This window comes from Clostridium sp. ZBS15 (genome assembly GCF_023845705.1).
Taxonomy (GTDB): Bacteria; Bacillota; Clostridia; order Clostridiales; family Clostridiaceae; genus Clostridium; species Clostridium aquiflavi.
Map to the genome: position 1 here is coordinate 144,575 of NZ_JAMQHY010000010.1, position 46,289 is coordinate 190,863.

At 28.0% G+C, this 46,289-nt stretch carries 44 protein-coding genes and 1 other annotated feature; all 44 genes read right to left on the reverse strand.

All coding sequences use genetic code 11. The features are described 5' to 3' along the window. Window positions 1–101: 101 nt before the first annotated feature. Window positions 102–1,580: a stage IV sporulation protein A gene (spoIVA, locus tag NG904_RS05585; protein ID WP_252230361.1), complete on the reverse strand. Its 1,479-nt coding sequence runs from the start codon at window positions 1,578–1,580 to the stop codon at window positions 102–104. 148 nt (window positions 1,581–1,728) lie between these two features. Beyond that, window positions 1,729–2,721, reverse strand: coding sequence for an NAD(P)H-dependent glycerol-3-phosphate dehydrogenase (locus NG904_RS05590; protein WP_252230363.1), 993 nt, complete (start codon window positions 2,719–2,721; stop codon window positions 1,729–1,731). 2 nt (window positions 2,722–2,723) lie between these two features. Then, window positions 2,724–4,040 (reverse strand): ribosome biogenesis GTPase Der, encoded by a 1,317-nt coding sequence (gene der, locus NG904_RS05595; RefSeq protein WP_252212913.1) that lies wholly within the window; start codon window positions 4,038–4,040, stop codon window positions 2,724–2,726. After that, window positions 4,040–5,374, reverse strand: coding sequence for a DUF512 domain-containing protein (locus NG904_RS05600; RefSeq protein WP_252230365.1), 1,335 nt, complete (start codon window positions 5,372–5,374; stop codon window positions 4,040–4,042). The genes der and NG904_RS05600 overlap by 1 nt, the downstream gene beginning before the upstream one ends. Before the next feature lie 192 nt (window positions 5,375–5,566). Further along, window positions 5,567–6,223 (reverse strand): phosphate signaling complex protein PhoU, encoded by a 657-nt coding sequence (gene phoU, locus NG904_RS05605; protein WP_252212917.1) that lies wholly within the window; start codon window positions 6,221–6,223, stop codon window positions 5,567–5,569. Window positions 6,224–6,241: 18 nt separating this feature from the next. Then, the gene (gene pstB, locus NG904_RS05610) at window positions 6,242–6,991 is read right to left on the reverse strand and encodes a phosphate ABC transporter ATP-binding protein PstB (protein ID WP_252230367.1); all 750 of its coding nucleotides are present in this window, start codon (window positions 6,989–6,991) and stop codon (window positions 6,242–6,244) included. A gap of 13 nt (window positions 6,992–7,004) precedes the next feature. After that, a complete protein-coding gene (gene pstA / locus NG904_RS05615; RefSeq protein ID WP_252230369.1) occupies window positions 7,005–7,889 on the reverse strand; it encodes a phosphate ABC transporter permease PstA in 885 nt (294 codons plus the stop codon). Next, entirely contained in the window at window positions 7,889–8,779 is an 891-nt protein-coding gene (gene pstC / locus NG904_RS05620; protein WP_252230371.1) for a phosphate ABC transporter permease subunit PstC, read from the reverse strand. The genes pstA and pstC overlap by 1 nt, the downstream gene beginning before the upstream one ends. A gap of 22 nt (window positions 8,780–8,801) precedes the next feature. After that, on the reverse strand, window positions 8,802–9,692 hold the full coding sequence (locus NG904_RS05625; protein WP_252230373.1) for a phosphate ABC transporter substrate-binding protein: 891 nt from the start codon (window positions 9,690–9,692) through the stop codon (window positions 8,802–8,804). A gap of 323 nt (window positions 9,693–10,015) precedes the next feature. Further along, the gene (locus tag NG904_RS05630) at window positions 10,016–11,710 is read right to left on the reverse strand and encodes a HAMP domain-containing sensor histidine kinase (RefSeq protein ID WP_252230381.1); all 1,695 of its coding nucleotides are present in this window, start codon (window positions 11,708–11,710) and stop codon (window positions 10,016–10,018) included. Then, window positions 11,710–12,414, reverse strand: coding sequence for a winged helix-turn-helix domain-containing protein (locus tag NG904_RS05635; RefSeq protein ID WP_252230383.1), 705 nt, complete (start codon window positions 12,412–12,414; stop codon window positions 11,710–11,712). Before NG904_RS05635 ends, NG904_RS05630 begins: the two co-directional genes overlap by 1 nt. Window positions 12,415–12,425: 11 nt before the next feature. Beyond that, window positions 12,426–13,163 (reverse strand): peptidoglycan editing factor PgeF, encoded by a 738-nt coding sequence (pgeF, locus tag NG904_RS05640; protein WP_502801454.1) that lies wholly within the window; start codon window positions 13,161–13,163, stop codon window positions 12,426–12,428. A 189-nt stretch (window positions 13,164–13,352) separates the two neighbouring features. Continuing rightward, window positions 13,353–13,805 carry a transcriptional regulator NrdR gene (gene nrdR / locus NG904_RS05645; RefSeq protein WP_252212927.1) on the reverse strand — a complete coding sequence of 151 codons (453 nt, stop codon included), beginning with the start codon at window positions 13,803–13,805 and terminating at the stop codon, window positions 13,353–13,355. Window positions 13,806–13,874: 69 nt separating this feature from the next. Beyond that, window positions 13,875–14,147 (reverse strand): YlmC/YmxH family sporulation protein, encoded by a 273-nt coding sequence (locus tag NG904_RS05650; RefSeq protein WP_252230385.1) that lies wholly within the window; start codon window positions 14,145–14,147, stop codon window positions 13,875–13,877. A gap of 303 nt (window positions 14,148–14,450) precedes the next feature. Further along, window positions 14,451–15,224, reverse strand: coding sequence for an RNA polymerase sporulation sigma factor SigG (gene sigG / locus NG904_RS05655; protein ID WP_012425713.1), 774 nt, complete (start codon window positions 15,222–15,224; stop codon window positions 14,451–14,453). Window positions 15,225–15,305: 81 nt separating this feature from the next. Further along, on the reverse strand, window positions 15,306–16,013 hold the full coding sequence (sigE, locus tag NG904_RS05660) for an RNA polymerase sporulation sigma factor SigE (protein ID WP_252212928.1): 708 nt from the start codon (window positions 16,011–16,013) through the stop codon (window positions 15,306–15,308). Window positions 16,014–16,025: 12 nt separating this feature from the next. After that, window positions 16,026–16,826: a sigma-E processing peptidase SpoIIGA gene (locus NG904_RS05665; RefSeq protein ID WP_252230387.1), complete on the reverse strand. Its 801-nt coding sequence runs from the start codon at window positions 16,824–16,826 to the stop codon at window positions 16,026–16,028. Between the two features lie 300 nt (window positions 16,827–17,126). Further along, window positions 17,127–18,269 (reverse strand): cell division protein FtsZ, encoded by a 1,143-nt coding sequence (gene ftsZ / locus NG904_RS05670; RefSeq protein WP_252212932.1) that lies wholly within the window; start codon window positions 18,267–18,269, stop codon window positions 17,127–17,129. 13 nt (window positions 18,270–18,282) lie between these two features. Continuing rightward, the gene (locus NG904_RS05675) at window positions 18,283–19,536 is read right to left on the reverse strand and encodes a cell division protein FtsA (RefSeq protein WP_252230389.1); all 1,254 of its coding nucleotides are present in this window, start codon (window positions 19,534–19,536) and stop codon (window positions 18,283–18,285) included. A 93-nt stretch (window positions 19,537–19,629) separates the two neighbouring features. Beyond that, window positions 19,630–20,661, reverse strand: a complete 1,032-nt coding sequence (locus NG904_RS05680) for a type IV pilus twitching motility protein PilT (RefSeq protein WP_252230391.1) — start codon at window positions 20,659–20,661, stop codon at window positions 19,630–19,632. Between the two features lie 165 nt (window positions 20,662–20,826). Then, a complete protein-coding gene (gene sigK, locus NG904_RS05685; RefSeq protein WP_252212938.1) occupies window positions 20,827–21,525 on the reverse strand; it encodes an RNA polymerase sporulation sigma factor SigK in 699 nt (232 codons plus the stop codon). An 82-nt stretch (window positions 21,526–21,607) separates the two neighbouring features. Continuing rightward, complete coding sequence (locus tag NG904_RS05690; protein ID WP_252213069.1) at window positions 21,608–23,122, reverse strand: penicillin-binding transpeptidase domain-containing protein; 1,515 nt, start codon at window positions 23,120–23,122, stop codon at window positions 21,608–21,610. 169 nt (window positions 23,123–23,291) lie between these two features. Further along, window positions 23,292–24,527, reverse strand: coding sequence for a peptidase U32 family protein (locus NG904_RS05695; protein WP_252230393.1), 1,236 nt, complete (start codon window positions 24,525–24,527; stop codon window positions 23,292–23,294). A 6-nt stretch (window positions 24,528–24,533) separates the two neighbouring features. Continuing rightward, on the reverse strand, window positions 24,534–25,178 hold the full coding sequence (locus NG904_RS05700) for an O-methyltransferase (RefSeq protein ID WP_252230395.1): 645 nt from the start codon (window positions 25,176–25,178) through the stop codon (window positions 24,534–24,536). A gap of 19 nt (window positions 25,179–25,197) precedes the next feature. Beyond that, window positions 25,198–26,226 (reverse strand): endolytic transglycosylase MltG, encoded by a 1,029-nt coding sequence (gene mltG / locus NG904_RS05705; protein WP_252230397.1) that lies wholly within the window; start codon window positions 26,224–26,226, stop codon window positions 25,198–25,200. A gap of 96 nt (window positions 26,227–26,322) precedes the next feature. Next, window positions 26,323–28,149 carry a translational GTPase TypA gene (gene typA / locus NG904_RS05710; protein ID WP_252230399.1) on the reverse strand — a complete coding sequence of 609 codons (1,827 nt, stop codon included), beginning with the start codon at window positions 28,147–28,149 and terminating at the stop codon, window positions 26,323–26,325. A gap of 195 nt (window positions 28,150–28,344) precedes the next feature. Beyond that, window positions 28,345–30,012 (reverse strand): ribonuclease J, encoded by a 1,668-nt coding sequence (locus NG904_RS05715; RefSeq protein ID WP_252230401.1) that lies wholly within the window; start codon window positions 30,010–30,012, stop codon window positions 28,345–28,347. A 64-nt stretch (window positions 30,013–30,076) separates the two neighbouring features. Then, window positions 30,077–30,541, reverse strand: a complete 465-nt coding sequence (locus NG904_RS05720; RefSeq protein ID WP_252212950.1) for a Fur family transcriptional regulator — start codon at window positions 30,539–30,541, stop codon at window positions 30,077–30,079. A 43-nt stretch (window positions 30,542–30,584) separates the two neighbouring features. Next, window positions 30,585–30,851: a DUF1292 domain-containing protein gene (locus NG904_RS05725; RefSeq protein WP_252212952.1), complete on the reverse strand. Its 267-nt coding sequence runs from the start codon at window positions 30,849–30,851 to the stop codon at window positions 30,585–30,587. Between the two features lie 209 nt (window positions 30,852–31,060). Then, window positions 31,061–31,474, reverse strand: coding sequence for a Holliday junction resolvase RuvX (gene ruvX / locus NG904_RS05730; protein ID WP_003373859.1), 414 nt, complete (start codon window positions 31,472–31,474; stop codon window positions 31,061–31,063). Window positions 31,475–31,523: 49 nt separating this feature from the next. Further along, window positions 31,524–31,781 (reverse strand): IreB family regulatory phosphoprotein, encoded by a 258-nt coding sequence (locus NG904_RS05735; RefSeq protein ID WP_003372947.1) that lies wholly within the window; start codon window positions 31,779–31,781, stop codon window positions 31,524–31,526. 192 nt (window positions 31,782–31,973) lie between these two features. Beyond that, on the reverse strand, window positions 31,974–34,613 hold the full coding sequence (gene alaS / locus NG904_RS05740) for an alanine--tRNA ligase (protein WP_252230403.1): 2,640 nt from the start codon (window positions 34,611–34,613) through the stop codon (window positions 31,974–31,976). Window positions 34,614–34,718: 105 nt separating this feature from the next. Beyond that, window positions 34,719–34,900: a binding site (T-box leader), on the reverse strand. 84 nt (window positions 34,901–34,984) lie between these two features. Next, window positions 34,985–36,016 carry an AI-2E family transporter gene (locus tag NG904_RS05745; RefSeq protein ID WP_252230405.1) on the reverse strand — a complete coding sequence of 344 codons (1,032 nt, stop codon included), beginning with the start codon at window positions 36,014–36,016 and terminating at the stop codon, window positions 34,985–34,987. Next, the gene (locus NG904_RS05750) at window positions 35,994–36,494 is read right to left on the reverse strand and encodes a PRC-barrel domain-containing protein (protein ID WP_252212957.1); all 501 of its coding nucleotides are present in this window, start codon (window positions 36,492–36,494) and stop codon (window positions 35,994–35,996) included. Before NG904_RS05750 ends, NG904_RS05745 begins: the two co-directional genes overlap by 23 nt. A gap of 287 nt (window positions 36,495–36,781) precedes the next feature. Then, window positions 36,782–37,867 (reverse strand): tRNA 2-thiouridine(34) synthase MnmA, encoded by a 1,086-nt coding sequence (mnmA, locus tag NG904_RS05755; RefSeq protein WP_252230407.1) that lies wholly within the window; start codon window positions 37,865–37,867, stop codon window positions 36,782–36,784. Continuing rightward, the gene (gene nifU, locus NG904_RS05760; protein WP_252212961.1) at window positions 37,868–38,305 is read right to left on the reverse strand and encodes a Fe-S cluster assembly scaffold protein NifU; all 438 of its coding nucleotides are present in this window, start codon (window positions 38,303–38,305) and stop codon (window positions 37,868–37,870) included. Between the two features lies 1 nt (window position 38,306). Continuing rightward, a complete protein-coding gene (nifS, locus tag NG904_RS05765) occupies window positions 38,307–39,488 on the reverse strand; it encodes a cysteine desulfurase NifS (RefSeq protein ID WP_252230409.1) in 1,182 nt (393 codons plus the stop codon). 3 nt (window positions 39,489–39,491) lie between these two features. Then, complete coding sequence (locus NG904_RS05770; RefSeq protein ID WP_252212965.1) at window positions 39,492–39,935, reverse strand: RrF2 family transcriptional regulator; 444 nt, start codon at window positions 39,933–39,935, stop codon at window positions 39,492–39,494. A 36-nt stretch (window positions 39,936–39,971) separates the two neighbouring features. After that, window positions 39,972–41,258, reverse strand: a complete 1,287-nt coding sequence (locus NG904_RS05775; RefSeq protein WP_252212966.1) for a replication-associated recombination protein A — start codon at window positions 41,256–41,258, stop codon at window positions 39,972–39,974. Window positions 41,259–41,434: 176 nt separating this feature from the next. After that, on the reverse strand, window positions 41,435–41,884 hold the full coding sequence (locus tag NG904_RS05780; RefSeq protein WP_252226770.1) for an MOSC domain-containing protein: 450 nt from the start codon (window positions 41,882–41,884) through the stop codon (window positions 41,435–41,437). 2 nt (window positions 41,885–41,886) lie between these two features. Next, the gene (gene moaA / locus NG904_RS05785; protein ID WP_252230411.1) at window positions 41,887–42,867 is read right to left on the reverse strand and encodes a GTP 3',8-cyclase MoaA; all 981 of its coding nucleotides are present in this window, start codon (window positions 42,865–42,867) and stop codon (window positions 41,887–41,889) included. Window positions 42,868–42,927: 60 nt separating this feature from the next. Next, complete coding sequence (moaC, locus tag NG904_RS05790) at window positions 42,928–43,407, reverse strand: cyclic pyranopterin monophosphate synthase MoaC (protein WP_035791073.1); 480 nt, start codon at window positions 43,405–43,407, stop codon at window positions 42,928–42,930. Between the two features lie 13 nt (window positions 43,408–43,420). Beyond that, window positions 43,421–44,443 carry a molybdopterin-binding protein gene (locus NG904_RS05795; RefSeq protein WP_252230413.1) on the reverse strand — a complete coding sequence of 341 codons (1,023 nt, stop codon included), beginning with the start codon at window positions 44,441–44,443 and terminating at the stop codon, window positions 43,421–43,423. Between the two features lie 613 nt (window positions 44,444–45,056). Then, window positions 45,057–45,857, reverse strand: a complete 801-nt coding sequence (locus tag NG904_RS05800; RefSeq protein WP_252230415.1) for an SDR family NAD(P)-dependent oxidoreductase — start codon at window positions 45,855–45,857, stop codon at window positions 45,057–45,059. Window positions 45,858–46,289: the final 432 nt, after the last annotated feature.

The following is a 46,289-nucleotide window of genomic DNA, read 5'->3' on the forward strand; positions in this document are numbered from 1 at the left end:
TTATCCACAAATTTTTTAATAATATAAATTCCTAAAGAATTAAAAAGGAGTTCAAAGACTCTTTCTCTTTAAACTCCTTTTAAATTATTAATCCCTTAAAGTTAAAGAATTATACAAATCAAACCGCCATTACCTTCATTAATAATTTTTTGAAGTGTCTTTTGAATTTTAACTTGTACATCTTCTGGCATTTTATATAATTTGTTTTGAAGTCCTTCTTTAACTAGTACTTCTAAAGATTTTCCAAACATGTTGCTTTGCCATAGTTGTGCTGGGTCTGTTTCAAATTGTTCTAGTAACCCCTTTACAAGTTCTTCTGATTCCTTTTCAGATCCCATTATTGGGCTAATCTCTGTCTTTATGTCACACTTTATAAAATGTAAGCTTGGAGCACTTGCTTTTAATTTAACACCAAATTTACTTCCTTGTTTTACAATCTCTGGTTCCTCGAATTTCATTTCTGATAGTTGTGGTGCTACTAATCCATAACCAGCTTCCCTAACATCCTCCAAGGCATCTTTAACCTTATCATACTCTAATTTTGCATAAGTTAAATCTTTTATTATACTTAAAAGATCACTTTCTGAATTTACTTCTAAATCACATATTTCACTAAGTATTTTATAAAATATACCATCTTTAGGTTTCATAAGTATATTTGCTGTTCCATTGCCTAAATCAACTTCTTTAATAGATGTTGTGCCCATAAATTCTTTCTCTTCAAAACTATTTAATATATGTTTAACATCTCTAACTTTTGAAATTTCATTACTCATAGTTAAAATGACATCGAAGAAGTTCTTTTTTAACCAATGATTACAATCTAATTTTTCTAACCATTCTGGCATGTCTATATTAACTTCTTTTACTGGGAATTCTCTAAGTACATACTCAAATAAGTCTTCTATATCTTCTTCACCCATATTGTATATATCCATTACTTTTACTGCTACATTATATTTTGCTTCTAATTCATTTTTTAATGCTTTTGTTTCTTGAGAATTTGGTTTATTAGTATTAAGTACAACCACAAATGGTTTATTTATTGATTGAAGCTCATATATAACTCTTTCTTCTGCCTCCATATAATCTTCTCTTGGTATTCCTGTAATACTTCCATCTGTTGTAATTACAAGTCCTATGGTTGAATGATCACTGATAACCTTTCTAGTGCCTATTTCTGCTGCATCTTCAAAAGGAATTTCATACTCATACCATGGTGTATGTACCATCTTACTTTCTTCACCTTCTAAATATCCCAATGCACTTTTTACAATATATCCTACACAATCTACCATTCTAACTTTAAATTTTGTTTCATCACCTAAATTTATCTCTACCGCCTCATTTGGCACGAATTTAGGTTCTGTTGTGTGAATACTTTTACCTGAACCACTTTGTGGTAACTCATCTTTCGCTCTTTCTTTCTTATAAGTATTATCAATCTTTGGTATTACCATAAGGTCCATAAACCTTTTTATAAAAGTTGATTTACCAGTTCTTACCGGTCCAACTACTCCTACATATATGTCCCCTTGGGTTCTTTCAGCTATATCTTTGTATATGTTAAAGCTGTCCACATTATTCCCTCCTTATTCTTTTTACCAATATATATATATTCTTAAAAAACTAAAAATATACAGATTAAATAAAATTTTAAATAGAAAAGTCCTAAAAAGACTTTATTAACACAGTTATATGGTTAAAAAATTCTTTTTAGGACTAATATTAAAATATTTCACTTTTCTTTTCGCGAAGCATGAGTTCTTCAATCCCTAATTTAGGATCTTTTTTCTCAAATAAAACTTTATACAAAATGTCAGTTATAGGCATAGATACTCTTATTTTTTCTTTCAATTCATAAAAGGCTTTACAAGCTTTTATACCCTCAACTACCATTCCTATTTCTTCGATTGCTTTATCTGCATTCATACCACTTCCAATTAATAAACCTGCTTTTCTGTTCCTAGAATGATTAGAAGTACATGTTACTATCAAATCTCCCATTCCAGTTAAACCATAAAAAGTTTCTTCTCTTCCACCAAGAACTAAACCTATTCTAGAAATTTCTTTCATTCCTCTGGTCATTAATGCAGCTTTAGTGTTATCTCCATAACCTAAACCATCTAAAATTCCAGCAGCTAGTGCAATTATATTTTTAACAGCACCTCCAACTTCTACTCCTACCAAATCTTCATTTGTATATACCCTAAAGAAAGAGGTCATAAATAAATTTTGAACTTCACTAGCAGAATTCATATTTTCTGAAGAAACTACAAGTGTTGTTGGAAGTTTTAATACTACTTCCTCAGCATGGCTAGGTCCCGATAAAACAACAATTGGATTATTTAATTCTTCCTTAATAACGGCAGATAATCTTTTATCAGTATGTTCTTCGATTCCTTTGGCAATTGAAATTATAATGGTTTCTTGTTTTATTTTATTTTTTAACTGTTTGCAAATACTGCGTATTGTATGAGATGGTATTGCTAAAACAATATATTCAGCATTTTCAGTTGCTTTTTCTAAATTATCAAACGCTTTAATATTACTAGGAATTTCTAAATTTTTTATATATTTATCATTTCTTCTATTAATATTTATGTCATCAACAACTTTTTTATCTCTATTGTATATACTTACAGTATTCCCCTTTTCCGCAAGCAGTATAGCTAAAGCTGTTCCAAAACTTCCTCCACCTATAAAACTTACTTTATTCATTACTATTCCTTCCTTTGTCTATACTCGATTTGTATACCAGTACCTTTAAAATCAAAACTATTTCTTAATTGATTTTCTAAATATCTCTCATAAGAAAAATGTGAAGCACTAGCATCGTTAACGAAAAATACAAACTTAGGTGGTTTAGTAGCAACTTGAGTTGCATAATATATCTTCATTCTCTTAAGGCTAACTATTGGTGGTTCTTTCATTAGTATCGCCTTACTTATTACGTCATTTAATATTCCTGTAGATACTCTCTTGTTATAATTGTTATAACATTTTTTAGCTAATTCTAAAATTTTATGAGTTCTTTGTCCTGTTAATGCTGAAATAAATAAATATTCAGCATATGGCATAAATTTCAAACTACCTTGTAAGTCTTTTTTAAACTTCTCCATAGTTTTGTCATCTTTTTCAACAAGATCCCATTTATTCACAAGAACTATTATAGCTTTATTTAACTCATGAGCATAACCTATTATTTTTTCATCTTGTTCTGTTACACCATCTTGAGCATCTATCATAAGTATACATACATCTGCTTTTTCTATTGATGCATATGTTCTTATAACACTATATCTTTCTATTTCTTCTTTAACTTTGCTTTTTCTTCTAAGTCCAGCTGTATCGATTAAAATGAATTTTCCTTGTTCTGTTTCTAAATAACTATCTATAGCATCTCTAGTTGTTCCTGCTATGTCAGAAACAATAAGTCTTTCTTCTCCTAACAACTTATTTATCAATGATGATTTTCCTACATTAGGCTTTCCAATCATAGCTATTCTGATATATTCATCCTCTTCAGCATCAGCATCAAATCTATCAAAATGTTCTACTACTCTATCAAGCATATCACCAAGACCTAATGCTTGTGATGCTGATATTGTTATAGGATCACCAATTCCTAAGTTATAAAATTCCCAACTGTTTTCTTCATATTTTAAAGAATCAATTTTATTTACTACTAATACTACTGGCTTTTTACTTTTTCTTAACATATTAGCTACTTCTTGATCCGCAGCAGTTAAACCTTCTTTACCATCAACTATAAATACTATTACATCAGCAGTTTCTATAGCAATATTCGCTTGTCTTCTCATTTGTTTCATTATTATATCGTCATTTGTAGGTTCTATACCACCAGTATCTATCATAGTAAAGTTATAATTTAACCATTCAGCCTCAGCATAAACTCTATCTCTTGTTACTCCCGGTGTATCTTGTACTATGGAAATTCTCTTCCCTGCTAATTTATTAAATAATGTTGACTTACCAACATTTGGTCTTCCTACTATTGCAACTATCGGTTTTCCCATTAAAATTCCTCCTTATATTCGTTTAATATACTAATTAAATTTTCTCCTGTGTAATCTGTTACTATAACTTTTACATCTAATGCCTCTTCAATATCTCTAATTTTCAAATCATCTAGCATAATTTGTTCACTAGAGTCAGCTAATTCATATCCTTTTCTAAACATACAATCAGCCATTAATAAATATTTCGTATTTATTTTTCCTTTTAATTGATCTATTATATCAGTTCCAGTTAAAAGTCCTGTTATAGTTATTGTTTCTCCAAAATAATTGTTTATTACTTTGTATACATCTAATTTTATATTAGGATTTTTTTTCACAATTTTATCTCTAGCTTTCATGACCTCTTCATAAGCTAAAGCACCTGTTGCGATTGAAAAACTTCCCTTAGAATTTTCATCTAAATCATTTAATGTCTCATCTATAACATCATTAAAGTATCTTACAACACCTACGCCATCTTCTAGTTGTTCATATCCTTTATAGAAGTCGCTATTTGGAACTTCCTTACCTGAAACTATATAAAATTCGTCTGATAGCCTTACAAAAGGTTCATTTACTTCTTTCATAAATTTATCTTGAAGTTCTTTAACCATTTCGATTTCTTTTGCAGATTGCTCCTTAGTAAATGTCTTTACATGTTGAAGTTTTTCTCTAAATTTAGTTATTCCTATTGGAACAACAGCCACACTAGCTACAAATGGATGAAGCTTATATAAATCTTCTATAGTTCTCTTTAATTCATCTCCACTATTTATGCCTGGTATACATACTATTTGAGCATTTATTGTAATTCCTGAATCTGTTAATCTTTTTAATCTCTCTAATATATTTCCTGCAAATCTATTATTCAACATTTTAACCCTAAGTTCTGGGTTTGTTGTATGTACTGATACATTAATTGGACTTATGTGATATTTTATTATTCTATCAATATCTTCTTCCTTCATATTAGTTAATGTAACAAAGTTTCCTTGAAGAAAAGATAATCTAGAATCATCATCTTTAAAATATAAAGTATCTCTCATTCCAGGTGGTAATTGATCTATAAAACAAAAAATGCATTTATTACTACATCTTTTTGCTTTATCCATTATGCCACCGCCAAATTCAAGACCTATATCTTCTCCGTATTCTTTTTCTATTTCTATTTCCCAAATTTCGCCATTTGTTTTTTCTATTTCTAAAACTATTTCTTCATCTGCTGATAAAAATTTATAATCCATAATATCGCCTATTGGAGTTTGATTAATAGATATTAGACTATCATTTATTTCTATTCCAACTTCTTCAGCAATACTGTATTCTTCTACTTTTGTTATAATATTTTTCATTTTTTCACTCCTAATTATAACATCCCATCTTCATTATAGTACGTTTAATTATATAATAACTAACTAGTTATTGCAAACACTATATTTAAAACCATTTTTATTCATTTTTCCCTAAAATAAACTTTAAGTTTAAACCTTTTTTTATAAGTAAAGGCTAGGAATAATTTACTTCCTAGCCTCTACTTTATTCTTTTATTCATTTAAATCCACATAAGTTCCATTCTTAGAAAAAATTGTCCATTCACATATATTAGTAACATGATCTGCAATTCTTTCTAAATACTTTATTACAAATAATAGCTGTGTTCCTTGATTAATTAAATTTTCATTCTTTTTGATTTCATTTATGCAAACACCAAATAATCTTTTATATAAATCATCTATTGCATCATCCATTTTACATATTTTATATGCAAATTTAACATCATCCCTTATATATGAATCTATTGCTAATCCAATCATTTCTCTAACTCTTATTTCCATATCCCACAATTCACTAATATTTTCTTTAAATACTACTCTATCTAATCTTTTAGTTATTTTGCATATATCCACTGCATGATCTGCCATTCTTTCTAGATCCGTTACTATTTTTGATGCTGTAAACACTCTTCTTAAATCTGTTGCAAGTGGTTGTTCCATTGCGATAAATTTTATACAATCTTCTTCTATTATTTTTTGCAACTCATCTACTTTATCATCGTATTTTATAACCTTATCTGCCATATCTGAATCATGATTTTTCAATGAAACCATACTATCATGTATTTGTTTTTCTACTAAACTTGTCATTTTCAATAATTGTCTATTAATTTCTTTAACTCTAGCATCTTGAGATTCTCTTGTCATTAATCCTCACCCTTTCATTTAACCAAATCTACCAGTTATATAGTCTTCTGTTCTTTTATCTCTAGGATTATAGAATATATCCTCAGTTTTTCCAAATTCTATAACTTCTCCACTTAAAAAGAAAGCTGTTTTATCTGCTATTCTTCCCGCTTGTTGCATATTATGAGTTACTATAACTACTGTATAATCTTTTTTTAGTTGCTCTATTAATTCTTCTGTTTTATTCGTTGAAATTGGATCTAAGGCCGATGTTGGTTCATCCATTAAAATAACTTCTGGAGATACTGCTAAAGTTCTTGCAATGCATAATCTTTGTTGTTGCCCTCCTGAAAGTCCCATTGCACTTTTTTTTAATCTATCCTTTGTTTCATCCCAAAGTGCTGCGCCTTTTAAACTATTTTCAACAATTTCATCTAATATTTTTTTATCTTTAGTTCCATGAATTCTTGGGCCATATGCTATATTATCATAAATAGACATAGGAAATGGATTAGGTCTTTGAAATACCATCCCGACTCTTTTCCTTAAATATATCTCATCATAATCTTTATATATATCTTTATCTTCAAATAAAACCTCTCCAGTTATTCTAACTATTTCAATCAAATCATTCATTCTATTTAAAGTTCTTAAAAAAGTTGATTTACCACATCCCGATGGTCCTATTAATGCTGTAACTTCATTTTTATTTATATTAATATTTATATCTTTTAGCGCTTGATTTTCAGCATAATATAAATTTAAATTCTTAGTTTTTATAATACTCATTCCTTATACTCCCCTACTTTCCACCATAAGATTTCATTAATCTATTTCCTATTAGCCTTGCTAAAATATTAAATAAAAGAACTGCTATAATTAATACTGCTGCTGTCCCATTAGCAATTCTAGCTGCATCTACTACTATTCCTTCAGAATTTAATTTCCAAATGTGAACAGCCAAAGTTTCTGCTGGTCTAAAAAGAGAAAATGCCGATTTATTTCCAACCAAACTTATTTGATTAAAATTTAAAGCTCCTGAACTTAATCCTGCTGTATACAGGAAAGCTGCTGCCTCTCCAAAAATTCTACCTGCTGATAATATTATTCCAGTTAAAATCTCGCTCATGGCTGTTGGCACTGTAAGTTTAGATATTGTTTGCCATTTACTTGCACCAAGTCCTAATGAAGCTTCCTTTACCTTCTTGCTAGCTGCTTTTATTGCATTTTCTGAAATTCTAGTCATAGATGGTATATTTAATATACTGACTGATATAGCTCCAGCGAGTATTGAATATCCCCAACCTGCCATATTAACAAACACTAATAGTCCAAACATACCTATAACTATAGATGGTAATGAAGAAATTGTTTCAAGAGACATTCTTATTATATTTAAAAACTTTCCTTCTTTTGCATACTCAGCTAAGTATATTCCTGCACCTATTCCTATTGGTACTGTTATTATTAATGAAACAATAAGCATATAAAATGAATTAAATAATTGTGGTCCTATTCCTCCACCAGCTCCTGTTAATTTAGGTTTTCCAAATAAGAAAGAAGGTTTTATCATATTTCCACCTTTATATAATATATAAGCAATAAATGCACCTAACAAACCTACTATAAATATGCTTATTATATAAAACACTACAGTGGCCATTTTATCAACTTTTTTAGCATCCATTATACTGCACTCCTTTTTTCTATCTTTCTAACTATTACTATAAAAATAAATGAAATAACAAGTAATATTAATGCTAATGTCCATAATGCGTCATTCCACATTGTTCCACCTACTGTATTAGCCATATCCATTGTTATAATACTAGTTAATGTAGACATTGAAGAAAGAAGTCCTTCTGGCAATTTAACAGTATTACCAATTACCATTTGTACTGCAAGTGCTTCTCCAAACGCTCTTGCTATACCTAATACTACACCTGTCAAAATTCCTGATTTCGCTCCTGGTACTATTACCCTGCTTATCGTCTGCCATCTTGTAGCTCCTAATCCATAAGAAGCTTCTATATGATCATTAGGTATATTTTTTATTGCATCTATAGCTAAAGTAGCAATTGTAGGTAATATCATTAATGATAAAACTAATATTCCTGATAAAAGTGAAAATCCCATTCCTCCAACATTGTTTTTTATAAATGGTACCAATACTGATATTCCAACCCACCCATAAACAACTGATGGTATTCCAACTAATATTTCTAATGATGGTTTTATTACATTATTACCAAACTTATTAGAAATAATGTTAGTAAAAATAGCTAGTGCAACTGCAATAGGAGCACTTAAAATTACAGCTCCTATTGATACACATGTAGAACCTAAGATGAATGCTAAAGCTCCAAAGGAAGGCTGCTCTTGATTTGGCTTCCAATCATTTTTAAATAAAAATTCAGTTATGCTATATCCATTTTGGGTAAATGATTTAATTCCTTTTGAAGCTATAAATAATAATATCAAGCCTGTAATTACTATTATTAGTATTCCACATAGAGTTGCAAAGCCCTGACCCAAATATTCATTTTTAAGCCTTTCCTTAAAACTTCTCTTTTTCATCTTTTAATCATCCTTTAAATTATTATTTTTCTTTTATTTCAGCTCCTGAAATAAATCCTAAACTTTCTATGCTTTCCTTATTATCTTCACTTGTTATAAAATTTATAAATTCTTGACTTAATCCTTCTGCTTCACCTTTTGTATACATATGACCCCATGACCAAAAAGAATAACTCCCGTCTTTTATATTTTCACTATGTGCAGATACTCCATCAATACTCGTAACTTGTAATATTTCTTTAGCATCAGCTGTATTCATATAAGAAAGAGCTAAATAACTTATTGCTCCATCATTTTGTTTCATCGCAGTAAGAACTGCACCATTTGAATCTTGAACTGCCCCTAAAGAATCATTTTCTAATGACTTATTTCCATCTAATATTTTATTTTCAAATGTACCTCTTGTTCCAGATCCTGATTTTCTATGAATTAAGAATATTTCTTTATCTGGACCTCCAACGTCCTTCCAATTTGTTATTTTTCCTGAAAATATTCCTTTTAATTGTTCTTTACTTAAATTTGTAACTCCTAATGATTTATTTACAACAATTCCAAAACCTTGACCTATAACTTTATGATCTACTAATTCTTTAGATTGCGCTTCATCTAATTTTTCTTCTGCAAATATATCTGAATTTCCAATATCAACTGTCCCTTCTAATACTTGAGTAAGACCTGTTCCTGAACCACCTGCTTGCGCACTTACTGCAGCATTAGGATTTATTTCATTAAATTTTTCAATTGATTGCTCCATTAATGGTAATAATGCCGATGATCCACTTACCGTTATTGATCCACTTATTCCATTTCCTGCCTCACTCGCACTATCTTCAGATCCGCATCCGACCATGCTTCCTCCAATCATAGTTATTAATAATGCGCTGACTATAAGTTTTAAAGTATTTTTTTTCATATAAAATTCCTCCATCAACTTTTTTATACATTAATTAATTCTTTCATACTTATAATATAACCAGTAAGTTAAGCTATTATTAGATTAAAGTTAACTTTTATTAGGACTACGTTAAATGAATTTAACATTGGAAAATATCAATACCTTACTACAGCATATCCTAAAATTTAAATTAATTTTATAAAATCTATGCAAAATAAAATAAGCTGAAAATTTTACTTTTCAGCTTATTTTAATAATTGGCTATGTTTTAAATATGTGTTTATCTATGCAATATGTAAAGTGACGTATATCAACACAACACTAAAACATACTCTAATAATTTATATATATTTTATTCTCACTTTAAATGTGCTACCTTCACCAAATGTACTTTTAACATTTATATCTCCATTAAATGTTTTAACTATATGTTTTACAATAGCTAGTCCTAATCCTGTTCCACCTTTTTTTCGTGATTTATCCACTCTATAAAATCTTTCAAATATTCTTGGCAAGTCTTCTTTAGGTATACCTATTCCATTATCATTAACTTCTAAATAATAATATCCACGTTTACTATAACTTATCACTTTAACATTTGAGCCATTCTCTGAATATTTTATAGCATTTTCAACTAAATTTAATGTTAGCTGATAAAACTTGTCCTTATCTCCTAATATAAGTTCTTGATTATCATCATCAAATTCCAAATTTATTTCTTTATTATTAGCAAGTTTTCTTACCATATTTACAACATCTTCTATTATAGTTTTAGGTAAAAATTCATCATTTTGAATTGATATATTACTCTCAATACTAGAAAGTACTAAAATATCATTTATTAATCTTGATAATCTTTCTGATTCCTTGTCTATTATATTTAAAAATTTTTCTCTAGTTTCATCATCTTCTACATATCTTAATGTTTCTGCAAAACCTTTAATAGATGTTAATGGTGTTTTTAACTCATGAGACACATTTGCAACAAATTGAGTTCTCATAAGTTCAAGTTTTTTTATGTCAGTTATATCCTGTATCGTTATAACTTTACCTATCATCTCTATTCCGTTTATTATATTTGATTTTTTTATCTTTAAATCACGTTCTATTGGATGAAGTATTTTTATTTCTTTATCTATTTCATAATCCTCTTCTAAAAAAGTATTTATATCATAATCTGAAATATACTCAATTATGGATTCACCTAAAATATTTTTCTTTATACCAAATATTCTTTCTGCATAAGGATTAATAGATATTACAATATTATTATTATCTACTGCAATAACACCACTTTCCATACTTCTTAAAATAGATTCTATTCTAGTTTGTTTGTCAACTATCTCATGCATTTTCATTTGAAGCTGATCTGCCATATTATTAAAACTTTCTCCTAAATTTCCAAGTTCATCTTTACTATTTATTTTAGCTCTTATTTTATAATCTCCATTAGCCATCTTGTGAGTCACTGATTCTAAATCTTTAATTGGCTCAATAATCATTTTTATCAATTTTAAACATAATGATATAGAAAAAAACATTACAACAGTTATTATTCCTACACAATATTTTATATTTTTATTTTGGAACGTTTTTACCATATTAACAGGAACTGAACTTACCACTATTAAATTGTTATTTAATTTTGTAGCATAATATATTAAATTAATATTACCATCTTCACTATACTTAGTTGATGATCCTTCTCCACTTTCTATAGCTTGTTGAAATTCTTTATTATCCTTATAATTATTTTCTAATTCATTTTCCATATCATATAATACAATTCCCTTTGTATCAAGTAATGTAAATCTAACTGGTGCATTGTTTATTTTTATTTCTCTGAAATCTTCTTTATTGATATTATTTAATGAATCTAAGTTATCTAATTGACCAATAAGTAAGTTAAAATTTCTAAGTTCATTTTTCGTATCTCTAATTTGTTGAAAATTACTTAACAACACAAAAAAAGAAGTTACTATTATAAGAGCAAAAAAAACTGTCATCATTGATGATATTAATATTTTCTTTTTCATTATTTATCAATTTGGTTAAACCTGTAACCTACTCCTCTAATGGTTTCTATAAATTTAGGATTTTTATCGTCTTCTTCTATCTTCTTTCTTAGATATCTTATATGTACATCTACTGTTCTAGTTTCCCCTATGTACTCATATCCCCATATTTTATCTAATAACGTTTCTCTTTGAAGAATTTTCCCTCTATTTTTTATTAATATTTTTAAGAGGTCAAATTCCTTTAAAGTCAATTCAACTTTTTGATTATTAATAAACACCTCATGTCTATCAAAATCTATTTTAAGACCTTGAGACTCATATGAATTATTTTCAATGTCTGCCCCTGGATAAGTTCTTCTAAGAACAGCTTTAACTCGTGCTAATAATTCTCTTACAGAAAAAGGTTTAGTTATATAATCATCTGCACCTAATTCTAAACCTAAGATTTTATCAATTTCCTCTCCTTTTGCTGTCAACATTATTATTGATGTATTTTGAGTTTCTTTATCTTTTTTTACTTCTTTACAAACATCAAAGCCATCTAATCCTGGTAACATTAAATCCAATAATATTAATTTAGGTTTTTCTATCTTTGCTATTTCAAGGGCATCTATACCATTATTGCAATAAAAGACCTTGTACCCTGCATTAATTAAATTAAACTTTAGTAATTCTATTATGTGTTCTTCATCATCCACTATCAATATTTTTTCATCAGACATAACTATTCTCCTTACTCTAAAATTATAAAAGTAAACATTCTACCATAATCCCCATTTGATTTTCTATATGAATGTAATTTAATTTTTTCACTACAATATGTACATAATTCTAAAGTATTTATATTATCTTCTTTAACTCCTGAATTTCTTAAATCATTTAATATACATTCTTCTAAATTTAAATTATTTTTATTGAATAAATCCAACTCTTTAATTTCTTTCTTTTTTTTTAAAAACTTTTCTTTTAATTCCGCTGATACTTCATAACAACAACTTCTTATATGAGGTCCTATATAAGCTTTAATATTTTTAGGATTACACTTAAACTCGTTCTTCATTTTTTCTATTGTTTTTAAAGTAATAGAATTAAATGTTCCTCTCCATCCACTATGAATTGCTGCTGATACCTTTTTAACCTCATCCACTAATATAACAGGAACACAATCCGCAGTAAAAACTCCAATAATAACATTTTTGTTATCTGTTATTATTGCATCCCCTTCTTCATTTTTAATATCATTATTATTATAAATTAATATATTATCACTATGTACTTGTTTTAAATATACCACTTCGCTAACATTAAATTTATATTTCAGTGATTCTAATTGATTAATTCCTTCATCAGTATTCCTATTAAAACTCCTATTAAGTTCTGCATTTGAAAATACTATTTTGGCAGTATTGTCTAATTTTATTGTCATAAAATCTTCTATATTTTCTATTTCTTTTAAGTCTAATTTTCTCAGAATTATCCCCCCAAATTTATACATTAATTTTATCATTTATAAGTTTTATATTAATTGTATTAACTAACTTTTAACGCCCATATAACATATATATAACATACTATTATATATATTAATATATAAAAAGGATTTGAAAGTTAAATCTAACATATTCAAAATCCTTTTTAAATAACTATTTTAATTTTAATTTTAATTAACTACGAGATTCTTAATTTCTTCTAAGAAAGTATTTATATCCTTAAATTGTCTATAGACCGATGCAAATCTAACATACGATATTTCATCAACTTGTTTAAGTTTATCCATAACCATTTCACCTATATCTTTAGATGCAACTTCAGTAACCATTCTATTAGAAATTGATTTTTCTATTTCATAAGCTATATCTTCTATTTGTTTTCTTGAAACAGGTCTTTTTTGACAAGCAATAATAAGACCATTAATAATTTTTTCTTTATTAAAGTTTTCCCTAGTTAAATCTTTTTTAACAACTAAAACAGGAAAATCCTCTATTTTCTCATACGTAGTATATCTCTTATTACAATTTAAGCACTCTCTTCGTCTTCTAATTGTAGTATTATCATCTGTTGCTCTGGAATCAACAACTTTGCTTTCTTCAAAATTACAAAATGGACATTTCACTTTAATCACCTCTTTTACTTTAGTAAAAAGTATTTATAAATTTATTATATATAGTTTTTGTTCTGATTACTACCCATTATTAGAATCATACTCTGGAATATTATTTGATTTAACTAATATAACATCAACTCCAACTTTTACTATATCATCCCACTTAATTTCTATTTCATCATCTTTTAAAAACCACGATTTCATAGTTGTACTTGGTAAAATTAATGAAGTTATTTTATTTTCATCACAATCGACTTTAAAATCTTTTATAAAACCAAGTTTACGCCCTGTAGATATATCTATTATTTCCATAGATCTCATCGCATTAAGTGAATACATTTCTGCTTCCATAGTTATCCCCCTACCTATAAAAAAATACTTTTATCCATTAACACTGATTTGTAATACTCTTTCTTGTATAACACTAAATACAACATTTGCCTGCTAATGAATTCTAATTTATAAGTTTCAAATGAGTATTTAAATACATAAATTTTGTATTTAATTTTCTTTGAATACAAAGAAAACGGCAAATGAAACTAAAAACTTTATTTATTCTATATATTTATATGTATGATAACTTTACTTAATTACTTATATAATAAAAACTGATATTTNNAAATATCAGTTTTTATTATACCATATGGATTAATTTTAAACATGTTTTCTCATATGCTTTAAAGCTGTTTTTTCCAACCTAGACACCTGTGCTTGAGAAATGCCAATTTCATCTGCAACTTCCATTTGCGTTCTTCCCCTAAAAAATCTTAAATTTAAAATTAATTTTTCTCTATCTGTTAGCTTTTTCATAGCTTCCTTTATGGATATATTTTCAAGCCAACTTTCATCTGTATTTTTTGAATCACTTATTTGATCCATAACAAATATTGCATCTCCACCATCATGATAGATTGGTTCAAATAAAGATACCGGATCTTGTATTGCATCTAACGCAAATACAACTTCTTCTCTTGGTAGTTCTAGTTCTTTTGCAATTTGAGATATTGTTGGCTCTTTATTATTGTCCTTTATAAATTTATCTCTTACTATTAATGCCTTATATGCAATATCTCTTAATGATCTACTAACTCTTATAGAATTATTGTCTCTTAAATATCTTCTAATTTCTCCTATTATCATAGGTACTGCATAGGTTGAAAACTTAACATTTTGTGATAAATCAAAATTATCTATTGATTTCATCAAACCAATACATCCTACTTGAAATAAATCATCAACGTTTTCTCCTCTATTATTAAATCTTTGAATAACACTAAGTACTAATCTTAGGTTGCCTTTTATAAAGGTTTCTCTAGCACTTAAATCTCCTTTTTTTAATGCTAAAAGAAGTTGTTTCTTTTCTTTTTCTTTAAGCATTGGAAGTTTAGAAGTATTTACTCCACATATTTCCACCTTATTAATAATCATAAGTACCAACCCTTTCGGAAGTAATAATCTGCTGCATTAAAGATTATCTCCGATAGATAATACTTTTATACTAAAGACAAGCTAAATCATTTTGCTTATTTCTTTTTTTAGTCTTCTAATTATTTTTTTTTCTAATCTTGAAATGTAAGATTGAGATATTCCAAGCATATCCGCAACTTCCTTTTGAGTTTTTTCTCGTGTTCCATTTAGCCCAAATCTAAGTCTTACAATTTCTTTTTCTCTATCATTTAAAATTTTAAGTGCCATTAACAATAATTGCTTGTCAACTTCATCTTCAATTAAATTGTATACCTCATCATTTTCAGTACCTAAAATATCTGATAACAATAATTCATTTCCATCCCAATCTATATTTAAAGGTTCGTAAAATGAAATTTCTGCTTTTATTTTACTATTTCTCCTTAAATACATTAGAATTTCATTTTCTATACATCTAGATGCATATGTTGCTAATTTAATCTTTTTTTCTGGATTAAAAGTATTTACTGCTTTTATTAATCCAATAGTTCCTACTGAAATTAAATCTTCTACATGAACACCTGTATTTTCAAACTTTCTTGCTATATAAACAACTAGTCTTAAATTTCTTTCTATTAAGATACTTCTTATACTTTCGTCTCCATGCATAAGATTATTCACTAACGTTTCTTCTTCATCTTTTGATAATGGTGGTGGAAGTGCATCGCTACCACCTACATAATATAGCTTTCTTCTAAATAATTTAAATCTAGATAATAACTTATTTAAAAATAAAATCATTCTTCTCATAATACACCCCTTTTATATTACTCCTCTTGATAACAATGCATTAAAATCATTTTCTTTACTTAACTTCTCATTACAAGGACATATGATAGCATCCACTTCATTATAAAATTTTTCACCTTTTATTTTTATAGATTCTACCTTTATTCCTTTTAAATTACCTCCATATCCAATTGCACTATAAGGTATGTAATAGACATCCTTACAATTGAAATCAATTGTACTTATAAGATCCTTTTCTATTAAAATACATGGAAGATTGCTAACAGGCTCTCTTAGTTCATTACCAGTATCTAAGAAACCTTTTATATCATACATATTGTCAGATACCTTAAACTGTATACTAAACTTAAAATTATTCACCATTAATTTGTTTTTAATATATTCTATTAATCTATTACAAAACATATATATTATCATTCCACCTAATAGCAAATACTTCATTGAGTACTTGCTTATTTCAAAACTTTCTCCTAACAAATATTCATTTTGATTTAGTGAAAATAAAAAACATAATCCACTTAATGTAAATGTTAATAATAAAAATACACACATTGCTTTAATTGTATTAATAAAACCTTTTTTACCATAGCTTATCCTAATCATTATATATAAGATTATTATTCTACAAGGAAATGAAGTTAACACATTCAATTTAGGAAATAATAGTACAATCGTATACAATGCTCCTATAAACCCTGAACATATTAATAGAATATCTTTAACTTTATACTTTAGTATTTTCATTGTTAGTATCATAAGAAATAAATTAATTATAAAATTTTCTAAAATTAAAATATCTATATATACCTCCATACGAATCCCCCTATTGAGTTTTATTATAGACTTATATTAATTAAAAATTTGTCACAATAGCATACGATATTGCCATTTTTAGAACATAACTTTTTACATATATTTACATTTAGTTTTTAATAATCAATAATACTTTTATATTTAATCAATTACTATCTTTAATTGTATAACATAGATAAATTACTTTATAAAAAGTAATAACATGTATTAAAACAATAAAATTTGTATAAAGAAAAAAGCATGCAAGATTAATTAATCTCGCATGCTTTTCTTATATATAAATTCATAAAATACTAAGTATTAATGCTTTTTAGTTCTTCTTAAGAAAACAGGTATATCTAATAGATCATCATCATCAAAATTACTTTCTTGTTTAGGTTGTTCCACTGTCGCTGCAACTTCTGGTGTAGGAGCCTTAGGTTGTGGTACCTCTTCTCTTTGAGTTTGAGTAACCTTATTTATCACTTCTGAAGGAGCAATATTATTGTTAGGAACTTCAAATCCTGTAGCTATAACAGTAATTCTAATCTCCTCATTAAGTGTTTCATCAATTACTGCACCAACGATTATATTAGCATCAGGATCTACTGCTTCACGGACAACATCAGCTGCATCGTAAACTTCTAATGCACCTAAATCAACTCCACCTGTGAAGTTTATTATAACATCTGTTGCACCTTCAATTGATGTTTCTAATAACGGAGATGAAATTGCTTGATGAACTGCATCTTGAGTTCTATTATCTCCACTTCCAAAACCGACCCCCATATGAGCTAATCCTTTATTAAGCATAACTGCCTTTATATCTGCAAAGTCCGCATTAATTACACCAGTAATAGTAATTAGGTCAGAAATTGCCTGTACACCTTGTCTTAACACATCATCAGCTAATTTAAATGAATCTAATAATGTAGTCTTCTTATCTGCCATTCTAAGTAGTCTTTCATTTGGAATAATCACCAATGTATCTACTTTTTGTTTTAATGTTTCTATACCCATTTCCGCATGTCTCATTCTTCTCTTACCTTCAAATGGGAAAGGCTTTGTAACTACACCTACAGTTAATATTTCCATAGACTTAGCTATTTCTGCAACTATCGGAGCAGCACCAGTTCCAGTTCCGCCACCCATTCCTGCAGTTATAAATACCATATTAGCACCTTTTATTGCAGCTGAAATTTCTTCTTTACTTTCTTCTGCTGCTTTTTTCCCTATTTCAGGGTTAGCTCCAGCACCTAAGCCTTTTGTTAACTTTTCTCCAATTTGAATTTTTTGATCTGCATGTGAAAGCATTAATGCTTGTTTATCTGTATTAATTGCTATAAATTCTACATTTTTTAACCCTTCAACTATCATTCGATTTACAGCATTACTACCGCCACCTCCGCAGCCTATTACTTTTATATTAGTTAATTCTTGAATATCCCCATCAAAATCTAACAAAATAACTCCTCCTTTAGAAAATTCCCTCTAAAAAATCTCTGACTTTCTTTAAAACACTCTTACTTGCTTTGTTTTCTATTTTTTCTTCTTCATTTTTACTTATAACAATATCATTAACCTTCTGTGAATTTTTATACTCATATGAAATTAAATCTAAATTATCATAAACTTCCTTGACTACAGCTAAAGATGTTATATTCTCAGGATTTTTTATCCCTAAATCATCTTTTGTTATAACTGTAGCTGGAATTTTCAAAATATCATTAACGAAATTGCTTATATTCTCAAAATAATTTAATCCACTACCATATAGAATTATACTACAAATTCTATCATAATGACCAGTGTTTTTTAACTCTCTATTAATATAATTTAGTATTTCTTCAATTCTAGCATTAATAACTTCATAAAATAATGATTTTGATATCTTTAATGTCCCAACTTCTATTTCGTCCGCTATTTTATTATCTTTATACAAAGTTTCATAATTACTAGAATAAATTATTTTTATATTCTCAGCTTCCGAAAATGAAAGCTCTCCACAAATTGCCAAATCTTTAGAAATATTACTTCCGCCTAAAGGTATACTACCAATGTATTTAGGAATTCCATTACTAAATATAGCCATATCTATATTGCCTGCACCTATATCTACTAAAACTTTATCTCCTACATCATCCTCAGTTAAAAATATCTGTTTACCACACAATATATTTAACTTTATATTAGATAGATTATAATTAGTGCCTTTAAAAATCTCATAATATTTAGTAATTTCATCTTTTAATCCTATTATTAAAGTTAAATTTACATCTAATTTATTACCTCGCCAATTTAATATATCTCTATGTAAAACTTTTCCATCCAAGATATAAAAATTAATCAAAGTATCAATTAGAATTTCATTGTCACTAATAGAAGTAGCGTTTCTAGCCTTTTTTAATGCTTCGTTTATATCTTCTTTTTTAGCCATCCCCTCTATTAATGAAATAGAAACAGTGACTTCAGTTATTCTAATATTTCTTGTTGATATCCCTGCTGAAATATTTTTTATCTTCCTACCACTTTTATCTTCTAAATCTTTTAAAAGAGTTTTTAAAACTTCTCGACACTTGTCAGCATCTTTAATTATTCCTTTTTCAATTCCTTTAGATTTACAATACTTAACACCAAGTATTTGCATATCCTCTTCATCTTTTTTTGCTGCAAGAGAAGCTGATAGCTTCTTACTTCCAAAGTCTATTGATGCAATTATTTCTTCTTGCATTATTTTATTTCTTACCTCCTTGCAGAAAAGTATACTGTTTCCTATTTATATTCAACATAACAATTAAAATTCCTTTTTATTACTTTGTTAATTTTAATTATTGTTTGATTTCCATTTTATATACTCTTCTTTAACTATTATATTTTCATTAACCAATCTTTTCAAATCCATATCAATTGTTTGCATTCCATACTTAGATCCCATTTGAATAAAACTATTGATCTGCTCGTAATTTCCCTCTCTTATTAAATTCTTTATGCTAGTAGTGCATGTCATAATTTCTAGTGCTGCAGTTCTTCCAACACCTGTAGCATTAGGTAATAAAACTTGTGACACAACTCCTCTCAACAACGAAGAAAGTTGTACTTTAATTTCATTTTGTTCTTTATTATCAAAAGAGTTAATTATTCTATAAATACTATTAGCAGCTCCCATTGTATGAAGTGTTGAAAATACCAAATGACCTGTTTGAGCTGCTCTTAATGCCACTTCTATTGTTTCAGTATCTCTCATTTCTCCAATTAATATAACATCTGGATCTTGCCTTAATGCAGCTCTTAGCCCCATAACATAGCTCTTAGTATCTTGACCAACTTCTCTTTGATTTATTATTGATTTATTATTATCATAGATATACTCAATAGGATCTTCTAGTGTAATTATATGCTTCTCTTTTGTATTATTAATTTCATTTATCATGGCGGCGAGTGTTGTACTTTTACCTGATCCTGTAGGACCTGTTACTAATACTAATCCATCATTCAATTTTGTAAAATCTTTTAGTATTTGTGCATTTGTTATATCACTAATTTTAGGTATACGTTGTTTTATCACTCTTAAACAAATAGAATAATTCCCTTTACACTTATATGCATTAACTCTAAAATTCCCCATACCTTCAGGTTGATACTTAAAATCAATATCCCCTTCTTCTAAAAATTCTTCAAATCTTTCTGGTGCTAGTTCTCTAATGTATTGAGCTACTGTTTCATGATTAATTACTAAGTTACTAGCACTTTTTAAATTACCATCTATTCTAATTATTGGAGGTAACCCAGAAGAAATATGAATATCAGAAACATTATTTAAATCAATGCTTTTTATCAGTTTGTCGATATTTGACATAATCATCCCCCATTAAATATTAAAATATATTTTTAAAAAATAAAACCTTTTTTAATTTATTCTAAAAATAATCTTCCTATAATAAGATTATCATATTTTTCAATATAATTAATAGTTTTTTATATTAAAATAAGGTGCGCTTTTTAGCTACACCTTATTTTGACTTTAAATTTTACCAAATAATTCTTTTTTTAGTTTTTTTAAAGCTTTTTTTTCTATTCTAGATACATAAGAACGAGAAATTCCTAACATCCCTGCTATCTCCCTTTGAGTTTTTCTGTTTCCATCTATCAATCCATATCTCATTATAAGTATTGTACTTTCTCTTTTAGTTAAAGAATCTTTAATTTTTTTATATAGGTCTTTGATCTGTAGGTTATTCTCTACTTTTTCTAAAACCGAATCACTATCACTACTTAATATATCGATAAGACAAATTTCATTTCCTTCCTTATCTACTCCAATAGGATCTTGCAGATATACTTCACTTTTTTGTTTTTTATTGTTTCTAAACAACATTAAGATTTCATTTTCTATGCACCTAGAGGCATAAGTAGCAAGTCTAGTACCCTTACTAGAATCAAACGAATCAATCGCTTTAATTAATCCAACAGTTCCAATAGAGATTAATTCATCTACATCTTTATTAGGAAAAGAATATTTCTTTACTATATGTGCTACCAATCTTAAGTTTCTTTCAACTAAAACACCCTTGGCTGTCTTATCTCCATCTTTAAGTCTTTTTAAGTATTCTTCCTCTTCACTTTCATTAAGCGGGTTGGGAAATGTATTTCCGCTACTTATATATCCTGTTAAAAATAGAGAATTACATATCAATTCTATGAAACCATTTAATACAAACACCTTTTTCCTCCATAACAGTGCTTGATACTATAATATGTTTAGAAATTAAAAAAGTTGCTTATTCATTTCTATTTTATTATATTTATTTATTATTTAATGTTTTAACTATATCTTTAAATATGGGAGCAGCTGTGTCTCCTCCACCAAGTTCCACATTAGTTGCTAAATTTTGTAGTTCTATATTCGGTATAAATACTACCATAGTATATGTTTTGTTATTAAATTTAAAATACCCTGAAAACCATCCATGTGTATTTCCATCACTAGCTGTAGCTGAACCTGTTTTTCCGCCTATATCTAAATCTGCTATATATGCTTTTATTCCTGTACCTCTTACTACAACCTCTTTCATTCCATCTTTAACAAGTCTTGATGTTATTTCACTATAAATTTTTTTCTCATCACTTTTAAATTCTTTTACTACATTATCATTTTTATCTAAAATACTTTCTACAATATACGGCTTTACATATATTCCATTGTTCACTACAGTATTTACAGCCCCTAACATTTGAACTGGCGAAACATTCATACATTGACCTATTGATATATTGTTCATTCCTGCATCTTCTTTAGGTTTTATTCCACAAGTTTCATTTTTATTTTCTCCTTCTAAGTTTAAAACTCTATTATACAAACCTTGTTCTTTAGAATATTCCATCAACTTATCATATCCTACTAAAGAACCAATTTTAGCAAATATATCATTACAAGATCTTACTAATGAATTTTTGACTGTTAATCTTCCATGACCTTCCCTACATATATTTCCACTACAATTGAATGTATCATTTACATTTACCAAACCCATTTCTAATGCAGAGGCCAATGTAATTATTTTATATATTGATCCTGGTTCATACCCAATTTCTTGGATACCCAAGTTTATATTAGCTTCACTTTCATCTTTTTGTACTAAAGCTCTTATCTTTCCAGTATCACTTTCTATGATACTTACTCCAACATTTTTTAAATACTTATATTCTTCTTTTTCAAGTATACTTCTTATTTTATCTTCCATATCTTTATCAATAGTTAATTTCAAATTATTATTATCATCATTTATATTAACTACTTCTTTAGCATATACAGACTTATTATCTAAATAAAAATTTTTTTTAGGCAAATCATTATTTTTTAGGTATCCTTGAAGATTTTCTTGCAAAGATCCTTCAACTTGATTTTCATCTAATATATTAGCTAAAAAGCTACTAACACTCCATGCTTTTTTTGTATCTACTTCATCAAATATATATGTGTAAATTCCTTTTATATTTTGAAGTTTATTTATTTTATTATAAGTTTCTTCTGAAATATTATAATAAATCTTTCCTTGTGATTTCATTATTTCTGCATAATTAAAATCAGGATTTTCAGATTTCATTATAAAATTTAAAGCCATTAAATCCTCTAGTGTCTCCTCATAATTATTCAAACTAAAAGGCTTAATATCAACAACTAAAACATATTTTTTATTATACTTCATCAAATCTTTTCCATTAGTATCTAAAATCATGTATTTTATATTACTTATATTTTCCATTTGATGATTTTGATAAGATACCTGTACTTTTTCTGATGGATGTACCTGTAACATATACAATCTCATACTCAACACTATTATTAGTGTAATAAAAAAAGCCAGAATCTTTAGCAATCTCTTCTTTATGCTATATTTATCAGTAAAAATAAAAAACACCTCTCTTCAGCTTAAATTTTAGCCTTAGATAAGGTGTTTTATTCAAAAATAAAATATTTTATTTATTTTATAATGAAAGCAATTTATTAGATTTTACTAACATATCATTTTTTTGTAATGGTTTTTCAACTTTCACTTTAAATATCATATGTGCTCTATTGGCAACATCAGTTTTAACATTTTTTTCTGCATCAAACATATCTAAAAGTTTAACTTTAAAATATGGTGTATGCGGTCTTAATATCTCTACTTCATCATTTTCAAATACTCTATTTTTTTGTAGTATTGTAGCTATTTTAGTTTCAGGATCATATTCTTTAACCATACCTACAATATCATAGTCTCTTACATAAGATGATTCTTCATAATTTTGTTCACCCATTCTACCTAAGAAGAAACCAGTATGATATTTTCTATGGCTTATTTTATTTAATGTATCCATCCATTCTTCTTTAAATTTATAATCTTCCGGATTATCCCAATAATTATCTAGAGCTTCTCTATAAGCTTTAACAACAGAAGCTACATAAAATTCACTTTTCATTCTGCCTTCTATTTTAAATGAATATATGCCGCTTTGTACAAGCTCTGGTATGTAATTAATCATGCATAAATCTTTAGAGTTCATTATATACGTACCATTTTCATCTTCAACTACTGGATAATATTCACCTGGTCTTGTTTCTTCCATAAGATGATATTTATATCTACATGCATTTGAACATACTCCTTTATTAGAATCTCTTCCAAGCATATAATTAGATATTAAACATCTTCCTGAATACGCTATACACATTGAACCATGCACAAATGCTTCTATATCACAATCCTCTGGAATATTAGATGTTATTGTTTTTATTTCATTAAAAGTTAATTCCCTTGCTAATACAACTCTCTTTACTCCTAAATCATGCCAAAACTTAGTTGCTACCCAGTTAACAGTATTTGCTTGAGTACTTAAATGTAGTTCAAGATCTGGAGCAGCTTCTTTTGCTATCGCAATTAATGATGGATCTGCTACAATAATTGCATCCACACCTAAATCATATAAGCTTTTAATATATTCTCCTGCACCCTTTAAATCCTGATTTCTTGCGAAAACATTTAAAGTAACATATACTTTTTTACCTCTTTGGTGACAATACTTTATTCCTTCTGCCATTTCTTCATTAGTAAAATTATTTGAAAACGCCCTTAAATTTAGTTTTCCTCCACCTAAATATACAGCATCTGCTCCAAAATCTATTGCAATTTTTAATTTTTCTAAATTTCCAGCTGGTGCTAAAATTTCTGGTTTTCTCATTTTAAATTACCTCCTTTTTGTCACTGCAATACCATCTCCCATAGGTATTACTGTTGTTATTAGCTTTTCATCACTAGTAACCATGTCTAAATATGTTCTCATTCTTTTAACTATAGTTATCTTTCTTCTTTTAACAAGCTCATTAGAAGCTACCATACCTCTAAATAAAACATTATCAGCTATAATAATCCCATCTTGTTTTAACAATCTTAAACAATGTGGAAGAAAATGATTATAGTGACCTTTACCTGCATCCATAAATATTAAATCAAAAGGTTCTTCTAATCTTTCTAAAACTTCAAGACAATCGCCTTGTTCTATTTTTATTTTATCTTCTAAATTAAATTTTTTTAAATTTAATTTAGCAAATTCTATCATTTTTTCATCTCTCTCAATTGTTATAATTTCTGGATTAGTTTTTGCAGCTTCATACATTAATATAGATGAAAAACCTATAGCTGTACCAAGTTCTAAAATTCTAAGTGGTTTTTTCATATTTACCATAAACTCTAAAAATACCCCTGTTTCTTTTTGAACTATAGGAACAGCATTTTCTTTTGCAAAATCTTCTATTTCTTTTAATATTCCTTTTCTATCAGGAATTAAACCTCTTATATAATCTTCCATATAATCATATGTAATTTTACTCATTTAAATCCTCCATACTAAACTAATATCCCAATTCTTCTTTTTTCTTTAAAAAATCATCATAACTATCAGTAAAATAATGATATCCATCTTCTTTTAATATATAAAACAAATAATTTGTTTCTTTAGGAAATAATGTAGCTCTTATAGATGCCTTACCTGGATTTGCTATTGGTCCTATTGGTAAGCCAACATATTTATATGTATTATATAAGGAGTTAACTTCCAAATGCTTATTTAATACTACATCTACATGATAACCAAGTCCATATATTACTGTGGCATCTAATTGCAATTTCATATTGTCTTTTAATCTATTATAAACAACAGAAGAAATTAAATCTCTATCATAATCATATCTAGCTTCTTTTTCTATCATTGACGCAATAGTTATTAATTTTTCAATTTCATTGTCTTTTATGTCAATTCCATCTTCATTTTCAATTTCTACTAATACTTCTAAAAATCTATTAAACATTAAGTCAACTATTGATTCTGCATTAGAACCATTTTTAATAAAATATGTATCTGGATATAAGAACCCCTCTAAATTGTATCTCTTATTAGAATCTTCTTTTATAAAACTTGGTAATTTATAACTTTTTATTGCATTTATAAAATCTTCTTTCGAACAAATTCCTTCTTCTTCAATTTTAGAAGATATTTGATCTATTGTATATCCTTCTGGAATTACTAATTTCTTAACATTTTTATTGTCTTCTTGATTGTTTAATGTATTTATTAATTGTGGCAAATTAACATTAGAGTTAACTTCATATATCCCCTCTTGAAGATTCATATCTTTTTTATTAAACATTAAATTAAGTTTTATAAAATACTTATTAGATAATTTATTTTCTCTATTTAACCTATCCAATATTGAATAAATTCCTTCGCCATGTCTAACTTCTATAGAAATTACATCTTCATTTCCCTTTAGAGGTTTTGATATACTCTTTTTATATGAAAATAATAATATAGCACATAAAACTATTAAAAAAAGACTTAAAGTTAATATGATGTTCTTTTTAAAGGATTTAAGCTTCTTCATAAAGTTCCTCCGTAATATATAATAAAGTAAATAGTCATAAGACCATTTACTTTATTATAATATCTTTTTATATTATTTTAAACATAAGAACTTATATTATTTTTTACTTCTGCTTACTAATTTCTTTCTTTCAGAACTACCTAATACAGTTTTTCTCATTCTTATATTCTTTGGTGTAACTTCTACTAATTCATCATCATTTATGAATTCTAAACATTGTTCAAGTTTCATTTCTAATGGTGGAATTAATTTTACTGCTTCATCAGCACCTGAAGATCTTGTATTAGTAAGTTTTTTACCTTTACAGATATTAATATCTATATCCTCTGCTCTAGATGATACACCTACAACCATTCCTTCATATACTGGAAGACCTGATGTTATAAATAATTGTCCTCTTTCTTGAGCATTAAATAATCCATAAGCAATAGATTCTCCATCTCCAAATGAAACTATAGATCCTCTACTTCTAGTTGGAATTTCACCTTTATATCTATCATAGCTATGGAATACATGGTTCATTATACCATTTCCCTTAGTATCAGTCATAAATTCATTTCTGAATCCAATTAATCCTCTTGCTGGAACTATAAATTCTAATCTTGTATATCCGTTAACAGCTGATGTCATATTAACCATTTCAGCTTTTCTTGGTCCTAATTTTTCCATAACTGGTCCCATGAATTCTTCTGGAACATCAATTGTTAAATATTCCATCGGTTCTTCTTTATGACCATTTTCTTCTTTAAATATAACACTTGCTTTTGAAACTTGGAATTCATAACCTTCTCTTCTCATTGTTTCAATAAGTACTGAAAGATGAAGTTCTCCTCTACCTGAAACTTCAAAGCAATCTGGTGTAAGTTCTGTTACTCTTAAACTTACGTTAGTTTCTAATTCTTTAAATAATCTATCTCTTAAATGTCTTGATGTAACGAATTCTCCTTCTTTTCCTGCAAAAGGTGAATTGTTTACCATAAAGTTCATGCTAAGAGTTGGCTCATCTATATTTACAAATGGTAAAGCTTCTGGATTTTGAGAATCTGCAATAGTTTCTCCTATGTTTGCATCAGTAACACCACTTACTGCAACTATATCTCCAAGTGCTGCTTCATCTGCTTCTATTCTTTTTAATCCATCATAAGTAAATACACTTGTTATCTTATAATTTGCTGTACTTCCATCAATTTTTACTAAGGCAACTGTTTGGTTTTTCTTCACTTTTCCTCTGTGAATCTTACCTATAGCAATTTTACCAACATATTCATTTGTATCTAATGTAGTAACTAACATTTGTAATGGTTCGTCTATGTAACCTTCTGGTGCTTGAACATGTTCTATTATCTTTTCAAATAAAGGAATCATGTCATTGTTAGTATCCTCAACATTATCTCTAGCAAAACCTTCTCTAGCTGATGCATATATGATTGGGAAGTCTAATTGTTCATCATTTGCTCCTAATTCTAAGAATAAATCAAAAACTTCATCTATAACTTCTTCTGGTCTTGCATCTGGTTTATCTATTTTATTTATTACAACTATTGGTTTTAATCCTAATTCTAAAGCTTTCTTTAAAACGAACTTAGTTTGAGGCATAGGACCTTCATATGAATCTACTACTAATAAAACCGAATCAACCATTTTCAATACACGTTCAACTTCTCCACCGAAATCCGCATGTCCTGGAGTATCTACTATATTTATCTTAATATCCTTATATTGTACTGCTGTATTTTTTGAAAGAATAGTGATTCCTCTTTCTTTTTCTAAATCATTTGAATCCATTACTCTTTCTTGTACTTTTTCATTACTTCTAAAAACATGGCTTTGCTTTAATAGGGCATCTACTAAAGTTGTCTTACCATGGTCAACGTGAGCAATAATTGCTATATTTCTTATATCTTCTCTCTTTATTAGTTCCATGTAAATTCCTCCAAAAATAATTATTTAATGTATGGACAGTTTAATTTTTACTCTATGTAAACCTATAACTTTTTTTCTCCAAAAGAAAATTGGATACAAAAAAGTATCCAATCTTCTATAACCACTGTTTTTTATTTTAAACTGTTATTCTACAAAAGTCAACTCAATTATACACGATACTCTTTACCAATAATTTTAAATTTCCATAATTATTGGTAAAATCATTGGTTTTCTTTTTGTTTTTTCATAAAGAAGTTCTCTTAATTCATCTCTCATTCTAGATTTCAATGTAGCCCAATCAGTAATATTCTTTTCTTCACAATCTTTTAAAACTTTTCTAACAAGTTCTTTTGCTTGATCCATAAGACCTTCTGATTCTCTTACATATACAAATCCTCTTGAAATTATATCTGGACCTGCAATTACATTAGCAGTATGTCTTTCCATTGTAACTACAACAGTCAATATACCATCTTGTGATAGATGTTTTCTATCTCTTAATACTATATTTCCAACATCTCCTACCCCTAATCCATCTACAAATACTTGCCCAGCTGAAACAGTACAGCTTTTCTTAATGCTCTTTCTTGTAACTTCTATTACATCACCATTTTCAGGTATTAAAAGATTTTTTTCTGAAAGTCCAAGACTTATAGCCAATTCTCCATGTTGCTTTAAGTGTCTATATTCTCCATGTACTGGAATAAAGAATCTTGGTTTTACTAGTCTTTGCATTAATTTTAATTCTTCTTGGCAAGCATGACCAGAAACATGTACTTTTTCTAAAGACTCATATATTACTTCAGCACCTTTTTTAAATAACTGATTAATAACTTTAGAAACTAGTTTTTCATTACCTGGAATTGGCGTTGCTGAAATAATTACAGTATCACCTTCAACTATATTTATCTTTTTATGTTCAGATGCTGCCATTCTAGCTAATGCTGACATTGGCTCTCCTTGGCTTCCTGTTGTTATTATAACAATTTTTTCATTTGGATATTTTGATATTTGATCTACAGATACAAATACATCTTTTTCTATAGTTAAATATCCTAATTCTATTGCAACTTGAACTATATTTTCCATACTTCTTCCAGATACCGCAACTTTTTTACCATAAATTTGTGCTGCTGTTATGATTTGTTGAATTCTATGAACATTTGATGCAAATGTAGCAACTATAATTCTGCCTTTCGCATTATCAAAAAGCCTAATAAAACTCTCACCCACTGTTTTTTCTGACATTGTATAACCTGGTCTTTCAACATTTGTTGAATCTGCTAACATTGCTAAAACGCCTTTTTTACCTAATTCTGCAAATCTTGCAAAATCCATTATCTCTCCATCAATTGGAGTATAATCGATTTTAAAATCCCCCGTATGAAGTACCGCTCCAAGTGGTGTATGAACTGCAATTGCTACTGAATCTGCAATTGAGTGATTGGTTTTTATAAATTCTACTGAAACATTATTTAACTTTATCGTATCTCTTGGCTTTATTGTAACTAATTCTGTAGTTGAAAGTAAACCGTGCTCTTTCAATTTTGTTTCAACGATTCCAAGAGTAAGTTTAGTACCATAAATAGGAACATTAAGTTGTTTTAAAACGTAAGGTAATGCACCTATGTGGTCCTCATGCCCGTGTGTTAAAAATATTCCTCTAACTCTATCTTTGTTTTTAATAAGGTATGAAACATCCGGAATAACAATATCAATCCCAAACATATCGTCATCTGGGAATTTAAGTCCACAGTCAATTACTACGATATCTTCTTTATATTCAATGGCTGTGATGTTCTTACCGATTTCATTTATACCACCTAAAGGAATAATTTTAACCTTAGCTCTTTCGTTTTTCATGTTTCCCCTCCTTCTTCTTTTAATATTTTATAATTAAAGACTTCTTAATTTATAAGAAATTCTTTTATTCATTTTTATTTTTTTCTTGACACTCTTCACATAATCCATAAAATTTAACACTATGATCAGATATTTTAAATTTGTATTGTGTCTCTATTTGTGTTTCCAAATCCTCTAATAAATCATCTTCAACTTCTAAGACTTTATTACATATATTACATACAAGATGATGATGTCTATGAGTTTCATTAGAGTGAACTAACTCGTATCTACTACAACCGTCATTCAATTCTAATCTGCATATTATACCTAATTCCTCTAAAAGAATAATAGTTCTATATACAGTTGCTAATCCTATTTCAGGACAACTTTTTTTAACTTCATCATATATTTCTTCTGCTGTTAAATGCTTTCCTTCTGTCTCAATAATGGCATTAACAATAGATCTTCTTTGCGCAGTTAATTTATACCCTTTTCTTTTTAAGTCTTCTTTCAAGGCATTCATATCTATTGAAGTTGATTGCTCCATAATAACACCTCACTTTATAAAATATAAGTTAATTTATAAAATTTTACTCTTGTTCTGACATAACAAGATTATATGCTTCTTCAACTAAATCAAATTCTTTTTCATCTTCTATTGAAACAAGAGTTTCATTGCCATCTTCATCAGATATAACTTTTAATACAAATGCTTCATCACATTCATCATTTTCTGCCGGAGTCACTACAACATATTCCCCATTTATTTCGTCTATTTGGAAATAAGTTATCACCTTAAATTTAATTTGTTCTCCTTGTTCATCTAATAATTCTATATATTCTACGTCTTTTTGCATTTTAAATGCTCCTTCCATAACTCTTATATTTTCTGTTCACATAACTAATATAAACAATACTCTTAATTCTATAAGTTCAAGATTTATTACTCTTTTAAAGTATATTAGTTATATGCTTAAAGATATCCATTCTCAATTTTCATATTTTAATCATAACTCTATATGAAACTAAGAACTTTGTCTATATTAATCTGTTATAAATTTCAATATTATTTAGATATTCTATCTAAATATCCTTGAAGTATGTATGTTGATGCCACCTTATCAACTATCTTTTTTCTCTTACTTCTTGAAAGATCTGCTTCAAGCATAGCTTTATGAGCTGCAACTGTTGTTAAACGTTCATCCCAAAATTCTACTTTTATATTTAAAGCTTCTTCTACTAGTTTGCCCATTTCCATAGCTATTTCTCCTGATGGTCCTATTGTTCCATTCATGTTTTTAGGAAGTCCTATAACTATAGTTTCTACTTTATATTCATCACAAATTTTTCTTAATTCTTCCATGTCTTTTTCTTTATTTGCTCTTCTTATTGTAGTTATACCTTGTGCTGTAAAGCCTAGTGGATCAGATATAGCTACTCCTATAGTTTTTTTTCCTAAGTCTAAACCTAATATTCTCAAATTAAAGCACCTCTTAAAAAATAAGAGCGCCCGCTAATACGGGCACTCTTTACTTTATCTCTAAATAAGATTTTATAACTTCTTCAAGTATTTCATCTCTTTCAAGCTTTCTTACTAAAGCTCTTGCTCCGTTGTAATTCGTAATGTAAGTAGGGTCTCCTGAAATTAAATATCCAACTAGTTGATTTATAGGATTATAACCCTTTTGTTGTAGTGAATCATAAACCTCTGTTAATATCGCTTTTGTTAAAGCTTCCTTAGTCTTGTTTAAATCAAATTGCATTGTATGTTCAATATTTTTACTCATAAGATTGCTGCTCTTGCAGCTCACCCCCTTACAATATATCAAAAAGAAACTATTTCCATATATAGCATCACCATAATTATTATAAATTATTCATTTATTCACATATTAATGAAATATGATTCTTAATGACAAATTTATATTATATACAGTATTCTTATATATTATTATAACCTATATTTATTAAAAAGTATACTACTTTACTAAAGTTTCAACTATTTTATAAACAGAATCAAGTGCCTCACTTATTTTTTCTGGTAATTTACCTCCAGCTTGGGCCATATCTGGTCTTCCACCACCGCCTCCGCCAAGGATCGTTGCTGCTTCTTTAATTACTTTACCACAATGAGCTCCTTTTGATACTGCTTCTTTATCAGCCATAGCACATATTACAACTTTTCCATCTATTGAACTTGTAAGTAAAGTCAATGAATTATTAACTTTATCTCTAACTTTTTCACAAAGTCCTCTTAATGCTTCTCCATCAACATCTTTTAATCCATAAGTAACTACGTTTATACCTTTAACATCTTTAGCTGAGTTAATTATATCATTAATTTCCATTGAAGCAAATTTAGATTTTAAGTTAGTAATTTCTTTTTCTTTTTCTTTCATTTCTTTAGATTGTTGATCTAATTTACTTGTAATTTCTTTTTCTGAACATTTTAATTTTCCTGAAATTTGTTTTAATAATTCAGCTTTTTCATTTACTAATTTATATGCTTCCATTCCAGTTACAGCTTCTATTCTTCTTGTTCCAGCTGCTATTCCATTTTCAGATATTATTTTAAATAATCCAATTTTACCTGTATTATCTATATGAGTTCCCCCACATAATTCTTTAGAATATTCTCCAGCACATACTACTCTTACTTTTTCAGCATATTTATCATCAAATATACCTACAGCTCCTGAATTTTTAGCTTCTTGTAAGTCCATTTCTGTAGTATTAACAGGTGTAACACTCATTATAGCTTCATTTACTAATTGTTCCACCTTTAATAATTCTTCTTCTTTTACACCTTCAAAATGAGAGAAGTCAAATCTTAATCTATCAGCACTAACATATGAACCCGCTTGATGAACATGAGAACCTAATACTTTAACTAATGCTGCATCTAAAAGATGTGTAGCTGTATGATTTCTCTTTATATTTTCTCTTCTAGCATTATCAACTTCTAATGTTACTTTATCTCCAACTTTAAGTTCTCCGCTTATAGCTTCAACAAAATGAATTATCTTGCCACCGATATTTTTCTTAGTATCTAAAACTTTGCCCTTAAAGTTTTCATTGTGTATTATACCTGTATCTCCTATTTGGCCACCCATTTCAGCATAGAAAGGAGTAACATCTGTAACTACAACAGCATTATTACCTTCTGTTATTGAATCTGTAAAATCTTCTCCATTAACTAAAGTTTTAACTTCAGCAATTAAGCTATCATTTTCATATCCATCAAAAGTAGTTTCAATTTCACCTGAGATTATATCTAATGTTTTTACATCTGTTCCCATATAATTAGAAGTTTTTCTTGCACTTCTAGCTCTTTCTCTTTGTTCCTTCATTTCTTCATGGAAACCGTCCTCATCAAGAGATAAGCCTTCATCTTCTAATATTTCTTTTGTAAGTTCCATTGGGAATCCAAAGGTGTCATATAATTTAAATCCATCGGCACCTTTTAAAACTTTTTCATTGTTTTCTTTTAATTCGCTTATAAGATTATTTAGTATTTCCATACCAGAATCTAAAGTTTCTCTAAACTTATCTTCTTCTATTTTTATAACCTTTTTAATATACTCTTTTTTCGCTTCTAAATCTGGATACGCACTACTACAATCTCTAATAACTACATCACATAAGTTACAAAGGAATGCATCTTTAATACCAAGAGTTTTTCCATGTCTTGCAGCTCTTCTAAGCAATCTTCTTAAAACATATCCTCTTCCTTCATTTGATGGCATAATGTCATCTGAAATCATGAAAGTTATTGATCTAATATGATCAGTTATAATTCTTAAAGACACATCAGTTTTATTGTCTTCTCCATATTTAACACTTGCAAGATTTCCAACTTCTTTTAATATATTTTCTAACGTATCAATTTCAAATATGCTATTTTTGTTTTGCATTACAACTGCAAGTCTTTCAAGACCCATTCCAGTATCTATATTAGTACTAGCTAATTTTTCATAATTACCTTTCCCATCACCATCAAATTGAGTGAATACAAGATTCCAAACTTCTATAATCTTATCTGCATCACTAAGTTCTACAAACTCTTCTGAATTCGTTGGTACTTCATCAGTTCTGCTAAAATGAATTTCTGTACAAGGACCACAAGGACCTGCGCCATGTTCCCAAAAATTATCTTCTTTACCTAATCTAAATATATGAGATTTGTCTACATCAGTAAGAGTAGTCCAATATTCATATGCTTCATCATCATCTAAATATATAGTTACATACAATTTTTCTTTAGGTAATTTTAAAACACCAGTTAAAAATTCCCAAGCCCATGGAATAATTTCTTTCTTAAAGTAATCTCCAAATGAAAAATTTCCAAGCATTTCAAAGAATGTACCATGTCTGCTTGTTATTCCTACATTATCAATATCACCTGTTCTAACACATTTTTGACAAGTAGTAATTCTCTTCTTAGGTGGTTCTTGTAAACCAGTAAAATACGGCTTTAATGGAGCCATACCAGCATTTATTAACAATAAGCTTTTATCATTTTGTGGAACTAAAGAAAAACTTTCTAATTTTAAATGATCCTTACTTTCAAAAAATTTTAAATATGCATCTCTTAAATCATTTGTCTTTGTAAATTTCATAACTTTTCCTCCATAAATATGTATTTGTCTTTTTGATTTTATTAAATTTTCAAACTTAAAACATATGTATAATTTCATATACAAAAAAAGCTCTCTCCCTTATAACAAAGGGACGAAAGCTATTATTTCCGCGGTACCACCCTAATTATGCATTAATAAATATTAATACATCACTTAGTAATTTATAGCTCCTAGGCAGCTTCGAAATATATAGTAAGAAGTTTGCACCATCCACTTCCTCTCTTAATATCCATATAAAATCTACTAATCCTAATCATCGCTTAATATTTTATTATTTCATCAAAAATTATATTTCATATATATAATTATGTCAATATATAACTAAACTTCATTACTTAATGTGATAAAAATCAAAACAAATAATAATTTATATCATCATATAGAACTTTTATTATTACTCCTATTGGCACAGCTAAAAGCATTCCTACAAAACCACCAAACTTATCTCCTATTAATAATAATATAATAATTATTACAGGATGCATATCAGTACTATCAGCAGTTATCTTAGGCGATAATATGTTTCCTTCTATTTGTTGAATAATAAATACACCAATAGTTACCCATAAAGCTTTAATAGGTGAATCTAGTAACGCTACTAATACAGCAGGCACCCCTCCAAAAATAGGACCAAAATAAGGTATTATATTTAATATTGCATTTAATATTGAAATCCATATAGGAAATTTAACTTTAAATACCATAAGTAATATAAATGTTAAAAAACCAATTATGAGAGACAGAAAAACTTGCCCTGTAATATACCTTCCTAAAACTTTATCTATATCATTTAAAATTTTTTTAGTTACTTCTCTTTTTTCTGTTGGTAATATAAATAATAATTTATTATATATTTTATCCCCATCACATAAAAAATAATATACTACCACAGGTATAACAGCGCACGAAACTATATTTTCCACAATTAATACAATGTTATTAAATAAAGATTTAGATAAATTTAAAAATAAAGCATTTCCCTTTTCAATTAATTCATTATAAATAGATTTTAATATTGGAAAATTATCCACTCTAAATTTAACATATATATCTTCTAAAAAATTTGCAATATTATCAAATATAACTCCTATATTAGATATTTCCTTAAAAAGTTCAGGAATTATAAGCGTTATACAAGAAATAAACATTCCCAGTATAATTAGTATTATTAATCCAGATGCAACCTTCTTTTTAATTTTAAATTTATTTTGAAATAAATCTCTAATAGGTAATATAATATATGCTAATATAAAAGAAATCATAATCATATTTACGATACTCTTTATAGAATTGTTAAATACGTAGCTTAATATAAAAATTATTAATAGTAATGTAAGTAATAGAACTACTAACTTACTTTTATACTTTTTTATCAAATTCATATTTAGTCATATTGTGAGGAATGGATTTAAATGAAATATTCTCTTTTCCTGTATATAGTATATAATCATCACCTAGTATACACTCATTTAGTAACAGTACTTCTTTACCCTTTAAAATCTTATCAATAAATCCAGAAGTTATTATCATAGCTTTAATAGTATAATTGTTCCTATCTATTAACAAGTCTTCAACTGCGCCTTTCAATTTACTATGTGTATCCATAACATCTAAGTCTTTTATATCTTTAAATTTTAATCCATTTCCACTTTTCAATTCTTTAGCTACTATATCATCACCAATATCTATAACATCATTAATAGATATATAATTTTTTTTAGAAAAAAAAGTTGTATTCGAAATTTCAAAGCCCTCTAATTTTTTTTCATAAAAATTTATATAAATATCTTTTACACTCCCTATTTTTTTACCATCCAAATTATATATTTTCTTTAAATAAAAATCTTTAGTTCTAATCATATTTCACTTTTATTACTCCTTAAATATATTAGATTGTATTTTAGCAGAATATTGATATATGTATAAGCAAAATAGACGAGTAATTAAACTTTACCTATTGTATATATCAACACACATTTAATCCAGAGCCATATATTAAAATTTCATCTTCATAATCCCTATTATATCCATAAGCAATAATTTAATTCTTACTATGATTTAAATATGNNCATATTTAAATCATAGTAAGTAAAAAAGCAATGATACTATGAAAATTTCTAGTATCATTGCTTAAAGAATCTTATTTTTTAAATAATAGCCTCTATTACTCCACCACCAACAACTATATTTCCGTTATAGAAAACAACTGATTGGCCCTTTGTTATAGCTCTTTGTTTTTCATTAAATACAACTTTAACTCTACCATCTTTCAATGGTACTATAGTAGCTTTAGCCTGTTTTGCAGAATATCTTATCTTAGCTTCAACTTCTATTTCTTTTTCTAATTTATCAAAAGTAATAAAATTCAAATCTCCCGCTATTAATTCTGTTTTAAAAATATCTTCTTCTGCTCCTATTACTACTTCATTTGTTCTAGGATTTATATCAGTAACAAACACAGGTCTACCAACTGAAAGACCTAGACCTTTTCTTTGACCAATTGTATAATATACAATACCTTTATGTTTTCCAAGTATGTTTCCACTTTTATCAACAAAGTTTCCACTCTTTACAGCACCAGGTTTAGCATTTAATATATATTTACCATGATCATTATCTGAAATAAAACATATTTCTTCACTGTCTTTTTTATTATGAACAGCTAATCCTATTTCTTTTGCTATTTCTCTTATTCTGTCTTTAGTATACTCACCACAAGGCATAAGTGTATGTGCTAACTGATCTTGAGTAAAATTATATAAAGCATATGTTTGATCTTTTCTATCATCATCAGATCTTATCAACATATATCTATCATCTTTTTTCTCAATTTTAGCATAATGACCTGTTGCTATATAGTCTACCCCTATTCCTTGTGCTTTTCTTAAAAGTTCATCAAACTTTAAATGCTTATTACATTCAATGCATGGATTAGGAGTTCTTCCATCTATGTACTCTTGAATAAATGGTTCAATAACCTTTTTTTTGAAAGAATCTCTAAAGTTTAAAACATAAAAAGGTATGTCTAACTTATCACATACTCTTCTTGCATCTTCAACAGCTGAAAGTGAACAACAACCGCCTTCTCTTTCTTCAACTTCTTTATCTTCTTGCCAAATTTGCATTGTAGCACCAATTACTTCATAGCCTTGTTCTTTTAATAAATATGCAGCGACGGAGCTATCAACTCCGCCACTCATACCTACTAAGACTTTTTTCTTAGTTAAACTCATCTATTCTTCTCCATGAACCATGTTATGTAATTCATCATGATCATGTTCTTTCATTGGTTTTACGTCTAATCCATGAGAAGCTCTATAATCATTTATAGCTTTATGAATAGCTTCTTCTGCTAATACTGAACAATGCATTTTTACTGGTGGAAGACCATCTAATGCTTCCGCTACTGCTTTATTACTTAATTCCCATGCTTCATCTAAAGTCTTACCTTTTATCATTTCAGTTGCCATTGATGATGATGCTATTGCTGATCCACATCCAAAAGTTTTGAATTTTACATCCTTTATGATATCACCCTCAACTTTTAAATATATTTTCATTATATCTCCACACTTAGCATTTCCAACTTCACCTACGCCATTTGCGTCTTCAATTTCTCCAACGTTTCTTGGATTTCTAAAGTGATCCATTACTTTATCTGTATATATCATATTAATTTTCTCCCTTCTTTAAAAAGTCTTCCCATAATGGTGACATATTTCTTAATCTTTGAATGATAGGTGGTAATGTTTCTATAACATAGTCTATATCTTCTATGTTAGATCCATCCCCTAGTGTTAATCTTAACGATCCATGTGCTTCTTCATGTGGTAATCCAATTGCTAATAATACATGTGATGGATCTAATGATCCTGATGTACAAGCACTTCCACTTGACGCACATATTCCTTCAAAATCTAAAGATAGAAGAATTGATTCACCTTCTATAAATCTAAATCTTACATTTACATTACCAGGTAATCTCTTTTCTCCTCTTGGACCATTTAGATGTGAATATGGTATTTCAAGTAGTCCATCTATTAATCTATCTCTTAATTCACTCATTGTCTTAATATGTTCTTCTAAATTTGCTGTAGCCAATTCAATAGCTTTACCAAGACCTACTATAGATGCTATATTCTCTGTTCCAGCTCTTCTTGTTCTTTCTTGACCACCACCATGAATCAAGTTTTCAATCCTTATTCCTTTTTTAATATATAAAACACCGATACCTTTAGGTCCATAAATTTTATGGCCTGCTAATGATAACATATCTATATTCATTTCTTTTACATCAATGGGAGCATTTCCAATTGCTTGAACAGCATCAGTATGGAAATAAACATTTCTCTCTTTACATATATCCCCAATTTCTTTAATTGGTTGAATTGTTCCAATTTCATTGTTTGCAAACATTATTGAAACTAATATAGTTTTATCTGTTATAGCATTTTTTAAATCTTCTAAATTAATAAAACCTTCTTTATCAACATCTAAGTAAGTAACATCGAACCCATTTTTTTCTAAATACTGACATGTATGAAGAACAGCATGATGTTCTACCTTTGTTGTTATTATATGATTACCTTTATTTTTATGAGCAGAAGCAATACCTTTTATTGCCCAGTTGTCAGCTTCTGATCCACCACCTGTGAAATACACTTCATTAGCTTCACAATTTAATGCTTTTGCAACCTTTACTCTTGCTTCATCTATAGCCATTTTAGTTGTTCTTGATATTCCATAAAAAGAAGATGGATTACCAAAATTTTTCGTAAAATATGGTAACATTTCTTCTAGCACTTCAGGCTTTACATAAGTTGTAGCCGCATAATCCATATATACGTTTCTCATTGTTTATTCACTCCTATCGACAATTTCAATTAAAGTTCTCTTTGTTTCATAATCATCTATTATATCTTTTAAAGTAATTGAATTCATAACATCATCTATACTATCTTTTATCTTTTGCCACAATAACTTTGTTGCACAACTATCAACGTTAGAACACTCTACCCCATCAATACAATCAGCTATTTCAACAGGTCCTTCTAGAACATGCATAATATCACCTACTGTTATTTCTGAAGGTGGCTTGCATAAAACATATCCGCCTTGAGCACCTCTTACACTTCTAATTATATTAGCTTTTCTAAGTGGACTAAATAGTTGTTCTAAATAATACTCTGAAAGATTTTGTCTTTTAGATATAGTCTTTATTGATGTCGGGGGACCTCCATAGTTAAAAGCCAAATCAACCATAGCTCTAACTCCATATCTTCCTTTTGTAGAAAGTTTCATATATTCACCCTCTCTAATCACTTATCAATAATTCATTTATATCTTATCAAAATACTCGGCTTTTGTCAATTCATTAGAATTATTTTTTATAGATGACCAATATTTCCGTGCATTTTCTTCATATTTGTTATTTTGTTCAATATAATATCGTTTTTTCTTTAATTCTACTGGTAAATACTCTTGTTTTATATAATGATTTGGATAATCATGAGGATACTTATATCCTCCAACACCAAGACTTTCTGCACCAGCATAATGACCATCTTTTAAATGTTTAGGAACATCTCCAAAATTTATACTTTCCAAATCACTCATTGCAGAATTTATTGCTAGATAAGAACTATTAGATTTAGGTAACGTTGCTAAGTATATTACTAGTTCAGCTAAAACTATTCTAGCTTCTGGGAATCCTACTTTCATAGCTAAATCTAATCCTGAATTAACAACAGTAAGTGCATTGGGATGTGCAAGACCTATGTCTTCAGCTACTATGACAGAAATTCGTCTTATAATAGCTGCTATATTTCCTCCTTTTATAAGTCTTGCTAAATAATGAATTGCTGCATCGGGATCACTACCCCGTATGCTTTTTTGAAGTGCACTTAATAAATTGTAAAATTCATCTCCACTATTATCAGCTCTCATATTAGATTGTCCAAGCTTTTCAATATAGTCTACAGAAATTTCCTTGTGTAAAGTCATTTGTGAATTTACAGCTAATTCTAATATATTATAAGCTTTTCTATAGTCTCCTTGAGATATTTCAGCTATATACTTTAAAGCTTCATTTGAATATTCCACTTCTATACCTTCATTTATTAGTTTATCTAAAGATTTCTCTAATCCTACTATTATATCTGGTATTTTTAATGGTTCAAAAGCAAAAATATTGCACCTACTTATTATTGCTTTATGTATTACAAAATAAGGATTTTCAGTTGTGCTTGCTATTAATGTTATTCTTCCATCTTCTATAAATTCCAATAATGATTGTTGCTGCTTTTTATTAAAATGTTGTAATTCATCTATATAAAGAACTACACCTGCATAGTTTAACAAATTATCTAACTCACTGGTTATATTTTGTATATCTTTTACTGATGCTGTTGTTGCGTTTAATTTATAAAACTTCTTATCCACATATTTAGCCATTATATTTGCTAAAGTAGTCTTCCCTGTTCCTGGTGGTCCATAAAATATGCAGTTACATATTTTTTTACTTTTTATCAAATTATATAATGGAGTATTTTCACCTAATATATGTCTCTGTCCAACAAAATCTTCAATTTTACTCGGTCGCATCAAATCAGCTAAAGGACTCATAAATTCACCTCTTTGATATAATCAAAAATTATTTTTATATATTTATATCTAAATCTTTAATTACAATTATATTCATCAAATAATATTATATCAAAAAAGAAAAATAAAAAAGCATTAAATAAACAAAATAATTAAAATTAAATGTTTATTTAATGCTTTTTATTCAATATTTATTTTCATACATTTTCTACTATACTAGATGCAATCTCAATTTCATCCCCAATTTTCATTTGCCCACCTTCTATTACTTTTGCAAACACTCCATTAGTAGGCATAATGCATTCACCCATTTTTTTATAAATTTCACAATGAGCATGACACTCTTTTCCTATTTGAGTTATTTCTAATTTAATGTTTCCACAAGTTAATAGGCTCCCTATTGGTAAATCTTTTAAATTAAATCCTTGTACTATAACATTTTCACCAAATGCACCATCATTTACTTCTGCACCTTTAGCTTTAAAATCTTCTATTTTTTCATATGATAATAAACTCACTTGTCTATGCCATTTTCCCGCATGAGCATCATTTTCTATTCCAAAATCCTTAACAAGATTTGCCTTTTCTATTCTTTTTTTCTGTGTACCTCTTTTTTCACTAATACAAATTGCCATTATTTTACCCATAACTATCCTCCTATTTGTACCATTTTTCTTTCTTCTAAATTATCTTCTCTTTTAAATTCTAAAAAGTTATGATGTTTAGGTTTATTATAAATAGCTTTTTTAATCATTAAAATAAATTCTTCTTCATCTATTCCGTTTCTTAAAGCTTTCTTTAAATCCAAGGTATAATTATATTGTAAACATAATTTTAATATCCCGTCTGATGTCATTCTAATTCTATTACATTTTTTACAAAATCTATGACTTAATGCACTAATAAATCCGATCTTCCCTTTAAAATTATTTAATGTGTAATATTTAGCCGGACCATTTCCACTCTTTCCAAAATGGTTCTTCATAGTTCCATACTTTTTTTCTATGATATTCTTAATTTTCTCTTGAAAAACAACTTCATTGATATCACCTAATCCAATTGGCATCATTTCTATAAATCTAACATCAATTCTTTCATCTTTTGCAAATCTAGCAATAGATAAAATTTCATTTTCATTAAAATCTTTCATAATCAAACAATTTATTTTAACTGAAGGAATATTACTATTAACGGCTTTTTCTATTGATTTTAAAACATTACTTATACCATCTTTTCTAGTAATATCTTCATATTTTTTTCTATCCAAAGTATCTAAACTAATATTAATTCCATCTAATCCTGCTGATTCTAAATCATCTAAATAATCATGTAACAGTATCCCATTACTTGTAAGAGTAACATTTTCAATTCCTTTTATAGTCTTTATATCTCTTATAAGATCAACTATATCTTTTCTTACAAGAGGTTCTCCCCCTGTAATTTTTATATTACGAATCCCTAACTTAACCATACTTTTACATATAGTAATTATTTCATCAAAAGTTAATATTTCATCATGCTGTAAATATTCCACCCCATCTTTTGGCATACAATATTTGCAACGCAAATTACATCTATCTGTAACAGAAATCCTAAGATAATCAATTGTTCTATTATACTGATCTTTCATTATGTTTCTCCTCTCTATTAGAGTCTTTGGAATAAAATCTAAAAATCAATATTTATACAGTTATTCATTAATGAAATCTCCACTTTTTCCACCTATTTTTCTTCTTAAATGAATATTACCTATTTCCATAGCCTTATCTATAGCCTTACACATATCATATATAGTTAAAAGAGTGGTTGATACAGCTGTTAACGCTTCCATTTCAACACCAGTATTTCCTGTTACTTTTACTTTAGACGTAACTTCAACTTCTAAAGTTTTAGGTAAAAGCTCAAAATCAATAGTGCAATTTGTTATCATTAAAGGATGACATAAAGGTATTAACTCTGAGGTTTTTTTTGCAGCCATAATTCCAGCTACTCTTGCCACACCCAAAACATCACCTTTTTTTGCTGTTCCTTGTTCAATAGCTAAAAATGTGTCTCTATTTACTCTTATTTTTCCTGATGCAATGGCAATACGTTCAGTTGCATTTTTATTACCCACATCTACCATAATTGCATTGCCTTCATTATCAAAATGATTAAATTTATTTTCCATAACCAATATCCCCCTATATCTTTCCAAATCCACAATTAGGGTATGTGCACTTTTCACACGAAAGACATAATCCACCGTGACCCAATGATGCTAAATCATCCTTAGATATTTTTTCATCAGCCATAATCCTCGGTAAAACTAAATCAAAAATAGTTTGTTTTGCATACATAACACAACCTGGTAATCCCAAAATAGGAATATTGTCATTATAATAAGACATTAAAAACATTGCTCCTGGTAAAACTGGTGCACCATAAGATATTATTTTAGCTCCTGTTGATTTAATTGCACTTGGTGTTAAATCATCTGGGTCTACGCTCATTCCACCAGTACAAATAACCATATCTGCACCCTTATCAATATACTCTCTAATTGCATTAGTTATATTATCTGTATCATCATTTACAATTGTTTGTCCTATTATTTCAACATCAAACTTTGATAATTTTTCTTTTATTACAGGAGAAAATGTATCTTTAATTCTTCCATAATAAACTTCATTTCCAGTGGTTACGATTCCCACCTTTTTCTTTACAAATTTCTTAAGTTCTATAATAGGTATGCTCTCTCCTAGTTTCTTTGCACTTTCTAATTTCTTTCCATCAATAATTAAAGGAATTACTCTCATTCCTGCTAATTTATCGCCTTCTTTTACTATAGTGTTATTATGTCTAGTTGCAATTATAATTTCATCAAGCATATTTATTTTTTTTAGCTTGTCAATATCTATTTTTAATAACCCTTCACAGCTAGCAATTAATTCTATTTTTCCTTCTTTAACTTCGCTGTTAGTCATATTGTCATTTTTACATATTTCAAGTAATACTTCTGCAGCTTCATTCTCGTGAAAAAAACCTTCTTTCTTTTCCCATACATATAAGTGATCTTTTCCTAAAGATAATAATACTGGTATATCTTCTTCTGTAACTATATGACCTTTTCTAAACGCAGTTCCTTTTTTTACATCTTTTATGATTTGAGTAATGTCATGACAAAGAACATGACCTACTGAATTTTTTGTATCAATAAGTTTCATCAAGCTTTCGCTCCTTTATTTTAGTATTTTATTAAATTTTCGTATTCGTCTTTCGTATCAGCATCTAATGTACAGCTATAGTCATATTTCCTATTTATATTATACATTATATACTATTTTTACCTGTAAATACAAATTCATTTATATTCATTAATATCTACATTATTTTATTTCTATATATAAAATCACTTAACTTTATCTAATAATTTTATAAGCAAATTTTATACCACTTTTTTATATAAAAACTTAATTTATTTATCTTTAATCTACTTGAATTCTTGAAAATCTTATGATTTTTAAATACATTATATTCATTATTTATTTAGAACAAAATCTCCTAGGAGACTTTAGGCCAGCGATTTTTTTAGCCATATACCCTTTCTAAACGTAGTGCAAGAATAATTGCCCGTCAAAAGAATAAAAATAATTGTTTATTAAAATGATAATATATTATCATTTTGATAAACCTCTATTCTACAAGATTATTAATTGGATATGTATAAAAAACGGCACTAATTATCAAATTGATAATTAGTGTCGTTTCTTATAATTTATAACTTAATAAATCAAATTATATTTCTACTTATTAAACAAATAAACTTCTATCACTTAATTAATTTAATTCAGCATCAATCATACTTAATATTAATCTATCCATTCCACTTTCAATAATATATCCACCATCAACTCGCATTGTATCTCCTGTTATAAAACTTGCTCTTGGACTACAATAAAATGCTGTAGCATAAGCAATATCTTCTGGCTCTCCTATTCTAGCAACTGGTGTTTCACTCACGATCTTATCCTTAGCTACTTGCAATAATTGAGAGCTCATAGAAGTATTAATAGATCCTGGTTGAATTGAGTTAACTGTTATTCCATAGCGTCCAAATTCTTTAGCTAAACTTTGTGCCATAGCAACTAGTCCTTCTTTAGCTAAACAATAATGTGCATTTCCTGTAACTCCATGATAAGCTCCAAGTGATGACATTATTACAATTCTTCCATATTTTCTTTCTTTCATTTTTTCTCCACACGCTTTTACACAATAGATAGCTCCATAAACATGTGTATTTATAATAGCTTCTATATCTTCCATTGGCATTTTAGTAAGGTAATTTAACGGTGTTGAGTTTCCTGCGTTACAAACTAATATGTCTATTTGACCATGTTTCTCATAAATACTTTTGATAGCATCATCCACAGACTTTTTATTAGATACATCTACTTTATATGATTCAGCATATTCACCTTTTGCTACAATAGCGTCCTTTGTTTCTTCGTTTTTTTCTTCATTTCTAGCTAAAATCATAACTTTAGCGCCTCTTCCAGCTAGTTCTTCGCTAATAGCTCTACCTATGCCTGTGTTTCCCCCTGTAACAATAGCAACTTGATTAATTAATTCTCTGTTCATACTTTCCATCTTCCTTTTCTATGACTTATATTATTATAAAAATTTATAGTTATTATTAATTTAACTTAACTATTATCATCTACATTGATTAATATACCAAAAAAGTAATGTTTATACAAATTTCAATGTTTTCTTTTATTTTAGAACAAAAAAATTAGAAACATGATATTAACTACTATGTGCTTATGTTTTAAAATTTGGATCTGTTTTAAATGTGTGTTGATATATGCAATAGGTAAAGTGACATGGTAATTAGACTTTGAGAATTCTTAAGTGAGAAGCTAAATTTTATATTTAGCCTGTCAAACTTACTCAGCGAAGTCGAGTTTCCTTTTGAATTCTACATTTACTGCTTGTCTTAATTTCACATTGAGAGCAAGCTAAAATGGGACTATACTCATTTTTAGTATTCCTAAGTTTAATTACTCCGTT

Coding starts and splice junctions, on each gene's coding strand:
- mltG (WP_252230397.1), bottom strand. CDS start 26,226: ATGAAGAAGCTTAAATCCTTTAAAAAGAACATCATATTAACTTTAAGT.
- NG904_RS05700 (WP_252230395.1), bottom strand. CDS start 25,178: ATGAGTAAAATTACATATGATTATATGGAAGATTATATAAGAGGTTTA.
- NG904_RS05625 (WP_252230373.1), bottom strand. CDS start 9,692: ATGAAAAAAAATACTTTAAAACTTATAGTCAGCGCATTATTAATAACT.
- NG904_RS05690 (WP_252213069.1), bottom strand. CDS start 23,122: ATGTTACAGGTACATCCATCAGAAAAAGTACAGGTATCTTATCAAAAT.
- moaC (WP_035791073.1), bottom strand. CDS start 43,407: ATGGAAAATAAATTTAATCATTTTGATAATGAAGGCAATGCAATTATG.
- NG904_RS05630 (WP_252230381.1), bottom strand. CDS start 11,710: ATGAAAAAGAAAATATTAATATCATCAATGATGACAGTTTTTTTTGCT.
- NG904_RS05800 (WP_252230415.1), bottom strand. CDS start 45,857: ATGAACAGAGAATTAATTAATCAAGTTGCTATTGTTACAGGGGGAAAC.
- NG904_RS05635 (WP_252230383.1), bottom strand. CDS start 12,414: ATGTCTGATGAAAAAATATTGATAGTGGATGATGAAGAACACATAATA.
- NG904_RS05665 (WP_252230387.1), bottom strand. CDS start 16,826: ATGGAGGTATATATAGATATTTTAATTTTAGAAAATTTTATAATTAAT.
- NG904_RS05600 (WP_252230365.1), bottom strand. CDS start 5,374: ATGAAAAATATTATAACAAAAGTAGAAGAATACAGTATTGCTGAAGAA.
- NG904_RS05750 (WP_252212957.1), bottom strand. CDS start 36,494: ATGATTAGAACTAAAGATTTTTATTTAAAGAAAATATATAATTTGGAT.
- NG904_RS05725 (WP_252212952.1), bottom strand. CDS start 30,851: ATGCAAAAAGACGTAGAATATATAGAATTATTAGATGAACAAGGAGAA.
- NG904_RS05715 (WP_252230401.1), bottom strand. CDS start 30,012: ATGAAAAACGAAAGAGCTAAGGTTAAAATTATTCCTTTAGGTGGTATA.
- NG904_RS05770 (WP_252212965.1), bottom strand. CDS start 39,935: ATGAAACTTTCTACAAAAGGAAGATATGGAGTTAGAGCTATGGTTGAT.
- NG904_RS05675 (WP_252230389.1), bottom strand. CDS start 19,536: ATGCAAGAAGAAATAATTGCATCAATAGACTTTGGAAGTAAGAAGCTA.
- NG904_RS05795 (WP_252230413.1), bottom strand. CDS start 44,443: ATGAAACTTATTGATACAAAAAATTCAGTAGGTCATGTTCTTTGTCAT.
- NG904_RS05590 (WP_252230363.1), bottom strand. CDS start 2,721: ATGAATAAAGTAAGTTTTATAGGTGGAGGAAGTTTTGGAACAGCTTTA.
- NG904_RS05720 (WP_252212950.1), bottom strand. CDS start 30,541: ATGGAGCAATCAACTTCAATAGATATGAATGCCTTGAAAGAAGACTTA.
- NG904_RS05775 (WP_252212966.1), bottom strand. CDS start 41,258: ATGAGTCCTTTAGCTGATTTGATGCGACCGAGTAAAATTGAAGATTTT.
- NG904_RS05650 (WP_252230385.1), bottom strand. CDS start 14,147: ATGGAAGCAGAAATGTATTCACTTAATGCGATGAGATCTATGGAAATA.
- NG904_RS05780 (WP_252226770.1), bottom strand. CDS start 41,884: ATGGGTAAAATAATGGCAATTTGTATTAGTGAAAAAAGAGGTACACAG.
- sigG (WP_012425713.1), bottom strand. CDS start 15,224: ATGATTATTAATAAGGTGGAAATATGTGGAGTAAATACTTCTAAACTT.
- NG904_RS05745 (WP_252230405.1), bottom strand. CDS start 36,016: ATGAATTTGATAAAAAAGTATAAAAGTAAGTTAGTAGTTCTATTACTT.
- phoU (WP_252212917.1), bottom strand. CDS start 6,223: ATGACAAGAGAATCTCAAGATGCTAGAGTTAAAGAAATTAATAGACAA.
- pstA (WP_252230369.1), bottom strand. CDS start 7,889: ATGGATGCTAAAAAAGTTGATAAAATGGCCACTGTAGTGTTTTATATA.
- pstC (WP_252230371.1), bottom strand. CDS start 8,779: ATGAAAAAGAGAAGTTTTAAGGAAAGGCTTAAAAATGAATATTTGGGT.
- mnmA (WP_252230407.1), bottom strand. CDS start 37,867: ATGAGTTTAACTAAGAAAAAAGTCTTAGTAGGTATGAGTGGCGGAGTT.
- NG904_RS05680 (WP_252230391.1), bottom strand. CDS start 20,661: ATGTCAAATATCGACAAACTGATAAAAAGCATTGATTTAAATAATGTT.
- moaA (WP_252230411.1), bottom strand. CDS start 42,867: ATGAAAGATCAGTATAATAGAACAATTGATTATCTTAGGATTTCTGTT.
- alaS (WP_252230403.1), bottom strand. CDS start 34,613: ATGAAATTTACAAAGACAAATGATTTAAGAGATGCATATTTAAAATTT.
- pstB (WP_252230367.1), bottom strand. CDS start 6,991: ATGAGTATTATAAAAACTAAGAATTTAAATTTATATTATGCTGAAAAT.
- NG904_RS05735 (WP_003372947.1), bottom strand. CDS start 31,781: ATGAGTAAAAATATTGAACATACAATGCAATTTGATTTAAACAAGACT.
- nifS (WP_252230409.1), bottom strand. CDS start 39,488: ATGAGAAACGTATATATGGATTATGCGGCTACAACTTATGTAAAGCCT.
- typA (WP_252230399.1), bottom strand. CDS start 28,149: ATGGAACTAATAAAGAGAGAAGATATAAGAAATATAGCAATTATTGCT.
- NG904_RS05695 (WP_252230393.1), bottom strand. CDS start 24,527: ATGAGAAAACCAGAAATTTTAGCACCAGCTGGAAATTTAGAAAAATTA.
- der (WP_252212913.1), bottom strand. CDS start 4,040: ATGGGAAAACCGATAGTTGCAATAGTAGGAAGACCAAATGTTGGTAAG.
- sigE (WP_252212928.1), bottom strand. CDS start 16,013: ATGAGAAGAATGATTTTATTTTTAAATAAGTTATTATCTAGATTTAAA.
- nifU (WP_252212961.1), bottom strand. CDS start 38,305: ATGATATATACAGATAAAGTAATGGATCACTTTAGAAATCCAAGAAAC.